At 73.2% G+C, this 56,401-nt stretch carries 49 protein-coding genes and 2 pseudogenes (2 of these 51 only partly in view); 27 read left to right on the plus strand and 24 right to left on the minus strand.

Going from position 1 to position 56,401, the window contains the following annotated elements; all coding sequences use genetic code 11:
* From ACWC24_RS17770 to ACWC24_RS17785, 4 genes are all read left to right on the plus strand, one after another.
* Positions 1–6,186: the final stretch of an SDR family NAD(P)-dependent oxidoreductase gene (locus tag ACWC24_RS17770; protein ID WP_450663746.1), read on the plus strand. 7,809 nt of this gene lie to the left of the window's left edge; 6,186 of the gene's 13,995 nt are visible here — the last part of the coding sequence; the start codon falls outside the window, past its left edge; the stop codon is at positions 6,184–6,186.
* Positions 6,187–6,239: 53 nt separating this feature from the next.
* Complete coding sequence (locus ACWC24_RS17775) at positions 6,240–8,801, plus strand: thioester reductase domain-containing protein (protein ID WP_450663747.1); 2,562 nt, start codon at positions 6,240–6,242, stop codon at positions 8,799–8,801.
* Positions 8,798–9,934, plus strand: coding sequence for an alpha/beta hydrolase (locus ACWC24_RS17780; protein ID WP_450663748.1), 1,137 nt, complete (start codon positions 8,798–8,800; stop codon positions 9,932–9,934). Before ACWC24_RS17775 ends, ACWC24_RS17780 begins: the two co-directional genes overlap by 4 nt.
* Before the next feature lie 83 nt (positions 9,935–10,017).
* Positions 10,018–10,800 carry an alpha/beta fold hydrolase gene (locus ACWC24_RS17785; RefSeq protein ID WP_450663749.1) on the plus strand — a complete coding sequence of 261 codons (783 nt, stop codon included), beginning with the start codon at positions 10,018–10,020 and terminating at the stop codon, positions 10,798–10,800.
* A gap of 62 nt (positions 10,801–10,862) precedes the next feature.
* Here ACWC24_RS17785 and ACWC24_RS17790 read toward each other — a convergent pair whose 3' ends face one another.
* Positions 10,863–12,479 (minus strand): alpha/beta hydrolase, encoded by a 1,617-nt coding sequence (locus ACWC24_RS17790; protein ID WP_450663750.1) that lies wholly within the window; start codon positions 12,477–12,479, stop codon positions 10,863–10,865.
* A 328-nt stretch (positions 12,480–12,807) separates the two neighbouring features.
* On the opposite strand from ACWC24_RS17790, the gene ACWC24_RS17795 reads away from it, so the two are divergent.
* Positions 12,808–13,632, plus strand: a complete 825-nt coding sequence (locus tag ACWC24_RS17795; protein WP_450663751.1) for a chaplin — start codon at positions 12,808–12,810, stop codon at positions 13,630–13,632.
* A gap of 92 nt (positions 13,633–13,724) precedes the next feature.
* Here ACWC24_RS17795 and ACWC24_RS17800 read toward each other — a convergent pair whose 3' ends face one another.
* Positions 13,725–14,207, minus strand: a complete 483-nt coding sequence (locus tag ACWC24_RS17800) for a nucleoside deaminase (RefSeq protein ID WP_450663752.1) — start codon at positions 14,205–14,207, stop codon at positions 13,725–13,727.
* 141 nt (positions 14,208–14,348) lie between these two features.
* Here ACWC24_RS17800 and ACWC24_RS17805 point away from each other — a divergent pair, with 141 nt between their 5' ends.
* Entirely contained in the window at positions 14,349–15,161 is an 813-nt protein-coding gene (locus ACWC24_RS17805) for a GNAT family N-acetyltransferase (RefSeq protein ID WP_450663753.1), read from the plus strand.
* 57 nt (positions 15,162–15,218) lie between these two features.
* Here the strand turns inward: ACWC24_RS17805 and ACWC24_RS17810 are convergent, their stop codons facing one another.
* Both ACWC24_RS17810 and ACWC24_RS17815 read right to left on the minus strand, forming a co-directional pair.
* A complete protein-coding gene (locus tag ACWC24_RS17810; protein ID WP_450663754.1) occupies positions 15,219–16,100 on the minus strand; it encodes a GNAT family N-acetyltransferase in 882 nt (293 codons plus the stop codon).
* A gap of 164 nt (positions 16,101–16,264) precedes the next feature.
* Entirely contained in the window at positions 16,265–16,528 is a 264-nt protein-coding gene (locus ACWC24_RS17815; RefSeq protein WP_450663755.1) for a GlsB/YeaQ/YmgE family stress response membrane protein, read from the minus strand.
* Between the two features lie 216 nt (positions 16,529–16,744).
* Between ACWC24_RS17815 and ACWC24_RS17820 the strand changes: the two genes are divergently transcribed.
* Positions 16,745–18,196 (plus strand): hydrolase, encoded by a 1,452-nt coding sequence (locus tag ACWC24_RS17820; RefSeq protein WP_450663756.1) that lies wholly within the window; start codon positions 16,745–16,747, stop codon positions 18,194–18,196.
* Positions 18,197–18,236: 40 nt separating this feature from the next.
* Here the strand turns inward: ACWC24_RS17820 and ACWC24_RS17825 are convergent.
* The 3 genes and pseudogenes from ACWC24_RS17825 to ACWC24_RS17835 form a co-directional block, all read right to left on the minus strand.
* Positions 18,237–18,854, minus strand: a pseudogene (locus ACWC24_RS17825) (exo-beta-D-glucosaminidase); the annotation flags it as partial.
* Positions 18,855–19,360: 506 nt separating this feature from the next.
* Complete coding sequence (locus tag ACWC24_RS17830; protein WP_450663757.1) at positions 19,361–19,801, minus strand: SPW repeat protein; 441 nt, start codon at positions 19,799–19,801, stop codon at positions 19,361–19,363.
* Positions 19,802–20,023: 222 nt separating this feature from the next.
* On the minus strand, positions 20,024–20,626 hold the full coding sequence (locus ACWC24_RS17835) for a sigma-70 family RNA polymerase sigma factor (protein WP_450663758.1): 603 nt from the start codon (positions 20,624–20,626) through the stop codon (positions 20,024–20,026).
* Between the two features lie 181 nt (positions 20,627–20,807).
* Here ACWC24_RS17835 and ACWC24_RS17840 point away from each other — a divergent pair, with 181 nt between their 5' ends.
* A complete protein-coding gene (locus ACWC24_RS17840; RefSeq protein WP_450663835.1) occupies positions 20,808–21,836 on the plus strand; it encodes a MerR family transcriptional regulator in 1,029 nt (342 codons plus the stop codon).
* Between the two features lie 55 nt (positions 21,837–21,891).
* Here the strand turns inward: ACWC24_RS17840 and ACWC24_RS17845 are convergent, their stop codons facing one another.
* Both ACWC24_RS17845 and ACWC24_RS17850 read right to left on the minus strand, forming a co-directional pair.
* The gene (locus ACWC24_RS17845; RefSeq protein ID WP_450663759.1) at positions 21,892–23,265 is read right to left on the minus strand and encodes a cryptochrome/photolyase family protein; all 1,374 of its coding nucleotides are present in this window, start codon (positions 23,263–23,265) and stop codon (positions 21,892–21,894) included.
* Positions 23,266–23,544: 279 nt separating this feature from the next.
* The gene (locus ACWC24_RS17850; RefSeq protein WP_450663760.1) at positions 23,545–25,074 is read right to left on the minus strand and encodes an SDR family oxidoreductase; all 1,530 of its coding nucleotides are present in this window, start codon (positions 25,072–25,074) and stop codon (positions 23,545–23,547) included.
* A gap of 113 nt (positions 25,075–25,187) precedes the next feature.
* On the opposite strand from ACWC24_RS17850, the gene ACWC24_RS17855 reads away from it, so the two are divergent.
* From ACWC24_RS17855 to ACWC24_RS17865, 3 genes are all read left to right on the plus strand, one after another.
* Entirely contained in the window at positions 25,188–25,700 is a 513-nt protein-coding gene (locus ACWC24_RS17855; protein WP_450663761.1) for a MarR family winged helix-turn-helix transcriptional regulator, read from the plus strand.
* A gap of 264 nt (positions 25,701–25,964) precedes the next feature.
* Positions 25,965–28,145: an MMPL family transporter gene (locus ACWC24_RS17860; protein WP_450663762.1), complete on the plus strand. Its 2,181-nt coding sequence runs from the start codon at positions 25,965–25,967 to the stop codon at positions 28,143–28,145.
* A 176-nt stretch (positions 28,146–28,321) separates the two neighbouring features.
* Entirely contained in the window at positions 28,322–28,489 is a 168-nt protein-coding gene (locus ACWC24_RS17865; protein ID WP_450663763.1) for a hypothetical protein, read from the plus strand.
* 52 nt (positions 28,490–28,541) lie between these two features.
* Here the strand turns inward: ACWC24_RS17865 and ACWC24_RS17870 are convergent, their stop codons facing one another.
* Positions 28,542–29,582, minus strand: coding sequence for an acyl-CoA dehydrogenase family protein (locus tag ACWC24_RS17870; RefSeq protein WP_450663764.1), 1,041 nt, complete (start codon positions 29,580–29,582; stop codon positions 28,542–28,544).
* 108 nt (positions 29,583–29,690) lie between these two features.
* Between ACWC24_RS17870 and ACWC24_RS17875 the strand changes: the two genes are divergently transcribed.
* A complete protein-coding gene (locus ACWC24_RS17875) occupies positions 29,691–30,041 on the plus strand; it encodes a YciI family protein (protein ID WP_450663765.1) in 351 nt (116 codons plus the stop codon).
* Positions 30,041–31,240: an RNA polymerase sigma factor gene (locus ACWC24_RS17880; protein ID WP_450663766.1), complete on the plus strand. Its 1,200-nt coding sequence runs from the start codon at positions 30,041–30,043 to the stop codon at positions 31,238–31,240. Before ACWC24_RS17875 ends, ACWC24_RS17880 begins: the two co-directional genes overlap by 1 nt.
* 36 nt (positions 31,241–31,276) lie before the next feature.
* On the opposite strand, the gene ACWC24_RS17885 is transcribed toward ACWC24_RS17880, so the two are convergent.
* A complete protein-coding gene (locus tag ACWC24_RS17885) occupies positions 31,277–31,735 on the minus strand; it encodes a pyridoxamine 5'-phosphate oxidase family protein (protein ID WP_450663767.1) in 459 nt (152 codons plus the stop codon).
* Between the two features lie 166 nt (positions 31,736–31,901).
* Between ACWC24_RS17885 and ACWC24_RS17890 the strand changes: the two genes are divergently transcribed.
* Together ACWC24_RS17890 and ACWC24_RS17895 are read left to right on the plus strand one after the other, a co-directional pair.
* Complete coding sequence (locus tag ACWC24_RS17890; protein ID WP_450663768.1) at positions 31,902–32,303, plus strand: VOC family protein; 402 nt, start codon at positions 31,902–31,904, stop codon at positions 32,301–32,303.
* A 161-nt stretch (positions 32,304–32,464) separates the two neighbouring features.
* Positions 32,465–33,535 carry an adenosine deaminase gene (locus tag ACWC24_RS17895; RefSeq protein WP_450663769.1) on the plus strand — a complete coding sequence of 357 codons (1,071 nt, stop codon included), beginning with the start codon at positions 32,465–32,467 and terminating at the stop codon, positions 33,533–33,535.
* On the opposite strand, the gene ACWC24_RS17900 is transcribed toward ACWC24_RS17895, so the two are convergent.
* Together ACWC24_RS17900 and ACWC24_RS17905 are read right to left on the minus strand one after the other, a co-directional pair.
* The gene (locus ACWC24_RS17900) at positions 33,517–34,032 is read right to left on the minus strand and encodes a mycothiol transferase (protein ID WP_450663770.1); all 516 of its coding nucleotides are present in this window, start codon (positions 34,030–34,032) and stop codon (positions 33,517–33,519) included. The genes ACWC24_RS17895 and ACWC24_RS17900 overlap by 19 nt on opposite strands.
* 25 nt (positions 34,033–34,057) lie before the next feature.
* Complete coding sequence (locus ACWC24_RS17905) at positions 34,058–34,942, minus strand: LysR substrate-binding domain-containing protein (protein WP_450663771.1); 885 nt, start codon at positions 34,940–34,942, stop codon at positions 34,058–34,060.
* A 123-nt stretch (positions 34,943–35,065) separates the two neighbouring features.
* Between ACWC24_RS17905 and mgrA the strand changes: the two genes are divergently transcribed.
* Together mgrA and ACWC24_RS17915 are read left to right on the plus strand one after the other, a co-directional pair.
* On the plus strand, positions 35,066–36,058 hold the full coding sequence (mgrA, locus tag ACWC24_RS17910) for an L-glyceraldehyde 3-phosphate reductase (protein ID WP_450663772.1): 993 nt from the start codon (positions 35,066–35,068) through the stop codon (positions 36,056–36,058).
* Between the two features lie 739 nt (positions 36,059–36,797).
* Positions 36,798–37,208 carry a hypothetical protein gene (locus ACWC24_RS17915; protein ID WP_450663773.1) on the plus strand — a complete coding sequence of 137 codons (411 nt, stop codon included), beginning with the start codon at positions 36,798–36,800 and terminating at the stop codon, positions 37,206–37,208.
* An 18-nt stretch (positions 37,209–37,226) separates the two neighbouring features.
* On the opposite strand, the gene ACWC24_RS17920 is transcribed toward ACWC24_RS17915, so the two are convergent.
* Positions 37,227–38,507 carry a streptophobe family protein gene (locus ACWC24_RS17920; protein ID WP_450663774.1) on the minus strand — a complete coding sequence of 427 codons (1,281 nt, stop codon included), beginning with the start codon at positions 38,505–38,507 and terminating at the stop codon, positions 37,227–37,229.
* A 251-nt stretch (positions 38,508–38,758) separates the two neighbouring features.
* Here ACWC24_RS17920 and ACWC24_RS17925 point away from each other — a divergent pair, with 251 nt between their 5' ends.
* Complete coding sequence (locus tag ACWC24_RS17925) at positions 38,759–39,214, plus strand: ATP-binding protein (RefSeq protein WP_450663775.1); 456 nt, start codon at positions 38,759–38,761, stop codon at positions 39,212–39,214.
* Between the two features lie 389 nt (positions 39,215–39,603).
* Complete coding sequence (locus ACWC24_RS17930) at positions 39,604–40,023, plus strand: helix-turn-helix domain-containing protein (RefSeq protein WP_450663776.1); 420 nt, start codon at positions 39,604–39,606, stop codon at positions 40,021–40,023.
* 94 nt (positions 40,024–40,117) lie between these two features.
* Here ACWC24_RS17930 and ACWC24_RS17935 read toward each other — a convergent pair whose 3' ends face one another.
* Together ACWC24_RS17935 and ACWC24_RS17940 are read right to left on the minus strand one after the other, a co-directional pair.
* Positions 40,118–40,717 (minus strand): ClpP family protease, encoded by a 600-nt coding sequence (locus ACWC24_RS17935; protein ID WP_450663777.1) that lies wholly within the window; start codon positions 40,715–40,717, stop codon positions 40,118–40,120.
* A 1-nt stretch (position 40,718) separates the two neighbouring features.
* A complete protein-coding gene (locus ACWC24_RS17940; RefSeq protein WP_450663778.1) occupies positions 40,719–41,372 on the minus strand; it encodes an ATP-dependent Clp protease proteolytic subunit in 654 nt (217 codons plus the stop codon).
* A gap of 261 nt (positions 41,373–41,633) precedes the next feature.
* Between ACWC24_RS17940 and ACWC24_RS17945 the strand changes: the two genes are divergently transcribed.
* Positions 41,634–42,116, plus strand: coding sequence for a VOC family protein (locus ACWC24_RS17945; protein WP_450663779.1), 483 nt, complete (start codon positions 41,634–41,636; stop codon positions 42,114–42,116).
* A gap of 72 nt (positions 42,117–42,188) precedes the next feature.
* On the opposite strand, the gene ACWC24_RS17950 is transcribed toward ACWC24_RS17945, so the two are convergent.
* From ACWC24_RS17950 to ACWC24_RS17965, 4 genes are all read right to left on the minus strand, one after another.
* Positions 42,189–43,091 carry a geranyl diphosphate 2-C-methyltransferase gene (locus tag ACWC24_RS17950; protein WP_450663780.1) on the minus strand — a complete coding sequence of 301 codons (903 nt, stop codon included), beginning with the start codon at positions 43,089–43,091 and terminating at the stop codon, positions 42,189–42,191.
* Between the two features lie 20 nt (positions 43,092–43,111).
* Positions 43,112–44,161, minus strand: coding sequence for a family 2 encapsulin nanocompartment cargo protein terpene cyclase (locus ACWC24_RS17955; protein WP_450663781.1), 1,050 nt, complete (start codon positions 44,159–44,161; stop codon positions 43,112–43,114).
* Between the two features lie 16 nt (positions 44,162–44,177).
* Positions 44,178–45,620: a family 2B encapsulin nanocompartment shell protein gene (locus tag ACWC24_RS17960; RefSeq protein ID WP_450663782.1), complete on the minus strand. Its 1,443-nt coding sequence runs from the start codon at positions 45,618–45,620 to the stop codon at positions 44,178–44,180.
* Between the two features lie 251 nt (positions 45,621–45,871).
* A complete protein-coding gene (locus ACWC24_RS17965) occupies positions 45,872–46,879 on the minus strand; it encodes a zinc-binding alcohol dehydrogenase family protein (RefSeq protein WP_450663836.1) in 1,008 nt (335 codons plus the stop codon).
* Between the two features lie 231 nt (positions 46,880–47,110).
* Between ACWC24_RS17965 and ACWC24_RS17970 the strand changes: the two are divergent.
* Both ACWC24_RS17970 and ACWC24_RS17975 read left to right on the plus strand, forming a co-directional pair.
* Positions 47,111–47,909 (plus strand): annotated as a pseudogene (locus ACWC24_RS17970) (VOC family protein).
* Positions 47,910–47,964: 55 nt separating this feature from the next.
* Positions 47,965–48,699: a ribonuclease H family protein gene (locus ACWC24_RS17975; protein WP_450663783.1), complete on the plus strand. Its 735-nt coding sequence runs from the start codon at positions 47,965–47,967 to the stop codon at positions 48,697–48,699.
* A 96-nt stretch (positions 48,700–48,795) separates the two neighbouring features.
* Here the strand turns inward: ACWC24_RS17975 and melC2 are convergent, their stop codons facing one another.
* On the minus strand, positions 48,796–49,620 hold the full coding sequence (melC2, locus tag ACWC24_RS17980) for a tyrosinase MelC2 (protein WP_450663784.1): 825 nt from the start codon (positions 49,618–49,620) through the stop codon (positions 48,796–48,798).
* A gap of 34 nt (positions 49,621–49,654) precedes the next feature.
* Positions 49,655–50,062, minus strand: coding sequence for an apotyrosinase chaperone MelC1 (gene melC1 / locus ACWC24_RS17985; RefSeq protein ID WP_450663785.1), 408 nt, complete (start codon positions 50,060–50,062; stop codon positions 49,655–49,657).
* Between the two features lie 347 nt (positions 50,063–50,409).
* On the opposite strand from melC1, the gene ACWC24_RS17990 reads away from it, so the two are divergent.
* From ACWC24_RS17990 to ACWC24_RS18005, 4 genes are all read left to right on the plus strand, one after another.
* Positions 50,410–51,651, plus strand: coding sequence for an FAD-dependent monooxygenase (locus ACWC24_RS17990; protein ID WP_450663837.1), 1,242 nt, complete (start codon positions 50,410–50,412; stop codon positions 51,649–51,651).
* A 70-nt stretch (positions 51,652–51,721) separates the two neighbouring features.
* Positions 51,722–53,230 carry an MFS transporter gene (locus ACWC24_RS17995; RefSeq protein ID WP_450663786.1) on the plus strand — a complete coding sequence of 503 codons (1,509 nt, stop codon included), beginning with the start codon at positions 51,722–51,724 and terminating at the stop codon, positions 53,228–53,230.
* The gene (locus tag ACWC24_RS18000; protein WP_450663787.1) at positions 53,227–53,874 is read left to right on the plus strand and encodes a TetR/AcrR family transcriptional regulator; all 648 of its coding nucleotides are present in this window, start codon (positions 53,227–53,229) and stop codon (positions 53,872–53,874) included. Before ACWC24_RS17995 ends, ACWC24_RS18000 begins: the two co-directional genes overlap by 4 nt.
* 117 nt (positions 53,875–53,991) lie before the next feature.
* Complete coding sequence (locus ACWC24_RS18005; protein WP_450663788.1) at positions 53,992–54,975, plus strand: aldo/keto reductase; 984 nt, start codon at positions 53,992–53,994, stop codon at positions 54,973–54,975.
* Between the two features lie 79 nt (positions 54,976–55,054).
* Here ACWC24_RS18005 and ACWC24_RS18010 read toward each other — a convergent pair whose 3' ends face one another.
* On the minus strand, positions 55,055–55,471 hold the full coding sequence (locus ACWC24_RS18010; RefSeq protein WP_450663789.1) for a hypothetical protein: 417 nt from the start codon (positions 55,469–55,471) through the stop codon (positions 55,055–55,057).
* Positions 55,472–55,609: 138 nt separating this feature from the next.
* Here ACWC24_RS18010 and ACWC24_RS18015 point away from each other — a divergent pair, with 138 nt between their 5' ends.
* Positions 55,610–56,125 (plus strand): DUF6328 family protein, encoded by a 516-nt coding sequence (locus ACWC24_RS18015; RefSeq protein WP_450663790.1) that lies wholly within the window; start codon positions 55,610–55,612, stop codon positions 56,123–56,125.
* On the opposite strand, the gene ACWC24_RS18020 is transcribed toward ACWC24_RS18015, so the two are convergent.
* Positions 56,058–56,401: the final stretch of a DUF2238 domain-containing protein gene (locus ACWC24_RS18020; protein ID WP_450663791.1), read on the minus strand. It continues 349 nt past the right edge of the window; 344 of the gene's 693 nt are visible here — the last part of the coding sequence; its start codon lies beyond the right edge, outside the window — the gene reads right to left on this strand; its stop codon occupies positions 56,058–56,060. The two genes, ACWC24_RS18015 and ACWC24_RS18020, sit on opposite strands and share 68 nt — an antisense overlap.

The following is a 56,401-nucleotide window of genomic DNA, read 5'->3' on the forward strand; positions in this document are numbered from 1 at the left end:
GCCGTCAACAGCGCCCGCTCCACCGCCGTCTCCGGGGAGACCGACGCGCTGGCCGACCTGCGCCGACGGCTGGACGAACGGGGGATCGCCGCACGGCCGCTGTCGACGCCGTTCGCCTCGCACACGCCCCTGATGGACCCCCTGCGCGACGAGCTCCTCGACCGCCTGCGCGACGTCCGCGGCACGCGCACCGGCACTCCCTTCTACTCGACGGTGCTGGCCGAGCCCGTACCGGGCGAGCGGCTCGACCCCGAGTACTGGTACGCCAACCTCGCCCGTCCCGTCCGCTTCGCGGACACCGTCCGGCGCCTGCTGGACGACGGCTACCGCTACTTCGTCGAACTGAGCCCGCACCCCTCCCTGCTGCCCGCCGTCGAGGCGGTCGCCGCCGAGGCCGGGATCGACGCGGTGGGCCTCGCCTCGCTCCGCCGCCAGCAGGACGGACACGCCGTACTGCTGCGCAGGGCGGGGGAGTTGTACACCGCCGGACACGCGCCCGACTGGTCCGCGCTGTTCCCGGACGGCGCCGGCCGCCGGACCGACCTGCCCACGTACGCCTTCGCCCGCGAACGCCACTGGCTCGCCCCCGCGCCCGCCTCCACCGGCGGTGGCTCGCCCCTGCTGGGCACCCATGTCGAGGTCGGCGACGAACCCGACCGGCACCTCTTCCAGACCGAACTCGACCTGAACGACAGCCGCTTCGCCTATCTGAGCGATCATCAGGTCGGCGGCGAGGTCTGGCTGCCCGGCGCCGCCCTGCTCGGCATGGCCCTGGAGGCCGCGGCCGACCTCCAGGACGGGGACGGCGGCGAAGTCACGCTGGCCGACGTCACCTTCGTACAGCCGCTGCGCCTCGACCCGGACCGGCCCGTACGACTGCAACTACGGGTGCTGGCGGCCGAGAACGGTCTTCGGGAGTTCACCGTCCGCTCCGCGCCCGCGGGCGAGCGGCAGGCGCGGTGGCAGCGGCACGTCGACGGACGGATCGCCGTCGACGCCTCACCGGCCACCGCGGGCACACCCCTGGCCGAGCTGCGCGAACGCTGCACGGAGCAGGTCGACACGGCGGCCCTCTACGCCCGTCTCGCCACCCTCGGCATCGACTACGGCCCGGCCTTCCGCGGCCTGGCGGCCGGGCACCGCACCGCCACCGCCGGGCTCGGCCGCCTCACCACCCGCCCGGCCACCGGACACCTGCTGCACCCGGCCGTCCTCGACGCCGCCTTCCACACGGCCGCCCTGCCCGGCGACGCCCCGCAGGGCCGGGCGTTCGTGCCCGCCGGCGTCGGACGGCTGCGGCACACCGGACTGCGCACCGCGCCCGCCTGGGTGACCTGCGAACTGCGCGCGTACGCCGGTGAAACGGCCGTCCTCGACCTGGACCTGTGGGACGACGAGGACCGACTCGTGCTGGAGATAAGGGACTTCAGGCTGGCCGCGCTCTCCCCGCTGGACGGCGCGCTCTTCGAGACCCGTTGGCAGCCGCGCCCGGCCGCCCAGGAGCCGCCCAGCACCGGCCGCTGGCTGATCCTCGCCGACGGCACGGGCGTGGCCGACGACCTGGCCCGGCGGCTCGGCACCGCGGTGCCGCACGTGATCGCCCGCGGCGGACCGGCGTACCGGGCGGAAGCGCCCGGCCGTCATGTGCTCGACCCGGCCGACCCCGGGCATCTGGCCCGGCTCCTCGACGAGGAGTTCGCGGACGCGCCGCCCGAGCGGGTGGTCCAGCTGACCGCCCTCGACGCCCCCGCGATCGACGACGCGCGGACGGCCGAGGAGGCCGCGCGCGTGTGCTGTCTGACCACCCTGCACCTGGTGCGCGCCCTCGCCGCCCGTCCGTCCGGCAGCCGCGCACCTCGTCTGTTCGTCGTGGTCCGCGGCACCCAACCAGCCGGGGGCAGCAGCGAAGTGACGCACCCTCAGCAGGCTCTGGCCTGGGGATTCGGGCTCAGCGTGGCGCAGGAGCACCCGGAGCTGGCGACCACCCTCGTCGACCTGCCCCCCGACGGCGGCGCCGACGCCCTGTGGACCCAGCTGTGGCACGCGGACGACGAACGCCTCGTCGCCCTGCGCGACGCGGGCCGGTTCGTACCGCGCCTGGCCCGCACCCGCCCCGACGGCAACGGCCGCGACGGGATCGACCCGGACGGCGTGTACCTCGTCACCGGCGGTCTCGGCGGTCTCGGCCGGGTCGTCGCCGAACGACTCGTCGGCCTGGGCGCGCGCCGACTGGCCCTGCTGAGCCGGGGCACGCCCGACGCGGACACCGCCCGCTGGATCGAGGGCCTCGAACGGCGAGGCGCCACCGTGCACCTCGCCCGCGCCGACGTCGCCGACCGCGCGGGTCTGACCGCCGCCCTGGACGCCGTACGGCGCGACACCGGACCCGTCGCCGGGATCGTGCACGCGGCCGGTGTCCTCGACGACGCCACCCTGGAGGGGCTGACCGACGCACGCGTCCGCGCCGTCCTCGCCCCCAAGGTGCTGGGCACCGCCCTGCTCACCGAACTGGCCCCCGAGGCGGGCGACATGGTCCTGTTCGCCTCGGTGGCCGGTCTCCTCGGCTCCGCAGGACAGAGCCCGTACGCGGCGGCGAACGCCTTCCTCGACGCCTGGGCCCACCACCTCTCCCGCACCGGCCGGCGGGCGCTGAGCCTCGACTGGGGAGCCTGGTCCGGGGTCGGCATGGTCGCCGGGTCGCGCACCCGGGCCGCCGAGACCGGCCGCTCCGGCCTCGTCGCGTTCTCCCCGCAGGACGGCGGCGAACTGTTCGAACGCGTCCTGGGCACGCCCCGGCGCCAGCTCGCGCCCGTCGCCCTCGACCGGGAGCTGCTGGCCCTCGACCCGGACGCGGTGCGCACCCGCCCGATCCTGGCCGACCTGGTCACCGTCCCGACCGGTACCGCGGCCACGGACGACCTGGTGAAGAAGGTGTTCGCGGCGACGGACGACGACGAGCGCGCCGCCTGGCTGGAGACCTACGTACGCGCCCGGGTGGTCGAGGTGTCCGGCGGCCTGGTGGACGCGGCCGCCGGGAGCGCGCTGAAGGAACTCGGCCTGGACTCCCTCATGCTCGTCCGGCTGCGCAACGCCTTCGCCCGCGAACTGGGCGTCGAGCTGCCCACCGCCGACCTGTTCGCCGCGTCCGACATCCGTGGCGTCGCCCGCGCCCTCGCCACCGGCCTGCCCGACCGCGCCGACCTCCCCGACCTCCCTGGGCCGTCCGCGCCCGACCGGCCCGCCGAGGTGCCCGAGACCGAGTTGCGGCCGGCGACCCGGGACGTCGTACGCCTGCTGCGCAGTGCCCGGCCCGGGATGCCCGACGCGGCCCACGCCGTCGGACTCGCCGTCCGGCTCATCACACCGACCACCGAGCAGACCCTCACCGGCATCCTCACCCGCCTCGTCGCCCGGCACGCGGCCCTGCGCACGGCGATCGTCACCGCCGCCGAGGGCGGCCGCCTGCTGCGCGTGGACCGCGAGCCCGGCCGACCGCTGCTGCGCCGGACCACCGGCGACGGTGCCCACGACGCCGCCGACCGGCTGCGCGCCCTGCTGGAGCCGCCGTTCGACCTGACCGGCACCCCGCTGTGGCGGTTCGAACTGCTCGACGACGGCGTGGCCGGCCAGACCCTGCTGTTCGGCGCCCACCACGCGGTGAGCGACCTCCAGTCCCTGCTGCTCGTCGCCGCCGAGATCGACGCCGAACTGTGCGGCACCGTGCTCGACGGCACCGTGACCAACCGCGACATCGACCTGCTCGTCGAGGCCCAGCGGCCGGGCGGCGAGGGGGCCGGCGCGGACTGGCTGCGGGCCTTCCACGGCAGTGAGCGCCTCGACCTCGCCGATGCCGCCCCGCGCCCGCGGACCCGGTCCTACCGGGCCGGCAGCGTCACCCTCGCCCTCCCGGACGGCCTGCCGGCACGCGTCACGGCCGCCGCGAGCGCCCTCGCCGTCACCCCCGCCGCCTTCTGCCTGGGCACCCTGACGGTGCTGCTGGCCAGGAAGCGCCGACGCGAACGGTTCGTGCTCGCCGTGCCCGTGGACACCCGCATCCACGCCGACGCGTACGACGCGGTGGGCTTCTACGGCATCCCCGTGCCGTTCCCGGCCGAGGCCCGGGCGACCGACACGGTCGAGGAGGTGCTGCGCCGCACCGACGGGCGCTTGCAGCGGATCCTCGCCAAGGGCGCGGTGTTCTCCGACGTGCTGCCCACCCTCGCCCGGCAGGGCCTGTACCGGCCCGACGCCCCGCTCGTCGAGGTGTACTTCAACTACGTACGCTCCACGGGCCGCCTCGGCGCCCTGGAGGTGCTGCCGGCCGGGACGGGCCACTCGGACCTCGACCTGATGATCACCATGATCCCGGACGCGGGCCGCGTCCGGCTCGACCACAACCTCGACGTCCTCGACGCGGACGCCGCCACCGCACTGGGGGAGGAGTTTCTCGGGCTGCTGGCGGAGGCGGCGGAGCAGCCGGGGCGGAGGGTCCGTACGGACGACGCCCCGTCCGCCGCCGCCCCCACGGCCGTGCCTGCCGCAGTGGCCGTCGCCGTGCCCGGCGGCGCCGACGCGGTGCCGGTCACCGAGGAGCCCGTGGCGCGCGGGTCTCTCGCGCTCGCCGCCACCTTCGCCCTGGGACATCTGCCGCCGCTGTGCGCGGCCGCTCTCGACGACGGTGACCACGGTGGCCCGACGGTCGTGGAAGCCCCGTACCACCAGGTTCTCGCGAGCCTCCAGGACCCCTCCGGCGTCTTCGCCGATCCCGCCGCCGCGGTGGGCGTGGTGCTGCTGCGGGCGGCCGACCTGGAACGCTTCGGTCCGGTGGACGACGCCGGGCTCGCCGAGCTGCGCACCGCCTACCCGGCCGCGCTGCGCGCCCTGGCCGAACGGACCCGGAAGCCACTGGTCGTCGGCTTCCTGCCGACGGCCGACGCGGCGGAGCGCCTCGTCCGCTGGGAGCACGACACGGCCGCCGCGCTCGCCGAGCTGCCCGGCATCGCGGTGCTCGGCCCCGACGAGTGGACCCGGTACCACCCCGTCGACGAACCGTTCGACGAGCGGACCGAACGGCTGGCCCATCTGCCCTTCACCCCGCCCTTCCAGGCGGCCGTGGCGCTGCGCCTGGCCGAGGTGGTGCGAGCGGTGCGGCGCCCCGCGCCGAAGGTGATCGCCGTCGACGGCGACGAGACCCTGTGGGGCGGAGTCGCCGGCGAGATCGGCCCCGACGCCGTGGACCTGAGCGGACCGCGTGCCCTGCTGGCCCGCAGGCTGCTCCAGTGGCGCGCGGCCGGCGCACTGCTCGTCCTGGTCAGCAACAACGACGAAGCCACCGTCCGCGCGGTCCTCGACCGCCCCGACAGCCCGCTCGGGGCGGAGCACTTCAGCGTGCTCTCCGCCGCCTGGGACCCCAAACCGGACCGGCTGGCGGCGACGGCCCGCACCCTCGGCCTGGGCCTGGAGAGCTTCCTGTTCCTCGACGACAACCCCGCCGAAATCGCCAAGATGCGGGCGCGGTTGCCGCGGGTGCTCTCCGTGACCTGCCCGGCCGCGGGCGAACTGGACTCCTTCCTGGGCAGGTTGTGGCCGCTGGTCCCGGCCGCCGCGACCGCCGAGGACACGCTGCGGGCCCGCTTCTACGAACAGGAGCGGGAGCGGGACGCCGCCCGCGAGGAAGACGGCTTCGAGGAGTTCCTGGCCGGGCTGGAACTCCGGGTCGACATCCGGGAGCTGGCCGAGGACGACGTACGGCGGGCGGAACAACTGGTGCGTCGTACAAATCAGTTCACGCTTCGTGCCCGGTCCGCGGACGGCGGCGACCTGGCCCGCTGGCGGCAGCGCGGCGAGGTGTGGACGGCCGCGGCCCGGGACCGGTTCGGCGACTACGGCCAGATCGGGCTGATCGCCGTCCGGGCCGAGGGGGACCGGCTCGACGTGCTCGCCTGGATGCTGAGCTGCCGGGCGCTCGGCCGCGGGGTCGAGGAGCACCTGCTGCGCTGGCTGGCCGACCGCGCCGACGCCCTGGGCTGCACGAAGGTCAGGCTGACGGCCGAGCGCACCGAGCGCAACGCACCGGCCCGCCGGGTGGTCGCCGCGCTGGGCGGAGGACGGCAGGACGACGAGCGGCTGGAGGCCGTGACCGCTCCGGACCACCTGCGCGCCTTCCGCTCCTGGAGCCGCCGGTGAGCGCGGGGGAGCGGGCATGACGGAAAGGACCGTGCGCAACGTGAAGGGCTCTCATGCGTGACGTGAACAGCGAGGCCACCGAGGCCACCGAGGACACCCGGCGGCCGTGGTCGGTCGCCGAGTCGATCGAACGGGGTGGCGGCGGGCTCGGCGTGACCGAACTGCTGGCGAAGGTGGCGGCCGGCGCGACCGCGGCACAGCCGACCGACGAGACCGACGCCTCGGGCGAGGTGCCGGACCCGGCGCCGGTCGCGGTGGTCCCGGTCCGGGAAGCGGATCCGGTGCCGGACGTGGACGCCGTGGCGGCCGTCATCGCCGCCGCGGCGGGCCGTCGTCTGCCCGAGGGGTGTCTCGCGCCCGACGCCGACTTCTTCGACGCGGGGGGCACCTCCGTGCACGCCGTGGAGTTCGTCGCGGAGCTGGAGCGCGACCTCGGCGTGGAGCTCGACCTCGACGAGGTGTTCGCCGACGCCCGGCCGATCAGCCTGGCCCGGCACTGGGTCGCGGCGGGCGGCACGGCGGCCGCGCTCGCGAACCTCGCGGCCCGCCCGCAGGAAGCCTCGGCGGTGCCCGGCGGCCCTGCGGCCCCGGCGGTCAACACGACCCGGCCGGTCTCCGCGGCTCGTGTCCCGGCCTCCGCGGCGCCCGTTCCGGCCCCCGCGCCACGCGCCGCGGTCTCCGTCCCGCCGTCCACCGTCGCCTCCTCGCCCGCCGTCCCCCGCACCAGGGCCCGGCGCGAGGACCTCGACCAGATCCTGGCCGACCTCGCGCTCGCCGACCGGCTGCCCTTCGTCGACGTCCCCGAGCCGCTGCCGCCGCGCCGGATCCTGCTGACCGGGGCCACCGGCTTCCTCGGCAGCCACATGCTGCTGGACCTGCTGCGGCACAGCGACGCGCACGTCCACTGCCTGGTCCGCGCGCCCGACGAGGAGGCGGCCGTCGGGCGCCTCGCGGCGCAGTTGCGGAATTATCGGCTTCCCTGGTCGGCGGAGGTACGGCGGCGGATCACCGTGCTGCCCGGCGACATACGCCGGCCACGCCTGGGCCTGTCCGAGGAGCTGTGGCACACCCTCGCCCACGAACTGGACGCCGTCGTCGGCGTGGCGGCGGCCGTGGACTTCCTGCGCGGCTACCCGTCGCTGCGCGGCAGCAACGTGCTCGGCGCGCTCACCCTGGCCGAACTGGCCGCGACCGGCAGGCCCAAGCCCCTGCACCACATCTCCTCCATCGCCGTGTTCAACGAGGTCGGCATCACCTCGATGGGCGAGGACGACCCGCTCGCCCACGTGGACCGCCTCGTCGCGGGCTACGACCAGTCCAAGTGGGCCGCCGAGGTCGCGCTGCGCCGCGCCCGCGACCACGGCCTGGTGGTCTCGGCCCTGCGCCCCGGCGGCATCGGCGGCCACACCCGCACCGGCGCCCACAACCCGCAGGACCTCAGCAGCGGCCTGATCTCGGCCTTCGGCCGCCTCCGCACGGTCCCCGCCTTCCGCTGTCTCAACGCGGCGCCGGTGGACTGGGTCAGCCGGGTCGCGGTCGCCGTGGTCTGCGAGCCGGACGCCTGGGGCTTCGACTACAACCTCACCGGCGTGCCCAACACCCTCGACGACGTCGTACGCGACATGGCGCTCGGCGGGATGCATGTGCGCGTACGGGACTGGGACGAGTGGCGCACCGACGCCCTGGCCCGTCTGGAGGCCGACCCCGTCCCCGAACTCGGCTTCCTGAACCGCGTGTTGCGCAGCCCCACCGCCCTCAGGCTGTGCGAGGCGACGCTCCAGGGCCCGGCCGCGGAGGGCGACCGCACCGCCGCGCTCGTCGAGGCGCTGGACCTGCCGCCCGCCGTCCGCTACGACGCACGGGCGCAGGCGAGGACGTTCGAGAGCCTCGCCGCGGACGGTCTGGCCCGCCTCCCGCAGAAGGACGACCCGCCCTACCTGTGGTTCACCGAGACCACCCGGGGCGAGGTACGCCCGGTCGACGGCGCGCACGACGACCGCCACGGCCCCGGCGGCGACGCGGGCCGAGACGGCGGCGACGCCACCGCCGCGACCTCCTGCTCCATGGCACTCACCCTCTCCATCGCCGGTATGCACCAACTGGTCAGGGAGCGCCGCGTGGACGTCACCGGCGAGGTCCGGTGCGCGGCCGTGCACCCTGAGCCGCTGACCGTGGAGCGCGGCGACGTCTGGGTCCGGCCCGAGGAGGGCATCCCGCACCACCACGGTCTGCGCCACCGACTCCTGCGCTACCGGCTGCGGTTGATCGACGCCGACGGCGGAGCGTGGTGGCTGGAGGGCCACAAGTACGCACGTGCCCGCCGCGACCTGTGGCGGCAGACCCGTGCGCTGAGCGTCGAGATCGGCCGCGAGGGCGGACCGGCCGCGCTGGTGGGCGAGGTCGTCGTGCCCGCCGACTCCTACGTCCGCGACCAGATCGACGGCATCCGGGTCGCCCCGCACCTCACCGAGCAGGAGGGGCGGGCCGCCAAGCTGACCTGGCTCGCCTGGTTCGGCCGGGAGATGGGCCGCGGGCTGCTCGGCCCGTTCGCCAGGGCCGCCGCGGAGCTGCTCGACCTGCGCCGTACCCCGACCTCCAGGGAGCAGTACCGATGATCTTCAGGACCGCCACCACCGGTACCGGGCCCGCGCTGCGCCGGGTCCGTACCACCGCCGCGCCGCGCCCCCTGCGCCACCGTCTGGGTCCTGCGGCCGTCGAGGAGATCCCCTTCCGGGCGTCCGACGGCGTCCGGCTGGGCCTGACCCGCGTCGAGACCGGGGACACCGGCCGGCCCGCCGTGCTGCTCCTGCACGGGCACACCGCGTCCGCCGACATGTTCCTCCAGCCCGAGACCCGCAACCTCGTCGACGTGCTGCTCGACGAGGGCTACGAGCCGTGGCTGCTGGACTGGCGGGGCAGTTGCCGGCTGCCGTACAACGAGACCGGGCAGCGCTACACCTACGACGACGTCGCCCTGTACGACATCCCCGAGGCCGTCTCGTACGTCCGCGGCCGGATCGGCGACCGCCCGCTGTTCGTGGTCGCCCACTGCATCGGTTCCCTCACCCTGTCGATGAGCATGAGCGCGGGCCTGGTGCCGGGCCTGGCCGGCGTGGTCTCCCAGGGTGTCTTCCTGACCCCGAAACTCGCGGGCCGCACCTCGCTGCGGATGACGGTGGCCGGGGAGCTCCTGAAGGGCCGGATCGACCACATCCCCGTCGACTTCCGCAGGGTCGGCCTCCGCTCGAAGTACACGCCGCTGTTCGCGCTGGCCTCGCGCCGGGCGAGCTGCCCCGACCCGACCTGCCAGATGCTGCACAACTCGGCCTGGGGCACGGGTGCTTCCCTCTTCGTGCACGGGAACCTGTCGCAGGCCACCCACGACCGGCTGGCCGAGCTGTTCGGTCCCGCGCCGCTGTGGATCCTGCCCCATCTGCGACGGATCGAGCTGGCCCGCAGCGTGGTCCGCTGGCACGACACCGACCACCGCTACCGGGCGCTGCCCCGCAACGCGCTGGACGCGGCCGGCCGCATCGACACCCCGGTGCTGCTGCTGGCGGGCAGCGAGAACGGGCTGTGGCTCGATTCGCAGCAGCTCTGCCACGACGTGCTCGCCCGCCGCCAGCCGCAGTTGGACGTGACGTACACCGAGATCCCCGGCTACGGACATCTGGACCCGTTCCTGGGCCGGGGCGCGGCGCTCGACGTGTTCGGCCACATCCTCGAATTCCTCGGCGAACGCCGGTGACGGAACGGGGGGCGGCCGGTTACCGTACCGGTCAGTAACCGTTCGGTGGCCGGTCCGGCCGGACCGCACTCCAGGAGGCACCCATGCCGCAGCTCGAGGTCGACGGCGCAGCCCTGACGTACGACGACGAGGGCCCCCGCGACGGTGACGGCGTGCCCCTGGTGTTCATCCACGGCTGGACCGCCGACCGGCACCGCTGGGACCACCAGGTGGCGCACTTCGCCGAGCGGCGCCGGGTGGTCCGGCTCGACCTGCGCGGGCACGGCGAGAGCGGCGGGGCGGGGGTGCGCACGATCGAGGAGCTGGCCCGGGACGTGCTCGCCCTGCTCGACCACCTCGAGATCGAACGCTGTGTGCTGATCGGCCACTCCATGGGCGGGATGATCTCCCAGACGATCACCCTCGCCCACCCCGAGCGGGTCGAGCGGATGGTGCTGGTCAGCTCGATCAGCCGGATGACGTACAGCCGGGGGCGCGGGCTGCTGATGGCGACCTCGACCCTGGTCCCCTTCAAGCTGTTCGTCGCCACCAACATCCAGCGGGCGTTCGCCCCCGGCTACCCGCGCGAGGAGATCAAGCGGTACGTGCGCTCCTCCGCCGGCACCCCGCGCGAGGTCGTGATGACGCTGTACGGCGCCATGCGCGCCTTCGACGTCCTGGACCGGGTCGGCGAGATCGGCACGCCCACCCTGCTGGTCCACGGCTTCCACGACATCCAGCTGCCGGTGAGGCAGATGCTGCGGATGGCGAAGGGCTACCCGGACGCGGAGGTCAGGATCATCGACGCCGGCCATGAGCTCCCGGTGGAGAAGCCCGCCGAACTGACCGCGGCGATCGACCGGTTCGTGACGGTCCGGGTGGCCTGAGGGCCGGGCGCCGACGGCCGGCACCCGACGCGGGACGGTGGCGCTCCCGGATTCCGGGGGCCTCAGGCGTTCTCGTCGTCGGGGCCGCAGGAGCTGCCGTCGGCCGGCAGGGAGCCGTACAGCAGGAAGTCGTCGACCTTGCCGTGCACGCACTTCGACGACGTGTAGCCCGTATGGCCCTCGCCCCTGTTGTCGAGCACCACGGCCGACGACCCGAGCCGCTCGGCCGTCTCCACGGTCCAGCGGTACGGCGTCGCCGGGTCGCCGCGGGTGCCGACCAGGAGCATCTTCGGGCTGGTGAGGTTCTTGACGTCGTCGCGGATGTAGGTGGTGCCCTTGGGGCGGCCGTAGCACATCAGCACCTGCGTCAGGCGGTACTCGCCGAACACCGGGGACGCCTGGTCGTACTCGCCGCGCAGCCGGCCGAGGTCCTTGGTGACCTGCGCGGCGGTGGGGCGGTCGGGGTCGTCCGCGCAGTTGATCGCCACGAGTGCCGCCGCGAAGTTGTCGGCCGGGATGTCGGCCTCGTCGCCGAGTCCGCTGCCGGTCCGGGTCGCGGACGGCGGCAGTACGCCCTTCAACGGGACCGGGACGGGGAGCGCGGAGCCGCCGGAGACGAACTGCATGATCCCGCCCGTCGAGCCGTCCTCGACGAGCTCGGCCAGCGCCCGTTCCAGCAGCGGCCAGAGCTTCTCGCTGTACAGGCCCTGACTGAGGGCGGCGACGAGGTCCTGACCGGTGAACGGCTCACCGAAGTCCGTCAGCGCCGGTTCCTCGTCGAGGGAGCGGACGAGCTGCACGATCTGCTCCCCGGCCGTGCGCGCGTCCTGGCCGAACGGGCACGCGATGTCCCGGACGCACCAGTCGACGAAGTCGTCCAGCGCCACCTGCTGCCCCGCGGCACCGGCCACTCCCTGCTCGGCCAGCGGCTCGGTCAGCGTGTCCACCCCGTCGAGCGCCATCCGGCCCACCCGGTGCGGGAACCGGGCCGCGTACACCGCGCCCAGCCGGGTGCCGTAGGAGAACCCGAGATAGTTGAGCTTCTTGTCGCCGAGCGCCTGGCGTATGACGTCCATGTCCCGGGCGGAGTCGACCGTGCCCATGTGGCGCAGCACGGGTCCGGAGTGCCGTGCGCACGCCTGGGCCGCCTTGCGCAGCAGCCCGAGCACGGCCTTCGGGTCGTCGAGGGTGTTCCCCGCGCTGCCCGGCGGGCCCGCCGAGCCGCCGTACAGTCCGTCGCCGCAGGTCACGGGCGCGGACCGGCCGACTCCTCGGGGGTCGAAGGAGACCACGTCGTAGCCGTTGGTCAGGCTCATGAAGTCCTTGCCGCCGATGGCCAGTTCGCTGACCCCGGAGCCGCCCGGGCCGCCGAAGTTGAGCAGTACCGAGCCGCGCGACTTCCCCGTCGCCCGGTAGCGGGCCAGCGCCAGGGAGATGCCGCCGGAGGCGGGCTTCGCGTAGTCGAGGGGGACGGTGACCTTGCCGCACTCCAGGTCCCGGGGCGCGTCGCTGCCCCGGCACCGCGACCAGGTGATCTTCTGGTGGTAGAACCGGGACAGATCGGGCCCGCCGTCGGTCGCGGCCGCCGTCGGCAACCCTCCGCCGAGCAGGGTGAGCCCGACGGCTGTGACAAGTGCGCGGCGCCGCAGGGCGGGCCGTGTCGACTGCTGTGCCGGCATGAGTGCCTCCAGCGCGCCCCACTGTGGTCCGAGCTCTTCCCGCTCACGATAGGCGGCGCCCGGAATCCTCGCCTCCGGACGTGATCCCGCTGGTCGGGGCGTCGTGGCCGACGCTGCCACCGTGCCGGGTGTCGTCGTCGGACCGGTCGCCACGGCCGCCGGGACCGCCGGCGTCACGCGGATGACCGGTATGACGGTATTGATACTAGTTCGACATATGTGCCGCTCGATGGGGCGAAAGCCCGATCAGCCATAACTGCTCCGGTTCGACCCGCGTTCTCTCCGGTGCGGGCGAGCGCCCGCGACGATGTGGAAGGCAGGGAGACCTATGAGACGGGTAGCGCGAAACGGTGTGATCGCCGTGGCCGCCGCCTCCGGTGCGATGGCAGTCACGATCCCCGCGTACGCCGGTTCCGCGGCGGACGGTTCCGCGGCCGGCTCGCCCGGTCTGATCTCCGGCAACACGCTTCAGCTCCCGGTGCACCTCCCGGTGAACGCGTGCGGGAACACCGTGAACGTCGCGGGGCTGCTCAACCCGGCGGCGGGCAACGCCTGTGCGAACAGGGGCTCGGCGAGGACCGTCGCGACGGGCACGGCCGGCACGTCCAGCCCATCCGGCACATCCAGCACATCCGGTACGTCCGGTACGTCGGGTGGGTACGGGACGTCGAGCACGTCCGGGACCTCGGGCACGTTCGCGACCTCCGGTGTCACCGGGGCGCACGCCTCGGGCGGGGCCCATGCCCACGGCGCGGCGGTCGGCTCGCCGGGGGTCGTCTCCGGCAATGGCCTCCAGCTGCCCGTGGACCTCCCGGTGAACGCCAGCGGCAACTCGGTGACCGCGGTCGGCGTCGGCAACCCGGCCTTCGGCAACACGTCCACGAACACCTCCGTGGACGAGGCGGACGAGCCGGACCAGCCGGTCGAGTCGGCGGAGCCCGTCGAGCCCGTGAGCCCGCCGCCGGCGCGGACGGTCGTGCCGCCGAAGGAGCAGCAGGTGCCCGGCCTCGCGCCGCACACCGGAGAAGAAACGGTCCCCTCCCTCGCCCGCACGGGTTCGGACCAGACCCTCCCGGCCCTCGCGGGCAGTGCGGCCCTGCTGCTGGGCGGTGTCGCCCTCCACCGGCGCTTCCGGCCGCAGCGGCAGCGCTGACCGCAGCGGCGAGGACTGGCCGCGGCGGCGCGAGCCGACCGCAGAGCCGGGACGGCTCCGGTCCCGACGGAGGATCCCCGGTGGGTCCTCCGTCAGACGGCGCCGACGTGGAACCGGCGGTGCAGCGCGCGTACCTCCTCGGTCAGGGCGTCCACCGGCCCCTCCACGGCCACCCCGGGGGCGATCTCGCCGACCGGCAGCGTCCGCACCGGCGGAGCGGGCACGCCCCACTCGCCCAACCAGCCGGCCAGTTGCCGCGACGACACCGCGTACACGATGCGTCCGAGCCCCACCCAGGCGTGCGCGGCCGCGCACATGGGGCAGTGCTCGCCGGACGTGTACACGGTCGCCGCCGCCCGCTCCTCGACGGTCAGGTGCGCGGCCGCCCAGCGCGCCAGCTCGAACTCCGGATGCCGGGTACGGTCACCGGCGGCCACCCGGTTGTGGTCCTCCGCCAGCACGGCGCCGTCCGCGCCCACCAGGACCGACCCGAACGGTTCGTCGCCCTGCGCCAACGCCTCGGCCGCGAGCTCCACACACCGGCGCAGATGCGCCAGCTCGGCGTCCTTCACCATGACGTTCCCCTCTTCCTCGGCACCTGGTCCAGAGCCGCAGGCTATGCCGAGGGCCCGTCCCGGGTGCGACGGGCAGGGCGTGCCGTCCGTAAATGTGTTGAACCGGCTGTTCCGGAATGCTTGGGTCGGCATGTGGATCATATGAACGAGACGGACCCGACGAGCCGTACGGACGACGCGGAACGCGAGGCGCTGCTCGCCCTCTACGACCGGGTCATGCGCGAAGGGGCCCGGCCGGACGGCCCCGGCACCCGTGTCGAACGCGTCGGGCAGGTGGTCCGCCAGGTCGCCTCCGCACAGGAGTGGAACGGGATCCTCTGGTCGGCCCTCGACGACGCGGGCGCCGACGCGGCGATCGCCGAGCAGATCGCCCACTTCACCGGCCTCGGTCACACCTTCGAATGGAAGCTCTACGGGCACGATCTGCCGGCCGGCCTCGGCGCACGGCTCCGGGCGGCCGGGTTCACCCCCGAGCCGACCGAGACGCTGCTGGTCGCCGAGGTGGCGAAGCTGTCCCTCGACGCCGAGCCGCCCGCCGGGATCCGCCTGCTGCCGGTCACCGACGCCGTCGGGGTCGGCCTGATGGCCGACGCGCACGAGCGGGCCTTCGGCGTGGACAGCGACTCGCTGCGGCACCGGATGCTGGCCCGGCTGGCCGCCGACCCGGACACCCTCGTCGGTGTGGTGGCCCTCGCCGGCGACGCGCCCGTGAGCTCGGCCCGGATGGAACTGGTCCCCGGTACGCCGTTCGCCGGACTGTGGGGCGGCGGCACCGTCGAGAGCTGGCGCGGCCGGGGCGTCTACCGGGCGCTGATCGCCCACCGCGCCCGCGTCGCCGCCGACCGCGGCTACCGCTACCTCCAGGTCGACGCCACCGACGACAGCCGCCCCATCCTCGAACGCCTCGGCTTCACACCACTGACCACGACGACGCCGTACGTCTACGTGCCGTAAGTACGTACCGTGATACGTCCCGGCGTCCCCGCCGGGTGACCGCCGGCGCCCCGCGCCTCACAGGTCGCGCCGGTACTCCACCGACCGGTGCGTGGGGACGTATCCGAGCGCGTCGTTGACCGCGCGCATCGGCGCGTTGCCGTCCGCGGTGTCGGTGAGCAGTCCGCCCAGCTCCGGGTGCCGCTCGCGGGCCCGGCGGATCGACAGCGCCTTCATCCGGAGGGCGAGACCGCGACCGCGGTGCTCGGGGAGGACCGCGGTCCCGTAGTGCTGTCCGTCGCCCCGGCCGCTGCCGGGGACGACCAGTTCGCTGAAGCCGACGACGGAGCCGTCCGCGGTGTCCACCGCGGCGACGGTGTGCAGCAGGTCGCCCCGGCGGGCGACCTGCTCGGCGGCCGCGACCAGACGTGCCACGTCCCATACGACCCTGCCGTGGTCCATGTCCCCCATCGGCATGTCGTCCATGGCCCGGTGGGCATCGGCGTAGGTCCGTGCCAGCGCGTCCGGCACGGTGCCGTCCCACTCCGTCAGCCGGTATCCCGGACACGGGCGGTCGGCGAGGGCGTCGAGCGCGGCGGGGTCGGTGTCCGCCAGCGGCAGCCGCGTGTACGTCAGGGACAGCACGGGCCGAAAGCCCCGCGTCGCCAGGAACAGGTCGGCGGGGGAGCCGTGTTCGGCCTGGGCCAGCACCGAGCGCCGCCCCTGCGCCCGTGCGGCGGCCAGCGCGGCGTCCAGAAGCCGGGTACCGACACCGCCCCGCCGCTCGGCGGGGTGCACCGAGAGCTCCAGTTCGGCCAGGTGCCGCTGCTCCTCGCGGTCGAACAGCCGCAGGAACGCGGAGCCCAGCGGCTCTCCGGCGGGGCCGGACGCCAGCCAGGCCAGCCGGTGGCTCGACGCTCCGGGTTCGGGGTCGGTGAGCGGGGTGATGCGCGGGGACAAGGCGGCTCCGTCAGGGTCGGGGCGGTGGCGGCGGACCACCGCAGCCAACCGTGACGGAGCGCCGCCCGCAACGGATTTGCGGGCGGCCGGGCGCGTGGCCCTACCGCGTGGCCCTACCGCCGGGCCCGCCCTCCGGGCGGACGACGGGTATCGTTGGACGGGCCTTACCGTCGTGCCCGGGACCGGTCCAGCGCGGCCACGCCGACCGCGGCGAGTCCGATCTGGATGAGCCACTCGATCCAGTCGACGCCCTTGGTGTCGGCCACGCCGAACGCGGCGGCGAGCGCCGATCCGACGAACGCGGCCAGGATGCCCACGGCGATCGTCCACAGGATGCCGATGTGCTGGCGTCCCGGGACGACGAGCCGTCCGAGCACGCCGATGATGATGCCGATGACGATGGCACTGAAGATGCTGGAGATCTCCATTTCCTCCCCTTCCGGTCGGACCTCGCTGCACTGCATCTGCCCACTGGAGCGGGGTGCAGTCCCTTCCGGTTATTGCCCGCTCTTGATGGTCCACCGGCCTTGTTGCCGTGTACCTTTCAAGCGTTCCACGCGTGTAGACACCCCCACCTTCGGTCTACGCGCGCAGATTTGCCGCACGCACCCGCGATGTCCCCACCCCACACGGAGGTTTGACGGATGCTCGGATCACGAAGGTCCCGCCGCAGACTCACCACCGGCCTCGCCGGTTTCGCGCTGCTCGTCACCGCAGCCGCCCTTCAGGTCACCACCGAAGCGACACCGGCCCACGCGGCCACCACGCACCGCGTCCTGTTCGACAACGCCCACGCCGAGACGGCCGGGAACGCCGACTGGATCATCTCCACCAGCCAGCCCGACCCGCTCGGCCAGAACTCCAGCCCGACCTCCGAGAGTTCCTGGACCGGCGCGCTGTCGTCCTGGGGCGTCGCGCTCCAGAAGACCGGCAGCTACAGCCTGAAGACGCTGCCGTCCGGCTCCAGCCTCAGCTACGGCGGCTCCACGGCGACCGACCTGGCGAACTTCGACACGCTGGTCCTGCCCGAGCCCAACACGCTGTTCACGACCGCCGAGAAGACGGCGATCATGACCTTCGTGAAGAACGGCGGCGGCCTGTTCATCATCTCCGACCACACCGGATCCGACCGCAACAGCGACGGATACGACGCGGTGGAGATCTTCAACGACCTGATGACGAACAACAGCGTCGACTCCACCGACCCGTTCGGCTTCTCGATCGACTCGCTCGACGTCAGCTCCGACTACCCGACCGCGATCAGCGACAGCACCAACGCCGTCCTGAACGGCTCCTTCGGCAAGGTCTCCAAGAGCCTGATCGCCGACGGTACGACCGTCACCCTGAAGCCCACCGACAACTCCGCGGTCAAGGGCCTGGTCTACCGCACAGGTTACTCCGGCAACACCGGCGCGTTCTTCGCGACCAGCACCTTCGGCAGCGGCCGCGTCGCCTTCTGGGGCGACAGCTCGCCGGTCGACGACGGCACCGGTCAGTCCGGCAACACGCTCTACGACGGCTGGAACGACACCGGCGCCCAGAACGCCGCCCTGGCCCTCAACGCCACGGCCTGGCTGGCCGGCACGGGCACCAGCGGCGGGGGCGGCGGGGGCGGCACCACCTGCACCGCGAGCCAGCTGCTCGGCAACAACGGCTTCGAGTCCGGCGACACCGTCTGGACCGCCACCAGCGGCGTCATCACCAACTCCAGCAGCGAGGCCGCCCGCACCGGCTCGTACAAGGCCTGGCTCGACGGCTACGGCACCGCCACCACCGACACCCTGTCGCAGTCGGTGACCATCCCGTCCGGCTGCACCACCGCGGCCCTGAGCTTCTACACACACATCGACACGGCGGAGACGACCACCAGCACGGCCTACGACACCCTCAAGGTCCAGGTGCTCAACAGCTCCGGCACGGTCCTGAGCACCCTGGCCACGTACTCCAACCTCAACGCGGCGAGCGGCTACGTCCAGCGCAGCTTCAGCCTGGCGAGCTACGCGGGCCAGACCGTCACGCTGAAGTTCACCGGCACCGAAGGCTCCACCCTCCAGACGTCGTTCGTGATCGACGACACCGCGCTCAACGTCAGCTGAGGCTCGCCCCGCGGGCCCGGCCCCGGCCGGGCCCGCGGGATCAACCCGCCGGTACCGTCAGCTCCTTCGCGTTCCAGCCGGAGATCCGCACCCGGGGCGCACCGCCGTGCAGATCGGCCGTCCGGTAGGTGGCGGTCAGCGTCGTCGACTCGCCGGGCCAGAGGCCGACCTGGTTGTCCGACCAGCGCACCGGCAGCACCGGACGGCCCTTCGCGTCCACGAGATGGACGTCCGTGAGCAGCGACGGCGTCCGGCCGCCGCCGGTGCGGCGCACGGTCACCCTGGTCGTCGAGGTGCCGCCCGCGGACACCGTCGAGCCCGTCGCCGAGACCGGCACCCGCGCCATCGACGCCGGCCCCCTCAGATCGGCGTAGGCCGTCGTCGGCGTGTGGTACCAGTCGCTGTGCGCCCGGTCGAGCGTGTCGGCCTTCCTCGACAGCCAGTACACGTTCCGGCCGACTTCCCGGCCGGTCCGGTCGGTCAGCACCAGCCGTGCCAGGTACGTCGTCGACAGGCCGTTCACCGACGCGGGCAGCGTGAGCGCAGTGGCGCGCGCACCGTGGCCGCCGACCGCCACCCCGGTGACGGTCCGGTCGTAGCGCTGCGTGCCGTCGGGGTCGAACAGCGTGGCCCGCACGGTGAGTCCGGAGGCGGCGGCGGGACCGTGGGCGGCCCGGACCCGTCCGGCCGGTGGCGCGGGATGCCGGGCCTCGGCCCGCGAACCCGGGTCGAGCGACCAGGCCGGCCCCATGGCCAGGACGGAGGCGGCGAGACAGCTGCGGGTGGCGGGGCGAGGGAACACGGCGGTCTCCGGCCTCGTAAAGTAGCCTCATAAAGTTAGGAAACTTTACTAACTTCACTCAAGCTAGGACGCGAGGCGGACCGAGTCAATCACCGCGGCCCGGGTGTCCCAGGGCACGGCCCGGCTCTCCAGGGCGCAGTCCGGGCCGGGTTGTCGCGGCCCGGACTGCCGGGGGGTGCGACGCCAGGTCCGCGCCCGACGCGGAGCCGGCCGGAACCTGACCGGCCGTCCGACGGGCGTTCCGGCCACCGAGGGGCGTCCGGGCCGTCGACGGGTGCTCGTGGGCGGACACAGGCGGGCCGGCCCGCCTGATGCGGACCGGCCGGCCCGTCGACTCGCCTCCTGCGATAGTTGCGAGACTTTTATGGCTTGGGGAGGCTGCGTGCCGCCGTCACCGCGCACATCATGCCGAGAATGATGGCCAGCGCGCCGATGACGACGTTGTTCACCACGATTCCGGTGTCGGGGTTCGTGCCGACGATCCAGGGCGCGATGATCATCCATACGCCGAGAGCGCACATGGCCCAGCTCAGCCCGTACATCCGGGCCGGCGCGGCGGTGAATCCGAGGGCCAGCAGGCCGATGGCCACGCCCATGATCAGGTTGTGGGGCACGAGCGCCGGCTGGCTCAGCGTGTAGTGCAGTATCCACGGAGACACGGCGCAGTACAGGCCGAGCAGGAACACCGGCCCGTCCATGAGCACCACATCACGACCACCGAGCATGCGGGCGTAGCGTTCCCGCATTTCGGCGGCATCGGGGTGAGTGGATATGTCACCCCTGGTCGGTGAGACGTTGGCCATGACGCGTCTCCTTTGACTGACGGGCCGAACCGCTGGTGCGGTATGCGGTGAACGCCGCTTACACCCCATTCTGCTCTTATTTCCCTCTTATGTGTAGGGGGTGGCGAGATCGGGGTGTCGATCGATCTTCTGATCTGCTCGATGCATTGTTCGTGCATCGAAAAGGGTTTCGGTATGGGGTCGCCCGCCCGGCGCGTGGTCGCCCGCCTGTCCCGTGTCGCCTCAGGCGCACATGTCCTGCCCGAGGCAACTGCGCAGCCGGAGCAGCCCGCGGCGCGCGTGGCTCTTCACCGTGCCCAGGGGGAGGCCGGTGCGCTCGGCGATCTGGGCATGGGTCAGGTCCTCGTAGAAGGTCAGCCGCAGTACCCGCTGCTGGGGGGCCGGGAGCCGGGCCAGCTCGTGGTGGACGAGCACCCGGTCGAGGGCGGCCTCGGGCTGCTGCCGCGCCGCGGGCGCGAGCGCGGAGCCGGCCGTGGCGACGAGGTCGGCGCGGCGGGTCCGGGCGCCGAGCGCGTCGGCCACCTTGCGCCTGGTGATGCCGACGATCCACCCCGCCAGCGTGCCGCGCTCCGGCCGGTAGCCGAGGCGGCCGCGCCAGACCCCCAGGAACACCTGCTGTGCGACGTCCTCCGCCTCCTTGGCATCCCCCAGGGACCGCCGGGCGAGCGTGTGCACCAGCGCCGACCAGCGGTGACAGACGACGGTCAGGCAGGCCTCGTCGCCCGCCACCAGGCCGCGGGCCAGCTCCTCGTCGGAGTACGACTCCTCGGGCCGGGTCCACAGCGGTGCGGCGGGGGGCGGCGCGGTGCTCGGATCCGGACTCATGGCAGCGACTCCTCGCTTCGTACGGACCGGGCCGCGTCACCGTCGACGGGCACCGGTACCCACATCCTGTGAGCGGCGGAGCTGTCTGCTCAATGCGCATCGGTTGTGCATCGGTTGACCGTAGAGTCGACTCATGAGCGAGTCCGCGAGTGAGTCCCTGGACGAGACCCCGAGTGGGTCCATGGGTGAGTCCCCGAGCAAGGAATCGAACGACGGTGCGACCGTCGCGGGTCTGACCACCGGTGCGGTGGCCCGCCGACTGGGGGTGTCGCCCACCACGCTGCGCTCCTGGGACCGCAGATACGGCATCGGTCCGGCGGCCCGCTCCGACGGACGCCACCGGCGCTGGACCCGGCAGGACGTGGCGACGCTGGAGACGATGTGCCGGCTGACGTCCGCCGGGGTGCCGCCCGCGGAGGCGGCCCGCGCCGCGCAGGGCGAGGCGGCCGGTACGGCGTCCCGGGCCGCCGCCCCGGCCGTGCCCGCCGCGCGGACCGTGCCCGCCGCGACCGGGTCGCTGCCCCTCGGCGACGTGCGCCAGGAGTGCCGGGGCCTCGCCCGCGCCGCCGTCCGGCTCGACGCCCCCGCGGTTCAGGAGCAGCTCGCCCGCGCCGTCGAGGAGCACGGGCTGACGGTCGCCTGGCAGGAGGTGATGGTGCCGACGCTGCACGCGGTGGGACGCAAGTGGGCCTCGTCGGGAGACCGGTACGTCGAGGTCGAGCACCTGCTGTCCTGGCATGTCTCCGGCACCCTGCACCGGCACACCCGGCCCACCGGCCGGCCCTTGGACGTCGACCCCGGCGCGCCGGGACCGGTGGTGCTCGCCTGCGTCCCCGGCGAACAGCACACCCTCCCGCTGGAGGCGCTCAACGCCGGACTGGGCGAACTCGGCGTGCCCACCCGGATGTTCGGGGCGGCCGTACCCGCCGAGGCGCTGCTCGCCGCGGTCGGCCGGCTGGGGCCCGCGGCCGTGGTCCTGTGGGCCCAGGCGCGGTCCTCCGCGAGCCTGCCGCTGGCCCAGCACGTCGCCGCCGCGCAATGGGGCGTGAAGGGCGCCCGCAGACAGCCCCTGATGATGCTCGCCGGCCCCGGCTGGCTCGGCCGGGCCACCCACAAGATGGCGAGGCCCAACACCCTGAAGGACGCGCTGGACATACTGGCCGGCCTGTACGCCGGGTCCGGTGAGCTCGGCGGGTTCGGCGGCCGGTGAGCTCGGCGGCCGATGAGCCCGCAGGGCCCGGCGGACGCGTCGGGCGGCCGCGCACTCAGTCGCGTCCGCGGGCCTCCCGGAAGCGGGCGAGTCCCTCGGCGAGGTCGACGATCGGCTCCGGGTAGTCCGGCGCCGCGCGCTCCGGCCCCCGGAGTTTCCACGGCTCGTGCACCGACGGCCCCTCGATTCCCGCCAGTTCGGGCACCCACCGGCGTACGTAGTCCCCGTCGGGATCGTGCCGCTTGGCCTGGGTGACGGGATTGAGCACCCGGTTGGGACGGCTGTCGGTGCCGGTCCCCGCCATCCACTGCCAGTTGAGCTGGTTGTTGGCGACATCGCCGTCGACCAGCAGGTCCAGGAAGTGCCGGGCACCGACCCGCCAGTCGACGTAGAGCGTCTTGGTGAGGAAACTCGCCGTCAGCAGTCGGCAGCGGTTGTGCATCCAGCCCTCGTACCGGAGTTGGCGCATCCCCGCGTCGACCACCGGATAGCCGGTGCGGCCCTCCCGCCACGCCGCCACGTCCTCCCGCGCCGTCCGCTCGGACCGCCAGCGGTCCCGCTTGGTGCGGTAGTCGGCGGTGGCGGCGGCCGGGCGCGCGGCGAGCACCTGGCGGTGGAAGTCGCGCCACGCGAGCTGTCGTACGAACGCCTCGGCGCCGGGACCGCCCGCGCGGCGCGCCCGGTTGACGACCTCCACGGGGGAGAGGGTGCCGAAGTGCAGGTGCGGGGAGAGCCGGGACGTCGCGTCGCCGCCGAGGTCGTCCTGGCCGGCCTCGTAGGCGTCGACGCCGCGGCGGAGCCAGGCGGTGAGCCGCTCCCGGCCCGCCGTCTCGCCGCCCTCGGCCAGGCCCTCCGACACCGCGGTGAGTTCCTTCCGGGAGGGCAGTTCGTCGGAACCGACGCCGTCCGGGACCCGTACGGCGCGCGGCGCGCGGAGAGTGTCGCGCAACGCCTGCTGCGACCACTGCCGGAAGTAGGGGGTGAAGACGGCGAAGTGGTCCGAGGAGGCAGGCGTCACGGCACCCGGCGGGACGGCCGTGCTCACCGTGTCGTGCACGTGCAGCCGTACGCCCTGGGCCTCCAGCGCGGCCCGCAGCCGTTCCTCCCGCCGTTGCGCGAATGCGCTGACGTCGGCCGCCATGTGCACCTCGTCGGCGTCCGACTCGGCCGCCGCCCGGCAGACCTGCTCGACGACGTCGCCGTGGCGCAGGACGAGCCGTCCGCCGCGCTCGCGCAGCCCCGCGTCCAGGTCCCGGAGGCAGTCCGCGAGGAACGCCAGCCGGTTGGCGGCGGCGAACCCGGCGCCGTCCACGGCCGGATCGCGGACGAAGAGCGGTACGACCTGCCGGGCGCCGTCGAGGGCGGCGCGCAGCGGCGGATGGTCGTGCAGACGGAGGTCGCAGGTGAACAGGACGACCGAGACGTTCATGAGGCATGCTCCGGAGAAGATTTGGGGGCCGCGGAAGTGCTTCCGGCCCGGGACGTCCGGTGGATGCGGGTGTTCTCGAGCCGGGGCGGCGCGGTGGACGCGGGTGGCCTTGAGCGCGGGTGGCGGGGCGGTCGCGGGTGGTTCCGGGCCCGGGGGGCGCGGGGGTCGCGGGTGGTTCCGGGCGCGGGTGGCGCGGGGGTCGCGGGTGGTTCCGGGCCCGGGTGGCGCGGGGGTCGCGGATGGCCCCGGGTGCGGGCGGCGGCGCGGGGGTCGCGGTCGTCAGCCCAGGGGTGTGCGGTCCGTGCCGTGGCCGACCGGGCTCGCCTCTGCGGCGCGGGCGATGTTGCGGGCCATCCCGCCGAACACGACGGCGTGGAAGGGGGAGACGCTCCACCAGTAGGCCTGGCCGAGCAGCCCGCGCGGATGGAACAGGGCACGCTGGCGGTACCGGGTGCGGCCGTCGCCGTCCGCGTCCACGTACATCTCCAGCCAGGCCAGACCCGGCAGCCGCATCTCGGCGCGCAGCCGCAGCAGCCGTCCGGGCTGGATCTCCTCGACCCGCCAGAAGTCCAGCGAGTCGCCGACCCGCAGCCGTGCCGCGTCCCGGCGGCCGCGGCGCAGCCCGACCCCGCCGGCCAGCCGGTCCAGCCAGCCGCGCACGGCCCAGGCCAGCGGGAAGGAGTACCAGCCGTTCTCGCCCCCGATGCCCTCGATCACCCGCCACAGCGCCGCGCACGACGCCTCGACCGGCTGCTCGCGCTCGTCGGTGTAGAGGCTGCCGCCCGCCCAGTCCGGGTCGGTGGGCAGCGGGTCGCTCGGGGCGCCGGGCACGGACGCGGACGACCACCGGGTCGTCACCTTCGCCTCGCGCACCCGGCGCAGCGCGAGCCGGACCGCCTCGTCGAAGCCGATCGGATGCCCGGGCGGGTCGGGGACGTACCGGACGATGTCGTGCTCGTGGCAGACGACCTCGTGCCGCAGCGACTCGGTCAGCGGCCGGGCGATCGCCGCGGGCACCGGCGTGACCAGGCCGACCCAGTGGCTGGACAGGCCCGGGGAGAGCATCGGCACGGAGACGATGAGACGGCGCGGCAGGTGTGCGACGGCGGCGTAGCGCACCATCATCTCCCGGTACGTCAGGACGTCCGGCCCCCCGATGTCGAAGGCGCGGCCCACGTCCGCGGGCATCCGGGCGCTGCCGACCAGGACGCGCAGCACGTCCCGCACCGCCACCGGCTGGATCCGGGTGTGCACCCAGCTGGGGGTGACCATCACCGGGAGGCGTTCGGTGAGGTAGCGCAGCATCTCGAAGGAGGCCGACCCGGAGCCGAGGATGACGGCCGCCCGCAGCACGGTCGTCGGCACCCCCGAGGCGAGCAGGATGCGGCCGACCTCCACCCGCGACCGCAGATGCGGCGAGAGCTCGTGCTCGGGGACCTGCGCGGGGGCCAGGGCGCCGAGGAAGACGATCCGCCGGACGCCCGCGGCCCTGGCCTGCTCGCCGAAGACCCGGGCGGCCTCCCGGTCCGTCCGTTCGAAGTCCTTGCCGCTGCCCAGGGCGTGCACCAGGTAGTAGGCGACGTCGATGTCCCGCAGGGCGGCGGCGACGGACGCGGCGTCGGTGACGTCGCCGCGCACCACCTCCGCCTCGTCCACCCACGGATGGTCGCGCAGCCGCTCGGGGGAGCGGGCCAGACAACGCACCCGGTGGCCCGCGTCGAGCAGTTCCGGGACGAGCCGGCCGCCGATGTAGCCGGTGGCACCGGTCACCAGGCAGCGCAGCCCGGCTCCGGGGTCGTCTGCGTTCATGTGCATGCGGTCCTTCGCGTCGCGGCCCCCCGATCGGGATCGATCCCTCTCGCATCACTTCCCCGCGCCGGACCCCTCCGGATGCGGCGTTCGGGTTTCTATACGCTGGCCGTGTGGCCACAGCGAACGACCGGGAGCAGCGCGCGCGGGGACAGCGGTCCCCCGACGACGCGATGCCGAGCGACCTGCCCGCCTTCGGCGTCCAGCTGCGCCGGATGAACGGTGAGATCAACCGTCTGATGCAGGGGTTCGCGGGGGAGCAGGGACTGCACCCGACGGACGTCCAGGCGCTCGCGGCCATCCTCGACTCCGACGGACCGATGACCCCGAAGCGGCTGCGCGAGCACCTCGGGCTCACCTCGGGAGCGGTGACCGCGTGCGTGGACCGGCTGGAGCGCGCGGGACACATCCGCCGTGTCCGGGAGAGCGCCGACCGCCGGGTGGTCCACCTGCACTACGCGGCCGGCGCCCTGCCGGCGGCCCGCACCTACTTCCGTCCGCTGGCGGACGCCACCGCGGCCGCCCGGTCCCGCTTCACCGAGGACGAGCTGGCCCTGGTCCTGCGCTTCCTGACGGCCATGAACGAGGAACTCGCCGGGATCACGGATCCCCATTCCGGACACTGACGGGCGGCTCGCGCGTCAGCACATCCGGACATCCGGCGCCATCGTGTGCCTGTGTGCCTGTGTGCCTGTGTGCCCATATGGCCATGTGCTCGTGTGCCCGTATGTTCGAAAGTCTGTGTGTCCGTGCATCCGCGGGCCGGTGGGCGACCGAAGGGGGGGTGTCGTCTACGATCGTCGCCGGTCGATATATCTCAATCATCAAGATTGTTTTTCATTAAGATTATCTACCGTCGAGACACCTCTTCCCTCGGAGCACGGAGAACCATGTCCACCACTCCACGACGGGCGCGCAGACTCGTCCGGCTCGTCCCACTGGTCCTGATCGCCGTGTGGCTCGGCGTCGGCGGTCTGCTCGGCCCCTACGCCGGGCGACTGGGCGAGGTCGCGACGAACGACCGCGCCGCGTTCCTGCCGCGCAGCGCCGAGTCGACCGAGGTCGTAGCCGAACAGCGGGCCTTCCGGCAGGACGAGACGCTGCCGGCGATCGTCCTGTGGACCGCCCCCGCCGACGCCGCTCCGGGTGCCCGGATCACCGACAGCCGCGCGGCGGCCGACCGTGCGCTGGCCGCGCTCCCCGGCACGCCCGGCGTCGTGGGCAGGGTGTCGCCCGCGATCCCCTCCGCGGACGGCGCGGCCCTGGAAGCCGTCGTCCAACTGCGGCCCGACCTGGGAGCCGCACTCCCCGACACCCTCGACCGGATCCGGTCCGCCGCGGCACACGTGCCCGGCACCACGGTCCAACTGGCCGGGCCCGCCGCCGGCCAGGCCGACCTGGCCGACGCGTTCTCCGGGATCGACGGACTGCTCCTGGTCGTGGCCCTGGTCACCGTCCTGGTGATCCTGCTGCTGGTCTACCGCAGCCTGCTGCTGCCGCTGATCGTCATCCTCGGCGCGGTCTTCGCGCTGGGGCTCGCCTGCGCGGTGGTGTACGTCCTCGCCGACCACGACGTGGTCCGCGTCGACGGACAGATCCAGGGCATCCTCTCCATCCTCGTGATCGGGGCCGCCACCGACTACGCCCTGCTCGTGACCGCCCGCTTCCGCGAGGAACTCGCCCTGGGCAAGGACCGGTCCACGGCCGTACGGGCCGCGCTGCGGCAGTCCTGGGGCGCCGTCGTCGCCAGCGCGGCCACCGTGGCCCTCGCGCTGCTCGCCCTGCTGTTCAGCGACCTCACCAACAACCGGGCGCTCGGACCGGTCGGCGCCATCGGCATCTGCTGCGCCGCGCTCAGTGCCCTGACGTTCCTGCCCGCGGCCCTCGTCCTGCTGGGCCGTGCAGCCTACTGGCCCGCGAAGCCGCGGCCCGCCCGGGGCCCCGGGGCCGGGGCGGGAGTGTGGCACCGGGTCGCGCAGCTGGTCGACCGGGCGCCCCGCAAGGTCTGGGCGGTCTCCCTCGTCGGGCTGCTGGCGTGCGCCGCGTTCGCCCCGACCCTCAGCGCCCGAGGCGTCCCCCAGAACGAGATCTTCGTCAACGACGTCCCCTCCGTCGCCGCCCAGAAGTCCCTCGGCGAACACTTTCCCGGCGGTTCCGGCAACCCGACGGTGGTCGTCGCCGACGCCCCGGCGCTGGACCGGGTGGTCGCGGCGGCCGAGGACACCGAGGGTGTCGACTCCGCCGCCGGTGTGGCGAGCTTGGGCCGCCCCGGCGGCAAGGCCCTGGTCGTCGACGGACGGGTGCTCGTCGACGTCACCCTCACCTCCGCCGCGGACAGCGACGAGGCCAAGCGGACCGTCGCGCGGCTGCGCACCACCCTGCACGCGGTCCCCGGCGCGCACGCCGTCGTCGGCGGCTACACCGCCCAGCAGTACGACACCCTGCGCACCGCCGAGCGCGACCGGGGCCTCATCGTCCCCGTGGTCCTCGTCATCATCTTCGTCATCCTGACGGTGCTGCTGCGCTCGCTGCTGATGCCGGCGCTGCTCGTGGCCACCGTGGCGCTCAACTTCCTGGCCACACTGGGTGTCTCGGCCCTCGTCTTCCGCCATGTGTTCGGCTTCTCCGGCACGGAGGCGTCGGTCCCGCTGTACGGGTTCGTGTTCCTGGTCGCCCTGGGCGTCGACTACAACATCTTCCTGATGTCCCGGGTCCGGGAGGAGTCGATGCGGCACGGAGTGCGCCAGGGCGTGCTGCGCGGCCTGGTCAGCACCGGCGGGGTCATCACCTCCGCGGGCGTGGTGCTCGCCGCGACCTTCGCCGCCCTCGGGGTCATCCCGCTCGCCTTCCTGGTGCAGATCGCCTTCATCGTCGCCTTCGGCGTCCTGCTCGACACCCTCGTGGTGCGCTCGCTCCTGGTCCCCGCCCTGGTGCTGGACATCGGGGCCAGGGCGTGGTGGCCGGGACGGCTGAGCCGGACTCCCGCCGCGGACGACGGGCAGGCCGCGGACGGCGGACCGCTCGACCCGGCGGACCCCGCGCCGAAGTCGCAGGAGCACGCGCCGCGCTGACGGCCCGGTACGAGCCCCCTTCCCCGGCCCGGTACGAGCCCCCTTCCCCGGCCCGGTACGAGCCCCCTTCCCCGGCCCGGTACGGGACCCGCCCCCGGTCGGCGCACATGGTCGCGCCGATCGGGGGCAGGCGGTCCTTACGGTTCTCACGGTCGAATTCGGAGGTGTCCGCCGCCATGGTCGCGAAGGTGTTGCAGCGCTTTCCCGCGGGAGCCCCGCGAGGCTCCTGGCCCGCGGAGGAGTACGCGGCGGCCCGCCGCGCACAGGGCGAGCCCGCCACCGTGGTCATGGATCTGAAGTCGGACGCCTTCCTCGTCGTGGTCCCCGGCCACGACGACGACTGACCGGTACGGCGGACGGGCGTGTCGGCCGGCGTACGCGGTGCCCGGCCGCCGTTCAGCCGGCGCCGTCCACCAGCGTGCGCAGATGCGCCTGACGGGACCGCTCCGTCTGGCCCTGGACCAGCAGGAACAGCCCTTCCCTGGCGAGGCGTTGAGCACGGCTGGTCAGGGCCATCGCGCGTCCGCCGCCCGCCACCACCGCGGCCGTGGTGGCCGCCCGCAGCACCTCCGACGCCCGCGCCCTGAGGACCAGCCGCTCCTCCAGCCGTTCGTGCGGCGCCGGGAGGTCGGCGAGGCCGTAGGCCAGGCGCCGCACCTCGTCGAGCCGGTCGCGCAGCGGCCCGGCGACGTCGTCGTCCAGCAGCTCGAGCGCGGCCCGCGCGACCCCGAACACCCCCGGTGAGGCGTTCGCCGACCTCACCCGGTCCGCCGCGGCCCACCGGTCGTACGGCGTCCGCGACGCCACCGCGTCCTCGGCCAGCCACAGTCCGTCCAGCTCCAGCGACACCGTGCGCGCGGCGGTCAGCGCCGCCAGGCGCATCGGCCGCGACGCCCGGAGCCCCGGCTGCTCCCGCGCCTCGGTGAAGGCGAACAGCGCCTCGCCGGCCTCGGTCACCCCGGCCAGCAGCAGTACGTCGTTCAGCCCCCACCCGGTGTACCAGGGCACCGTTCCGTCGAACCGCCACCCACCCCGTTCCCGGGTGACCCGCACGGGCGTGCGCGGGTACGCGCGCAGGTGCGCGTACGCCACCCCGGACAGCAGCTCCCCGCGCGCCAGCGGACCCAACAGGCGCTCGCGCACCGGCAGTTCGCTCCTGGCCAGGGTCAGCACCGGCGTGTGGTGCTGGGTCTGCACGAACCACGTCGAACAGCACGCCCCGGCCAGGATCTCCGCCGTCTCCCGGGCCACCGCGCCGGGCGCCGACGAGCCGCCGTACTCCGTCGGAGCGCTCACCCCCAGCAGCCCCGACCGCTTGACGGCCTCGATGTGGCTCGCGGGCACGCCCTCCTGGTCGACGCGCTCGGCGTGCGGGGCGAGGACGTCGTCCGCGAGGAGACGGGCGCGGGTGACGAGCGGATGCGATGCGACGGTCATGCCGAGATTCTTCCGGTGTCCCGGCGCGGGATGTCGATCCGGCGGCCCGCCGTTCGTGTAGGAGGTGGGGAAACGCCCGGACCGACCCACGACGCCAAGGAGTCCGTCATGAAGTACTACCTGCTCAGCGTGATCACACCGACCGACGGGGAGCCGCCCTCGCCCGAGGGGATGGCGCGGATCCGGCGCAACCTGGAGACGTTCCACCAGGAGCTGCGTGAGGCGGACGCCTGGGTCTTCGCGGGCGGACTGCACGGCACGGAGACCGCCACCGTCCTGCGCCCCCGGGGCGACGAGGTCCTGGTCACCGACGGGCCGTACGCCGAGGGCAAGGAGTATCTGGGCGGCATCTGCCTGATCAAGGCCCCCGACCTGGACGCGGCCCTGCACTGGGGCCGTCGGGCGACCTGGGCCACCACACTCCCCATCGAGGTGCGCCCGTTCATGGGCGAGGCCTGATGCCATCCGACGTCGAGGCGGTCTTCCGCGCGGAGTACGGCCGCGCGGTCGCCGTCCTCGTCCGCTTCCTCGGTGACATCGACCTCGCCGAGGAGGCCGTCCAGGACGCGTTCACCACGGCCGTGCGCAGCTGGCCGGAGACGGGGGTGCCGCCGAGCCCCGCGGGCTGGATCATCACCACCGCGCGCAACCGGGCCGTCGACCGGGTGCGCCGCGAGTCCACCCGGGACGCCCGGCAGGCCGAGGCCGCCCGGCTGTACGCCGCCGATCCGCCTTCCGAGGAGGGACCCGTGCGCGACGACCGGCTCCGGCTGATCTTCACCTGCTGCCATCCCGCGCTCGCTCCCCGCGTCCAGGTGGCCCTGACCCTGCGTCTGCTCGGCGGACTCACCACCGCGCAGATCGCCCGCGCCTTCCTCGTGCCCGAGCCGACGATGGCCCAGCGCCTGGTCCGCGCCAAGGCCAAGATCCGCGACGCCCGGATCCCGTACCGCGTGCCCCGTGACGCGGACCTCCCGGACCGGCTCAAGGGCGTGCTGGCCGTGGTCTACCTGATCTTCAACGAGGGATACACCGGAGATCCCGGGCTGTGCGCCGAAGCCGTCCGTCTCGGCCGTCTCCTGGCGGAACTGATGCCGGACGAGCCCGAGGTCACCGGCCTGCTGGCGCTGATGCTGCTGATCGAGTCCCGCCGTCCGGCCCGGTTCGACGCGGGCGGCGCCCCGGTCCTGCTGCCCGAGCAGGACCGGGCCCGGTGGGACGCCGGGCTGATCGCCGAGGGACAGGACCTGGTACGCCGCTGCCTGCGCCGCGACCGTCCCGGCCTGTACCAGGTCCAGGCCGCCGTCCAGGCCGTGCACAGCGACGCGCCGACCGTCGAGGCCACCGACTGGGGACAGATCCTGCGCCTCTACGACCTGCTCGCGGCCCTCGCACCCGGCCCGGTCGTCGCCCTGAACCGGGCCGTCGCCGTCGCCGAGGTCCACGGCCCGGGACCCGCCCTGGAGCTGCTGGACGGCCTCGGCCTCGACGGCTACCACGTCTTCCACGCGGTCCGCGCCGACCTGCTGCGCCGCCTGGGCCGGACCGCCGAGGCGGTCCAGGCGTACGAGGCGGCGATCGCGCTCACCGACAGCGCGGCGGAGCGCGCCCACCTCGAACGCAGGCGCGGCGGGCCGACGGGCGCACGGAACCGCTGAGCACCGGTCGAGGGGGCGGCCGACCGGGCCGGGTGATCAGGCGGCCCAGACGCCGTCCCGCATGAGATGCCGGCCGGGCAGCTCGGACACCCCGCGCCAGGCCTGCACCGCGCGCGGACGCACCCGGAAGTAGGCGTACACCGCGGAGTCCGTGCGAGGGTCCCACCCGGTCTTCGTCCGGAACGCGTCCGCCGCCGTCCGCGGCACGTCCGCCGCGGCGAACGTCTCCACGTCACCGTCCACGAGGACGACGTCCTCGGTGTCCCCGAACGCCAGCCGGGCCCGCCGGCCGTGGCGCAGATTGCGGCCGGTCGGGTTGGCCGGTCTGGTGGACAGCCACAGCGCCTCGCCGTCCCAGACGAACCACAGGGCCACCAGACACGGCAGCCCGTCGGCGTCCGCGGTGGCGACCCAGACGTCCCGCTCCCGCTCCAGCCGGTCCCGTACGTCGTGCTTGCGCTGTTCGAGGGTGCGAGGTGCGCCGGTGATCATCATGGTGGGGACGCTAGCGGGCGACCTCCTCGCCGTGCCTCGGGCCGGAGGCGGATCGTCTCCCGGCCCGCGGACCTACGCCGGGCCGGACGAGCCGGGCCGGGTGACTGGCGTGCACGGAGTTTTACGTATAACCTCACCCGTCAATCGCTCGTACCGAAAGGCCCCGATGAGACGCATCGCCCTGGTCACCCTCGTCGTCGACGACTACGACGAGGCGATCCGCTTCTACACGCAGGCGCTCGGATTCGACCTCGTCGAGGACGCCCCGCGCCCCGACGGTTCGCGCTGGGTCGTCGTGGAACTCGGGGCGAACGGCGCCGAAGGGCCCGGCACCGCGCTGCTGCTGGCCCGGGCCAAGGACGACGCGCAGCGCGGCCGGGTCGGCGACCAGACGGGCGGGCGGGTCGGGTTCTTCCTGCACACCGACGACTTCGCCCGCGACCACGCGCGGATGCTCGCCGCGGGCGTGACCTTCCTGGAGGAGCCGCGCCACGAGCCGTACGGCTCGGTGGCGGTCTTCGAGGACCTGTACGGCAACCGCTGGGACCTGCTCCAGCCCGCCGGCTGAGCCTCCGCTCGCCGCACCTGATCCGTCACGGCTCCTCCCGCCGTACCTTCTTCCGCCCCGGCCCTCCCGTCGCGGCTCCCCTTGTCGTACCCGCTTCCCCCGCGGACCCGTCCGCCGCTTCGAACCGCTTGCCCAAGACTCGCTCCGAGGAAAGATCCGCCATGACTGCTACGCGCGTAGATGCCGAAGTGATCCGCCGCCTGCCCAAGGCCGTCCTGCACGACCACCTCGACGGCGGCCTGCGCCCCGCCACCGTGGTGGAGCTCGCGGCCGGGATCGGCCACACCCTGCCGACCACCGACCCCGACGCGCTCGCCGCCTGGTACTACGACGCGGCCAACTCCGGCGACCTGGTCCGCTACATCGCCACCTTCGAACACACCCTCGCCGTGATGCAGAACCGCGAGGGCCTGCTGCGCGTCGCCGAGGAGTACGTCCTGGACCTCGCCGCCGACAGCGTCGTCTACGCCGAGGTGCGCTACGCCCCCGAGCTGAACACCCGGGGCGGGCTGACGATGAGCGAGGTCGTGGAGACCGTCCAGGAGGGCCTTGCCGCGGGCATGGCCAAGGCGGCCGCCGCGGGAACCCCCGTCCGGGTCGGCACCCTGCTGTGCGGCATGCGCATGTTCGACCGGGTCCGCGAGGCCGCCGACCTGGCCGTCGCCTACCGCGACGCCGGGGTCGTCGGCTTCGACATCGCGGGCGCCGAGGACGGCTTCCCGCCCGCCGACCACCTGGCCGCCTTCGAGCACCTGCGCCGCGAGAGCGTGCCGTTCACCATCCACGCCGGCGAGGCCCACGGCCTGCCCAGCATCCACCAGGCCCTCCAGGTGTGCGGCGCCCAGCGCATCGGCCACGGCGTGCGCCTCACCGAGGACATCGTCGACGGCAAGCTCGGCCGGCTGGCCGGCTGGGTGCGCGACCGCCGTATCGCCCTGGAGATGTGCCCGACGTCCAACCTCCAGACCGGCGCCGCCACCTCGATCGCCGAGCACCCGATCACCGCGCTGAAGGACCTGGGCTTCCGGGTCACCCTCAACACCGACAACCGGCTGGTCTCCGGCACGACGATGACCCGCGAGATGACGCTGCTGGTCGAGCAGGCGGGCTGGGGCGTCGAGGACCTGCGCACGGTCACGGTGAACGCCCTCAAGAGCGCGTTCATCCCGTTCGACGAGCGCAGGGCCCTGATCGAGGACGTCGTCCTGCCGGGTTACGCGGCCGCGCTCTGAAGCAGCCCGCGGACGTAGGCGGCCTGTCCGACGTGCTGGAGATCGTCGGACAGGACGCTGACCAGCCGCACGCCCAGCGTGACCGGCGGGTCCCACCGGGTGTCGACTACCTGCTCCAGATCCTTCGCGGCCACCCCGCGCAGGGCCGTCAGGCTCTGCTCGTGCACGGCGTCGTAGTAGCCGGTCAGCAGTTGGGCGGAGTCGACCCGCACCTCGGCGACCTGCGCCGAGGTGTGGCCGTACCCCGTGTCGAGGCGCGGCAGGTCGAGGCCGAAACGCTTCTCCCACTTCTGTGACAGCCACACCTGCTCCAGCCCGAAGGCGTCGGCGAGGTGGTCGTCCTGCACCCGGGTGAGGTGCCAGACCAGCCAGGCGACGGAATTGGCCTGTGGGCCGGGCCGGGCGTTGAGGTCTTCCGAGCCCAGCCCCTCGACCACGGAGTGGACCTCTTCCCGGATGCGGCCGTACGCGTCGATGAGGACGTCCTTTGCTTGCATACGTCCACCATCACCCAGTCCCCGCTCAGGCGCCCCCCGTTTCCAGCAGCGCCATCAGGGCCCGCGCCGCGGGACTGGTGCCCTGCGCGGGCGGCAGCAGGGCGGCGCTCTCGTACACCGTCTCGCCGGTGCCCTTCAGCGGCAGCGCGGTGAGCGACGCCCGCTTGTGCCGGAAGTGGCGTGGCACGACCGCGACGCCGAGGTTCTCGTCGATCAGGTCCAGCAGGCTGTGCACGTCGTTGACCTCCAGCGCGACGGTCCGCCGCAGCCCGGCCTCGGCGAACGCGGCGTCGGTGGTGCGGCGCGGGCCCCAGTCCGGGTGGAAGTCGACGAAGACCTCGCCGCCGACGTCCTGCGGGGTCACCGCCGCGCCCGCGACCGCCAGCGGGTGGGCCGGATGGCACAGCAGGGTCATCGGCTCCCCGGCCAGGGACACCGAACGGAGCTGGTCGGTGTCGGCCTGGGTGCGGTAGGCGAAGGCCAGGTCCAGCCGCCCGGCCGCCACCTCCTCGGCCAGCGCGCCCGACCCCGCCTGCCGCAGCCGGATCTCCACGTCCGGGTGACGGCGCCGGAAGGCGGCGAGCAGGGCCGCCACGTTCACCCCCGCGATGCACTGCTCCGTGCCCAGCGCCAGGGTGCCGCGCAGCACGCCCTGCACCGCCGCCACCGCCTCGTGCGCGGCCCTGACCTGTGCCAGGATCCGTTCCGCCTCGGCGAGCAGCGCCCGCCCGGCCTCCGTCAGGGTCACCCGGCGGGTGGTACGTACGAACAGCGGGGCCCGCAGTTCCCGCTCCAGCGCCCGGATCGAGGCCGACAGACCCGACTGGGAGACCAGCAGGCGCTCGGCGGCCCGGGTGAAATGCTGGTCCTCGGCGACGGCGACGAAGTGCTGGAGGTGGCGCAGTTCCATGATTGAGAAGCGTATCCGCTGAATTCCATCGGATTCTTCTGTTGGACCACTGCCCGCGGCGCAGGCGAGAGTGGGTACCGGTTCCCTGAACCGATCACCGTGCCAACCCCTGATGGAGTCGCGTTGTACACCGCACACCCCGACCGTTACGCGGACATGCCCTACCGGCGCACCGGACGCAGCGGCCTCAAGCTCCCCGCGCTGTCGCTCGGCCTGTGGCACAACTTCGGCCCGGACCGCCCGGTACAGACCCAGCGGGCCATCCTGCGCCGCGCCTTCGACCTCGGCGTCACCCACTTCGACCTGGCCAACAACTACGGCCCGCCGCCCGGCGCCGCCGAGTCGGCCTTCGGCGAGGCGCTGCGGGCGGACTTCGCCGCCCACCGCGACGAGCTGGTGGTCTCCACCAAGGCCGGATACCTGATGTGGCCGGGCCCGTACGGCGAATGGGGCTCCCGCAAGTACCTGCTGTCCTCGCTGGACCAGAGCCTCACCCGGATGGGCCTGGACTACGTCGACATCTTCTACTCGCACCGCCCCGACCCGGAGACTCCGCTGGAGGAGACGATGGGCGCGCTGCACTCCGCGGTGCAGCAGGGCAAGGCGCTGTACGTCGGCATCTCCAACTACTCCGCCGAGCAGACCCGGGAGGCCGCCCGCATCCTCGGCGAGCTCGGCACCCCGCTGCTGATCCACCAGCCGCGCTACTCGATGCTGGACCGGCGCCCCGAGACGGAGGGCGTGCTGGACGCGCTGGACGAGCTCCAGGTCGGGTCCATCGTCTTCTCCCCGCTGGAACAGGGCCTGCTGACCGGCCGCTACCTGGACGGCATTCCGGAGGGTTCGCGGGCCGCGAGCGACAGCCCCTTCCTGAACTCGGACGCGGTCACCGAGGACCTGGTGGCCCGGCTGCGCGCGCTCGACGAGATCGCCAAGTCCCGTGGCCAGAGCCTGGCCCAGCTGGCCCTGGCCTGGGTGCTGCGCGGCGGACGGGTGACCTCCGCCCTGGTCGGCGCGAGCAGCCCGCAGCAGGTGGAGGACTGCGTCGGCGCCATCCGCAACCTCGACTTCGACGCGGAGGAACTGGCCCGGATCGACGCGGTCCTCAAGTCGTAGCGCTTCGGGAGGAACATCTCCCGGGACGGGAGCGGGACAGGCCGGCGGTATCCCGACACCGCCGGCCTGCCTGCTTCCTGGAGATCCCGTAGATCCCGTAGATCCCGTAGATCCAGGAGATCGACCGAGCGCGAAATTCCGAAACGACGTCCCCCGATCATTCCGCGGATCTTGGCCGGTTCTCGGATGCTGCGGAATTCGACGGATCCGGGCCGGTGCGCTACGGATCCCGCGGTGGCACCGGTGTGCTTCCACGGCGAAGTGCCACGCCGAATTCCGCATCCGCTTTCCCCGCCGGACCCCTGATGTCCTGCGCTCGCGGAGATCCCGGAGGTCTCCATTTCGGGAGATCGCCGATAGCCCGTCGAGCGCGGTGGAACTCGTCGCCGCACTGGGTGTCATGCCCGGTGAGCAGCGGTCCGGAGATCCGGAAACGGCCGTGATCCGGCCTCCGGCGCCCGGTGGGCGCGATGCCGCCGTAGCGGTTCTCGCCATGATTCCTGTCACGGTTATCGGACTGTTCTCGCCATGGTCGGAGATCACGGTCGGAGGAAAACGGACTGCCCGTCGCGTTTCGGCCAAACGGTGCGGTGAATATGCCAAGAGAGTGGCCGGAAAGTCATGGTGACAGTGTTTCAGTAGTCAACATACTCGAATGTCAGGGACAGTTCTTCATACACGAGCCGCACGGAAAGCGAGGCCCGACCGGCAAGCGAGAGACGCTACGGGGGAGAGAACCGTGCACGACGAATTCCTGTGCCACGTCACCGCCTACGGCATGTGCGACGGGAGGCGGATCGGCGTACCGCTCGGCACCTACCGGGCGCCCACTCTCGCCCTGGCGCTGTGGTGGCTGCGTGACCGGGCCTCCTGGATCGCCGAGCGGCTCGACCCGCAGCCGGAGAGTCCGCACTTCCCGCCGAGCTCACTCGTCCCGGTCGCGGAGAGCGCGCCCGACGTGCCCGCACTGCTGCGCGCCTGGTGCGCCGACGTGGAACGACAGGAACTGGTCGCCGAGGAACTGGCCGACGGGCGGCTGGTGCGGATCGCCACCAGCGACGACACCACCGAGTACGAACTGCTCGCCGAGTCCGTCGACGCACTGCGGATGCAGCGGGCCGCCCCGGTGCTCGTCATGCCGGTCGCCTGACGCCCGGCGCCCGAATGGTCAGGGGGAGGGGCCGGACCGCGGCGCTTCGCCGGACCGGCGCAGCCGGCGGGCGGGCAGACCGCCGAGAAATCCGGTGACCAGCCCCCAGAGCAGGGCCAGGCCGAGCGCCGTCCACACCTGCGGTCGCACGAGCAGGACCCCGGACAGGTTGCCGCCCAGGTCGCCGACGCCGAGCAGGGACAGGCCGTAGTACGCGGAGACCCGGCACCCCAGACAGATCAGCAGGACGGTGAGGGCGAGCGCGACCGCCGTCCGCACGGCGAGCTGCCAGACCCGTGTCCGGGCCGGTGAACACGCCGCCAGCACGAACGCCGCCGTCAGCAGCAGTACGACGGCGGCGACCAGGAGCCACCAGTACCGGCCGTCGAGGTCGGTCAGCGTGCCCAGGTCGAGCGTGGCACCGTCCGGGGTGCGCAGCGCCCGGTCCCCCTCGGGCGGCAGCGGCAGCCGGAACGGACCCTGCACCCGCCCGTCCCAGGTGGCCCCCATCCCGATGGTGAGCGCGATCCAGACGATGTTGGGCAGGCCGAGCAGTATCACGGCGAAGGTCTCGGCCGGATGTCCCCGGGTCGCCGCCACCACCAAGGCGACACAGGCCCCGACGACGACACTGGACAGCAGCAGCACGACCATGGCGTACGCGGCAGGCCGCACCGGCTGCTGGAATCGCAGCAGCCGGGCCGGCAGCGGGGCGGCCCGCGGCACCAGCAGGGCCAGGAAGAGCACGACGGCCAGCCACAGCAGGCCCAGGGCGAGCGTCAACGGCACGTTCGCGGCGAAACCCATCCGGGGCTCCAGGCCGAACAGGTCACCGAGGTCGCCGAGCGTCCCCTCGCCCAGGGGAATCGCGAAGCTCTGCCGGGCGCCCAGCGCCAGCCCGAGCAGACCGAGCAGCCACAGCACGGCGATCCGCGCGGCCCACCAGGCCGGCTCGGCGACCGTGGTGACGACGCGGTGCCGCAGCGGCCACAGGAAACCGGCGCCCACGACGAGCGCTCCGACGAGGGTGACCGACAGCGGGGTCGCCGTCAGTCCCGCCCGGCTCTCGGCGAGCGACCCGACGTTCCCGGACAGCTCGACACTGCCGCCGACGGCGCTCACCACCGTCGCCGCCACCACCCGCGGGAAGGCTCCGTCCGGCAGGTCCGTCGCGCCCGCCGCCCACAGCCCGAGCGCGGACACCACTGCCATGGCGACCAGCCCGGCCAGCACCGTCACGGCGGCCCGTACCCAGCCGGGACGGGCGACCGCCTGCTCGGAGGGGGTTCGCCGGCTCACCCTGCCACGCTATGCAGCCGCACCGGCGGCCGCGCGCCGGGAGGGCCGTCCGCGTCCGCCGGCCCCACCCTCGACGCTCCCCGGGCCCCGCCCCCGGACGCGCCTCCCGCGGTCGCCGTCGACGAAGACCGCCGCGCTCGCACGGAGGTACCCCGAAGAGCCGGGCGGTCCCGGGGAGTGCGGGGCGTCCCGCGGGGTACGAGCACAGGTGCAGCAGCGTCCGGCCAGTCCGGCTTCCGAGAGAGAACCGCATGACCGAGCACCTGGGCGGGGCAGTGATACCGACCGGCTTCGACGTACCCGTGGAACCGCTACGGCGGGCGACCCACTTCACCGGCGAGCCCGGTTGCATAGCGGAAGCGCGTTCTTTCGCCACGCTCTTCGTCGAGCAGCTGCGGACCGAGTGGTGTGCCACGATCGGCGAACGCACGAGCGGCGCGCTGCTGCTGGTGGTGAGCGAACTGGTCACCAACGCCGACCGGCACAGCAACGGACCGTACATCCTGGAGCTGGAGGGCACGGACGCCACGATCGCCGTGAGCGTCTACGACAGCAGCGCGGCCCTGCCGCTGCGCTTCCCCCGGGACCCCCAGCGCGTGGGCCGGCACGGCCTGGAGATCGTCCACGCGCTGGCGCGCCAGGTCACCGCCGAGCGGGTGCCGGTCGGCAAGCGGGTGCGCGCGGTGCTGGGACTGAGCGCGGACTGAACGGTCGCGCCCCCGCCACCCCGGTGTTCCGCGCCCCGCGTCGTGCCTGCGGCCCGATCAACCCGATCACGGCGGTGGGCATCCCATCCCTCCCCACGAAAGCGACGGTTCCCGTCGGTCTCCTCGACCCGGCAGGTCTCCTCGACCACGTCGGTCTCCTCGACCACCGATCGACCACCGGACAGCGGCACCGGCGGCCCCTCTGAAATCCGCGTACCCGGGGTGCGCCGTGCCATGCACACGACGTGCGGAGGAAGTGGACGTCCGGTGTCGGCGGCGCGCCCGGGACGGAGCGCGAACGCGGCGCGGCCGGAGGCGCTTTGTCCGATTCCACCGAGGGCGCAACGCCGTACGCTTCCCGCCGCCGCCCGTGCTCCTAGGCTGGGAGGGTGAGCAGCCAAGCGCCGAACGAAGCCCGCGTCATCCCGTTGCGCCCGCGCACCGTCCGGCCGTCGTCGGCACCCCCGACGGCCCCGGCATCCCCGGCCCCCTCGTCGGCCCGACCGCCCGCTGCCAGGGAACCGCTGTGGCGGGACCTGATCGGCGACGTGCTGCGCCGCGAACGTCTCGCCCAGGAGCGCACGCTCAAGGACGTGGCCGAACAGGCCCGGATCTCCATGCCGTACCTGTCCGAGGTGGAACGCGGCCGCAAGGAGGCCTCCTCGGAGGTCCTCGCGGCCGCCGCCCACGCTCTCGGCCTGGGCCTCGGCGACCTGCTGTCGCTGGCGCACCGGGAACTCGGCCGGCAGTCCCGTGCCGGCCGCCCGACGCCCCGCGCGCCGCACGGCGGACTCTGCCTGGCGGCCTGACGACCCGCCGCCTGACGACCCGCCGCCTGACGACCCGCCGCCTGACGACCCGCCGCCGGACGGTCCGGCGGCGGCTCGGCACGACGGCCCGCCGTCAGCCCGTCCGGCGGCGGCTCAGCACCTCGTCCGCCAGGCCGTAGGCCACCGCCTCCGGCGCGGTGAACACCTTGTCCCGGTCCATGTCCGCGCGCAGCGTAGGGATGTCGTGGCGGGTGTGCCGGGACAGCACCTCCTCCACCTGGGCGCGGATCCGGACCATCTCCTTGGCCTGGAGGGCGAGGTCGGAGACCATGCCCTGCCGACCGCCGCTGGCGGGCTGCCCGAGCAGCACCCGCGCGTGCTCCAGCACGAACCGCCGCCCCGGATCGCCGCCGGCCAGCAGGACGGCCGCGGTGGAGGCCGCCTGCCCGACGCAGAACGTCGAGATCGGCGCCTGCACGAACGTCATCGTGTCGTAGATCGCCATCAGCGAGGTGAACGAGCCGCCGGGGGAGTTGATGTAGATCGCGATCTCGCTCTCCGGCGCGGAGGACTCCAGATGGAGGAGCTGGGCGATGACGACGTTGGCGACGCCGTCGTCGATCTCGGTGCCGAGGAAGACGATCCGCTCCGACAGCAGCCGGCTGAACACGTCGTAGGACCGCTCGCCCTGCGGGGTGCGCTCGACGACGTTCGGAATCGTGTACGTCCCCACGTCAGAGTCCGATCCTTCGCCGTGCGGCGGCCGGGCGCACGTCCGCGAGGGACTCCACGACGCCGTCCACCATGCCGTACTCCTTGGCCTCCTCGGCCGTGAACCAGCGGTCCCGGTCGCCGTCCCGGGCGATGGTCTCCGGACTCTGGCCGGTGTGCTCGGCGGTGATCCGTTCGATGGTCCGCTTGGTGAACTCCAGGTTGTCCGCCTGGATCTCGATGTCCGCGGTGGTGCCGCCGATCCCGGCCGACGGCTGGTGCATCATGATCCGCGCGTGCGGCAGGGCGTGCCGCTTGCCGGGCGCGCCGACGCTCAGCAGGAACTGCCCCATGCTGGCGGCGAACCCCATCGCGAGCGTGCCGACGTCGTTTGGGATCAGCCGCATGGTGTCGTAGATGGCCAGGCCCGCGTGCACGGACCCGCCGGGGCTGTTGATGTACAGGCTGATGTCGGTGCGGGGGTCCTCCGCCGACAGGATCAGCAACTGGGCGCAGACCCGGTTCGCGGAGACCTCGTCGACCTGGGTGCCCAGCAGGACGATCCGCTGCGCGAGCAACTGCGATGCCAGATGGTCGTCGAACCGGGTCACCGGGGTGTCGCCCTCCTGGGCGTACGGCGGCCAGGTCTGCCGGGGTGCCGGGGTGAGTGGGGACATCGGCCCTCCTGAGGGTCGTCCGTCGGGCGCGGCCGGTCGGCCGTACCGCGCTCCCCACTCTCGGCCGGGCACGGGTGCGCCCGGGGATTTATCGGCCCGCGGCAGATTCGCCGTCGGCAGAGCTCCCGGCCCAGGACGGCCGTCGACGCCGTTCCGTACGGCGGCCGGGCCGGTCGGAGCAGACCGCCGCCCGGCCGATGAGTTTCGCGGCCGCCTCCGGTCGACACTGGTGAACCGGGTTCCACGCTCCAGGAGGTGCGCATGACCACCGACGGATTCACCACGTGCCTGTGGTTCGACGGGCAGGCGGAGGAGGCCGCCCACTACTACGTGTCGATCTTCAAGAACTCCGGCATCGTCCGGACCGGCTACACCAACGACGCCGGACCCGGCCCGGCCGGTACCGTGCTGGCCGTGGAGTTCACCGCCAACGGGCAGCGGTTCGTCGCGCTCAACGGCGGCCCGCAGTTCACCTTCAACGAGTCGGTCTCCTTCCAGATCCACTGCGCGGACCAGGCGGAGGTCGACCACTACTGGACCAGGCTCACCGAGGACGGCGGCGAACCGGGCTCCTGCGGCTGGCTCAAGGACCGGTACGGCCTGTCCTGGCAGGTCATCCCCGACCGCCTCATCGACATGATCGGTGACCCCGACCCGCAGAAGGCGGCCCGTACGACCCGGCTGATGCTCTCCATGGGCAAGCTCGACATCGCCGCCCTGGACCGGGCCCACGCGGGCGAGTGAACCGGCCGCGGTCGCACGCCGGACGGCCCCGGGGGGCGGGACACCCCGGGGCCGGGACCGACGGGCCGGGACTCAGACGCGGTCGGCCACGATCATCAGGTACTGGAAGCTGCCGTTGCGGTACGCGGACAGGAAGGTCTCCTCGATGCCCGTGACCAGATGGGGGGCCTGCCGGCGCAGATCCCAGTAGGGGATCGTCGCCTCGGTGAGGTCCTCCACGTGGACGGGCACGAGCCGGTTGCGCGCCATGGCCCGGAAGTACGCCGACCGCGGATGGATGTCGCAGATGTAGTGGGCGTTGATGAGCGACACCTCGCGGGAGGCCTGCCCGTAGGTGTCGTTGTAGCAGCCGGTGATGACCACGTAGCGGCCGCCGCGGCGCAGCAGGCGGGCGTGCTCGGCGAAGAGCTGGTCCAGCTCGACGTACATGGTGGACTCGTTGTTCCACGACGCGGCGTAGGCGCCGGTCTCCAGGCCGGTGTCGAGCATGTTGCGGTGGTGGTAGCGCACCAGGTCGTCGACACCGCGCTTGCGGGCCTGCTCGTTGGCGAACGCGGCCTGCTTGGCGGAGATCGTCACGCCGTCCGTGCGGCAGCCGTAGCGCAGGTGCGCCACCACGCTGCCGCCGCCGCGGCCGCAGCCGGCGTCGAAGACACGGTCGGCGGGGGTGAGGGGGCCGAGCCGGCCGGCCAGGATCTCGGCCTGGGCGTGCTCCAGGCGGTGCAGTTCGGCGGTGATGCGGTCCTGGCGCCGCAGCGGGTCGCTCTCCTCGACCACGGTCCAGTCGACGGCTCCGACGCCGTAGTGGTGGTGGTAGAGGTCGTCCAGCCTTCCGAGTTCGAGATTGACCGGGTTCTCCTCGGCGTTCCAGTAGTCCGCGACGCGGTTCTGGTACGTGGACTGGGTGGGCACCGATGCGGTCGTGGTGGCGGGGACGGTGGTCAAGTAGGGCTCCTCGTGAGGCGTCTGACGCATGATCAGTGATCTGGTCGGTGTTACCAGTAGTCGGGCAGGTGGTAGCGGTGGGTGTTGGTCGCGTGCCACTCGTGGTTGCCCGCCACCCAGTCCGAAAGGCTCCGGGCGTAGCGTTCGACGAGCGGCGAGCCGGCCGACAGCAGGGCGGACTCCGCCTCGAAGGCGTCCATGATCTCGTTGTGGATCCCGACGGCCCTCAGATAGGCGGCCTTCAGCCCGCACCGCTCGTTGGCGGCGACGACCTGGGGCAGGTTGAGGTGGGTGGGGTCGGCCAGTTCCTTGGTGAAGGAGTACAGGTCGTTGACGATCGTGGTCGCGTTCGCGGCCAGCACCGTGATGCGCTGGATCTCGGGGCGGGCGTAGACCGCCTCCGGCAGTTCGTAGCCGTCCACCGCGTCGACGATCGACAGACAGGGCCGGAAGTTGTTGAACTGCCGCATCACCAGGTACTCCCACACCCGCGGCGTGTGACGGGCCTCGCCCCAGGCGGCCTCGGCGAGATAGCCCAGGTGCAGCCGCGCGATGTCGTGCACGAAACGGTCGGTCTGGGAGGGGGTGGCGAGGGCGGCGTACTCCTTGAGGGCCCAGTGGTACGACCGCAGCGGCCCGTCGGCCTGCATACCGCGCAGCCAGTCCTCCTGGACCGCGGGCGGGCCGTGGTACGGGTCGAGCGCCGACTGGGCCAGGATCAGCCGGCCCCCCAGGCCGCTGCGCGATCCGCCCTTGTCCTCGTCCTCCTCGCAGTAGCAGTTGTCGACGATGTTCTCGGCCAGCAGCAGCTTGCCCGCGACGGTGAGGTGGTCCAGGCCGGCCGCCGCCGGGTGCTGGAGCACCACGGCCCGGCCGAACTGGAACCCCGCGAAGTCGCCGTTCCAGGCCTCGGGGAACAGGTCGAGGGCGCGGGCCCACTCCTCCAGCCTGCGGTCGATCTCCGCGGCCTTCTCGGGGTCGGCGGGGGCGACGGGCCGGTGTCTGAGGCCGGGGACCGCCCCGCCGCGCCGGGTGGTGAGGGAGCCGGCGAGATCGGGTGCTCCGGGCAGCGCGAAGCCGCCGCCGGGGGGTGTGCTCATGTCGTGCTCCCCGCGGTCAGTCGGCGGTCCGGCCGAGCTGCACGTTCTCCAGGACGCCCACCGCGTCGGGCACCAGGATGGCCATCGAGTAGTAGGCGGTGACCAGGTAGCGGATGATCGCGGCGGTGTCGATCCCCATGAACCGCACGTTCAGCCCCGGCTGGAACTCGTCCGGCAGGCCGGTCTGGTACAGGCCGACGACCCCCTGGTCGGACTCCCCGGTGCGCAGCGCCACGATGCTGCTGGTGTGCCGGTCGCTGATCGGGAGCTTGTTGCAGGGATAGATCGGCACACCCCGCCAGGCCGGGATCTCGTGCCCCTCGACGTTCGCGGTACCGGGCACCAGACCGCGTCGGTTGCACTGCCGGAAGAAGGCGGCGATCGCCTTCGGATGGGCCAGGAACAGCTTGGTCCTGCGGCGCATGGACAGCAGCTCGTCCATGTCGTCCGGGGTCGGCGGGCCGGTGAAGGTGCTGATGCGCTGCCCGTAGTCGGCGTTGTGCAGCAGCCCGAACTCCCGGTTGTTGACCAGCTCCCACTCCTGGCGCTCGCGGACCTCCTCGACGGTCAGCCGCAGCTGCTCCTCGGTCTGGTTCATCGGCTGGTTGTAGAGGTCGGCGACCCGGGTGTGGACCTTCAGCACGGTCTGGGTGAGCGACAGTTCGTACTCGCGCGGCGCGAGGTCGTAGTCCACGAAGCCGCCGTCGATCGTCGGCTCGCCGACATGACCGGCCTGGAGCGGGACGCCGGCCTCGCCCTTGCGGTTCATGGGCCGTTCCTGCCGCTCGGCGTAGGCCCGCAGGTGTGCGGCGAGGGAGGGCGCCCGCTCGGTGAGGTCCATGACGACGTCCCAGGGCAGGGTCAGCAGCACCCCTTCCGTCTCCGCCCGTACCGAGGTCAGCCACAGCGGGTCGGGCCGGCCGATGCCCTCGTCCCCGAGCTGGTCGCCGCCGCTGACGACCCCGAGGATCTCCTCCTCGCCGTACTTGCCGGCCGTGTACCGGGTGAACCGGCCGTGGACGACCAGATAGGCCTCCGTCATGGGCTGCCCGGCCTCGTACAGGACCTGGCCGGAGCGCACCCTGCGGACCCGGAAGCGGGAGGCGAGCTCCTCGAGGACCTCCAGGTCGCCGTAACCGCGCAGGGTCGGCAGCTCGGTCAGCGTCTGGGGGACGACCTTGATGTCGTCGGCGCCGTTCTGCTCGAACTGCACCCGCCCCCGGCCGGCCCGCAGCGTCAGCCGTCGGTTCACCCGGTAGGTGCCGCCCTTGACGTCCACCCACGGCAGCGCGCGCAGCAGCCAGCGCGAGCTGATCGCCTGCATCTGCGGCGCCGACTTGGTGGTGGTGGCGAGCCGGCGGGCCGCCTGGGTGCTGAGACTGGTGAGGGGTGCCTCGGCGGAGGGCTCGGGTGCGGGCTCGTCGGTGACGGGACCGGTGGCGCTGTCCGGAGTGGACACATTCTCTCCCGGAAGAGTCGGACAAGGGTGAGCGGACGGGTCGTCGGTGCCCGGGCGGGCCGTGCGCTGGACCAAGCCAAACAGCCGGGACGGCGGAGGGGTACGGCGCAAGAGGGGCGGATTTGCACAGCAGATGGTCAAACATCCCGAATGAGGCGGAAGGAGTGTCTTGTGAGCTTCCGTGCGCCGGAACGGCAGTGTGAGCGGTGAGTTTGGAGAGGCCACAAGGGGCCCGAAGGGGTCAGGAGAGGTCAGGAGAGGTCGTCCACCAGCACCGCGGCCCCGTCGAAGCGTCCCGCCGCGAGGTCCGCCAGGGCCCGGTCCGCCCGCGACAGCGGATAGACGTGCGTGGTCGCGCGCACCCTGTGACGGGCGGCCAGGGCCAGGAACTCCCGGGCGTCCGCACGGGTGTTGGAGGTGACGCTGCGGACCTCCTTCTCGTAGAACAGCTCGCTCTCGTAGTGCAGCGCGGGCACATCGCTCAGATGGATGCCGGCGATCGACAGCACCCCGCCCCGGTCCAGCGCCCGCAGGGCGACCGGGACCAGTTCGCCCGCGGGAGCGAACAGGACGGCGCTGTCCAGAGGTTCGGGCGGCAGGTCGTAGGCGTCCCGGGCCGAGGCCGCCCCCAGCTCCAGCGCAAGCCGGCGCGCGGCGGCCCCCCGCGTCAGCACGTGCACGGTGGCCCCCTCCGCCAGCGCGAGCTGCGCGCACAGATGGGCGCTGCCGCCGAAGCCGTAGAGCCCGAGCCGTCCGCCCGGCGGCAGCGCGGCGCGCCGCAGCGCCCGGTAACCGATGATTCCCGCGCACAGCAGCGGCGCGAGCGCCACGTCGTCGACGTCCGCGGGCAGCCGGTGGGCGAACGCGGCCGGAACGGTGGTGTACGGCGCGTAGCCCCCGTCGGCGTCCCACCCCGTGTACCGCGAGGCCGGGCAGAGGTTCTCGGCGCCGCGCACGCAGTACGCGCAGGTGCCGTCGGTGCGGCGCAGCCAGGCCACGCCCACCCGCTCGCCCGGCGCGAAGCCGCGCACCTCCGCGCCGAGGCCCGCCACCTCGCCGACCACCTCGTGCCCCGGCGTCACCCCGGCCCTGCGTACCGGCAGATCACCCTCGGCGACATGCAGGTCGGTCCGGCACACGCCGCAGGCCCGCACCCGCACCAGCAGTTCGTCGTCCGCCGGAACCGGGACCGGCTTCTCCACCAGCCGCAGCGGCCCGTCCCCGAGCGGCCCCGGGGTGACCACCGACCAGGCCGGCATCGTCGCGTCCGCCATCGCGCGCTCCGTCCTCCGCAGTGTTGCCCGTCTGTGCCCGTCCGTGCCCGCACCCGCCCGCGAGCGCCCACGTCCGCCCGTCTCCGTCCATATCTGTCGATATTCGTCCGTGTTCCTTCCAGTGTGTAACGGAGGGGCGTGTTCGGGCGCGGTGAAACCGGCCGATGGCTAGCGTGAGGAACCGGACGACGCCACCGATCCGAGAGGTCCGCAGCCATGGCCGTACCACCTGAGGGAACCCCGTGTTGGGCCGATGCGATGTTCGGCGACGTGGAGGGCGCCAAGACCTTCTACGGCGACGTCCTCGGCTGGACCTTCGGCGAGTCGACGTCGGAGTACGGCAACTACACCCAGGCCTACGCGAACGGCAGGGCGGTCGCCGCGGTCGTACCTCCCATGCCCGGCCAGGAGGGGCAGTCGCAGTGGTGCCTGTACTTCGCCTCGCCGGACGCCGCCGCCACCGCGGCGCGGATCCGGGAGAACGGCGGTGAGGTGCTGATGGAGCCGATGCGGGTCGGCGAGTTCGGCACCATGTGCCTGGCCCGCGAGCCCGGCGGCGCCGTCTTCGGCGTCTGGCAGGGCGGCCTGCACACGGGCTTCGAGGCGACCGCCGAGCCCGGCGCCTACTGCTGGGCCGAGGTCTTCACCCGTGAGCCCGAGAAGACGGACGCGTTCCTCCCCGCGGTCTTCTCCTACACGGCGAAGCAGTTGCAGGACGACGCGGTCGACTTCCGCATGTTCGACCTCGGCGACCGGACCGTCCTCGGCCGGATGAGGATGACGGACGAAATTCCCGCCCGAGGTGCCCTCGTACATCAACGTCTACTTCACCGTCGCCGACTGCGACGAGGCCGTCGCCAAGGCCGCCGAGCACGGTGCGGTGCTCCGGTTCGGTCCGATGGACAGCCCGTTCGGCCGGTTCGCGGCGCTCAGCGACCCGCAGGGGGCGAACTTCTCGGTGATCGACATCACCAGGACGGCGGGGGAGATGCCGAAGAGCACGGACGTCTCCTGATCCGGCGGGCTTGTGAGCCGGTGCACCGTGACCCGGAGGGGCGGCCGGGCGTGGCATGATCGAGACCATGCTTGAACGTGTGGTGGCCGCGTGCGACGGGGCTTCGAAGGGGAACCCGGGACCGGCGGGCTGGGCGTGGGTCGTCGCCGACGAGGCACAGACCCCGGCCCGCTGGGAAGCCGGGCCGCTGGGCAGGGCGACCAACAACATCGCCGAACTCACGTCCCTGGAGCGCCTGTTGGCGGCGACCGACCCCGGACTCCCGCTGGAGATCCGGATGGACTCGCAGTACGCGATGAAGGCGGTCACCACCTGGCTGCCCGGCTGGAAGCGCAACGGCTGGAAGACGTCCGCGGGCAAGCCGGTCGCCAATCAGGAGCTCGTCGTACGCATCGACGCGCTCCTCGACGGCCGCTCGGTCGAGTTCCGGTACGTACCGGCCCACCAGGTCGACGGCGACCCGCTCAACGACTTTGCCGACCGCGCCGCCAGCCAGGCGGCGATCGTCCAGGAGGCCGCGGGCAGCGCGCTCGGCTCGCCCGAGCCGCCGCCCTCGCCGGACACCCCGCCGTCCGGTGCCTCGCGCCGCCGTCCCTCCTCCGCACGCTCCGCGGGCAAGACCGCCGCGGGCAAGTCCGCCGCGGCGCGCTCCGGCGGCTCCGCGCGGACGATCAAGGCGAAGTTCCCCGGCCGCTGCGTGTGCGGACGTCCGTACGCGGCCGGCGAGCCGATCGCCAAGAACGACCAGGGCTGGGGCCACCCGGAGTGCCGGACCGCCGCAGCCGGCTGAGCACGGGATGTCGATCGGTGCGGGCGGGGTCCGGTGCGTGCACCGGACCCCGCCCGCGTCCGTCGTGGACCGGGTCGGTCGGGTCGGTCGGGTCGGTCAGTCGGTGTCGAAGGTGTAGTGGGCGGTGTGGTCGAGCAGATCGGCCGGGGACGTGTCGTTCCAGGGCTTCATCCGCTCGTCGCGGTCGACGACGTCCGGTGTCCCGGCGGTGGGCAGGTAGCCGGAGGCGGGGTGCCTGCGCTGCCACTGGGCCCACAGCTTGTCGATGTACGCGTGGTGCAGCCAGAACACCGGGTCGTTCGGGGACACCCCGGTCGCCATCTGACCGCCGACCCAGACATGGACCCGGTTGTGCAGATTGACCCCGCGCCAGCCCTCCAGATGGTTGCGGAAGCCGTCCGAGCCGCTGTTCCAGGGCGCCATGTCGTACGTCGCCATCGCCAGCACGGAGTCGACCTCGGCCGGCGTCGGCAGTTCGCGCACCCCGGTGCCGAGTGAGCGCCGCAGATAAGTCCGGCCGTCCACCCGGACGTTGAGCGGCCAGTTCCCGCCGGCCGCCGCGAACGGGCCGTCCATCACGCGGCCGTCCAGGCTGCGTCCGGTGCCGCCGAGGAAGTCCGGCGCCCACAGCGAGGCCCGCGCGGAACGGTCGACGGACCAGTTCCAGTACGGCAGCGCCACCGAGGGGTCCACCGACTGGAGCGCCCGCTCGAACTCCAGCAGGAATCTGCGGTGCCAGGGCAGGAAGGACGGCGAACGGTGGCCGGTGCGCTCGCCGTTGTCGGTGTCGCCGACGATGAAGGCGTTGTGCGTGGTGACGAAGGCGTCGTAGCGGCCGCTGCGCTTGAGTTCGAGGACGGTGGCGACGAAACGCCGCTTCTCGTCGGCGGTCAGGCTCGCCTGGTTCTTGCGGACGGTCATGTGCGGGTGCTCCCGAAGTGCTCGCGCGGAACGGTCAGTTGGCGGGGAAGGGGACGAGCCGGGCGCCCTGGAGCTCGTCGACCGCGGCGCGCGCGGCGGCGCGCGGACCGGCCACCGGGGCGTAGTGGCTGACGACGCTGATCCAGGTCCCGTCGGCGTTGCGCATCACGTGCAGTTCCACGCCGTCGACGAACACCGCGTATCCGTCGCCGTGGCCGCCCCCGTGGTGATGGCCGCCCGCGGCGGCCCGGCCCTGTATGCGACGGCCCTTGTAGACCTCGTCGAAGGGTTCGGGAAGGCCGTGGTCGTGGGCGTCGGCCGCGGCCGGTTTGGCGGTGCTGACGGCCGCGGCCTGCCCGGCGGCGGTGACGGTCGTGGCGCCGGCCGAGGCGGCGAGGGCTGCCGCGGCGGTGAGCGCGCGGCGTCGGCTGAGTTCCGGCATACGGGACCTCCCAGGTGAGTTCGGTTGACGACCCCGTATGCCTATCCGTTCGGTCCAGAGCGGGAGAAATCGCTTCGGGACGGTTGGCTGTGATCAGGACAAGTAGCCACATGTCATGCAAGGTTGAACGAAGATGATCTTGCTGTCTCCGGCGCCCTCCGACCCCCGGAAGGGGGAAATCCTTCCCTCGGCGGGCCGGATTCGGATGATCTTTCGCAGAGGCCTGGCCTGCGTGTGGCCTGGCTCACCCCGCGAGACTGGCGCGATCCGGGTGGCCGGAACCCGGAGGCCCGGGCTGCTACTCTGCGTCGTCAACTGACCGCTTTGGGTAATTCCTAGGGGTGCGTGTGAAGGTCGCCTGTGTCGGAGGCGGGCCCGCCGGCCTGTATCTCTCGATCCTGCTGAAGGGGCAGAACCCGTCCCACGACATCACCGTCTACGAGCGCGACCCCGAGGGCTCCACCTACGGCTGGGGTGTCACGTACTGGCGCGAACTGCTCGACAAGCTCCACGCCCACGACCCCGAGTCGGCGCGCGCCGTCGAGGAGAGCTCCGTCCGCTGGCGCCAGGGCGTAGCCCATGTGCGGGACCTGTCGACCCGCAGGCCCGGCGACGAGGGCCACGGCATCGGCCGCCACCGGCTGCTGGAGATCCTCACCGCCCGCGCCCGCTCGCTCGGGGTGCGACTGGAGTTCGCGCACGAGGTCACCCCCGACCGGTTGCCGGAGGCCGACCTCGTCGTGGCCGGCGACGGGGTGCGCAGCGCCCTGCGCACCGCGCACGCCGGACACTTCGGCACGGAGCTGACGGCGGGCCGCAACACCTACACCTGGCTCGGCACCACCAAGGTCTTCGACTCCTTCACCTTCGCCTTCGTGGAGAGCGTGCACGGCTGGATCTGGTGCTACGGCTATCCCTTCGGCCCCGGCCACAGCACCTGCGTGGTCGAATGCGCCCCGGAGACCTGGACGGGCCTCGGGCTCGACCGGGTGAGCGAGTCCGAGGGGACGGCCCTGCTGGAGAAGCTCTTCGCCCACGTACTGGACGGACATCCGCTGCTCGGCCGCGCCTCGGGCGACGGCGGCGCCCAGTGGCTGACCTTCCGCACCCTCACCAACCGCACCTGGCACCGCGGCAACCTCGTCCTGCTGGGCGACGCCGCCCACACCACCCACTACTCCATCGGCGCCGGCACCACCCTCGCCCTGGAGGACTCCATGGCGCTCGCCGCCGCGCTGCGCGACCACACCGGACTCCCGCAGGCCCTGGCCCGCTACGAGCGCGAACGCCGGGCGGCCCTGCTCTCCGTGCAGAGCGCGGCCCGCTACAGCGCCCAGTGGTACGAGAACCTGACCCGGTACATCGACCTGCCCCCGGAGCGGATGTTCGCCCTGCTCGGCCAGCGCCACTCGCCCCTGCTGCCCTACGTGCCGCCCCAGCTCTACTACCGGATCGACCGCGCGGCGGCGCAGTCGCAGGCGCTGCGACGGCTCAAGCGCTGGCTGGGCCCGAAGGTCGCGCGGAGCGTGCACGCGAGGGTGCTGTCCGGCCGCGAGCAGCCGCAGCGAACCGATGCCGGAGTTGGGTGAATGGCCATTCACCGATAGGGTGAATTGTCATTCACCCTCATGCTTTCCTGTGTCGGCCACTGGAGTGCCCATGGCGTCGTCCGCCCCGATATCCGACCCGTCCGCCCCGGTCGGCGGGCCCCCGGCCGGTGGTTCCGGGAGCCTGCGGGAACGGCTCACCATCCCGGCGCTCGCCTTCGGCGGCACCCTCATGGCCGTCATGCAGACGGTCGTCGTGCCTCTGCTCCCTGACCTGCCCCGGCTCACCGGAGCCGCGCCGGGCACGGTCTCCTGGATGGTCACGGCGACCCTCCTGTCCGGCGCGGTGCTCACCCCGGTGCTCGGCCGGGCGGGTGACATGTACGGCAAACGGGGGGTGCTGCTCGCGGCCCTCGCCCTGATGACCCTCGGCTCCGTGACCTGCGCCCTCACCTCCGACATCCGCGTCCTCATCGCCGCCCGCACCCTCCAGGGCGCCGCGACCGCCGTCGTACCGCTGTCGATCAGCATCCTGCGCGACGAACTGCCCCCGGAGCGCCGGGGCTCGGCGGTGGCGCTGATGAGCTCGACCGTGGGCATCGGCGCGGCCCTGGGCCTGCCGGCCGCGGCCCTGATCGTGCAGTACACCAACTGGCACGTCATGTTCTGGGTGACTTCGGCGCTGGGCGCGTCCGGCGTCGCGCTGATCCGGTGGGCGGTGCCGGAGTCACCGGTCCGTTCGTCCGGCCGGTTCGACGTCGCCGGGGCGCTGGGGCTGGCCGTCGGACTGATCTGCCTGCTGCTGGGCGTGTCCCAGGGCGGCCAGTGGGGCTGGGGCAGCCCGCGGATCACGGGGCTGTTCCTCACCGCGGCCGTCGTCCTCGGCCTGTGGTGGTGGCAGCAGTTGCGCGCCCGGCAGCCGCTGGTGGACCTGCGCCTGGTGACCCGCCCCAAGGTCGGTCTGTCCCACGCGGCCGCCCTGCTGACCGGGTTCGCCTTCTACGCCAACACCCTGGTGACGGCCCAGCTCGTGCAGGCGCCCGAGGCCACGGGTTACGGGCTAGGCCTGTCCATCGTCCAGACCGGTCTCGTCCTGCTGCCGAGCGGCATCATCATGCTGCTGTTCTCGCCGCTCTCGGCCCGTATCTCCGCGGCCCGCGGACCACGCGTCACCCTGGCCCTCGGGACCGCGGTCATCGCGGCCGGCTACGCGGTGCGCATCGCGGACAGCCACCAGCTCTGGATGATCATGGTGGGCGCCGCGGTCGTGGCGACCGGTACGACCCTCGCGTACTCCGCGCTGCCGTCCCTGATCCTGCACGCCGTGCCCGCCGATCAGACCGCCTCCGCCAACGGCGTCAACGTCCTGATGCGCACCATCGGCCAGGCCGTCTCCAGCGCCGCCGTCGCGGCGGTGCTGGTCCGGCACACCAGCCCCGTCGGCGGCGTCCCGGTGCCGACGCTGCACGGCTATCTGATGGCGTTCTCGATCGCCGGCCTGGTCGCCCTGGTGGCGAGCGCGGTGGCGCTGAGCATCCCCGGCGACCGCTCGCCCGACGGGGTCCGGCGGACCCGGGGCAGGACCCGGTCGGTGCGGGACGGGGTGAAGGAGGGAGCATGAGTGCCGTGCGCACCACTCCGTCCGACTCCGCCACTCCGTCCGACTCCGCCACACCGTCCGACTCCGCCCTGCCGTCGGATCCCACGGGTCCTGCCCCCGGCCGCCGGGACGCCGAGGCGACCAAGGCGGCCATCCTGCGCGCCGCCCGGTACCTGCTCGCCCGGCACGCCCACGCCGACATCACGCTCAAGGCGGTCGCCGAGCGTGCCGGAGTGAGCCCGCCGCTGATCCTGAAGTACTTCGGCAACAAGGACGCCCTGTTCGCCCGCGTGATGTCCTTCGAGACCGACGCGGGTGGCCTGCTGGACGCCCCGTTGCGCGAACTCGGCCGCCACATGGTCCGGTACGTCCTGGAGAGCCAGGTCGAGTGGGGCACGGACCCCTTGCTGCGGATCGTCTTCGCGCCCCTGCACGGAGAGCACGGCGAGGTGCTGCGCGCCAACTTCCGCAGCCAGGTCACCGTCCGGCTGGCCGCCCGCCTGGACGGCCCCGACGCGGGGCTGCGCGCCGAACTCGCGCTGGCCGCCCTGCTCGGTCTGGGCGTGATGTTCGGCATCGCCCGAGGCGCCGAACTCCGGGCGGCCGGGCTCGACGAACTCGTCGACCGCTACGCCCCGGCCGTACAGGCCCAGCTGACGCCCTGACGCCCCTTCACACCCGTGTTCATTCCCGGGCTCGTACTCGTGCGAGTGGAGGAAGCGCAGGCCGGGGTCGGAGGCGCCCGTTCCGCGCCGGGGTGCGACGGATGACAGACTGACGGCATGGACGAGCGCGAATTCGGAAGGTCGGGCCGGCACGCATCCGTCGTCGGCCTCGGCACATGGCAGCTGGGCGCCGACTGGGGCGACGTGGACGACAAGGAAGCCCTCGCGGTACTGGAGGCGGCGGCCGAGTCGGGAGTGACCTTCTTCGACACCGCCGACGTGTACGGCGACGGGCGCAGCGAGCAGACCGTCGCCGCCTTCCTCAGCGGCCGGCCGGACCTGCACGTGGAGGTCGCCACCAAGATGGGCCGCCGGGTCGACCAGATCCCCGAGAACTACGTCCTGGACAACTTCCGGGCCTGGAACGACCGTTCCCGGCGCAACCTCGGCGTCGACCGCATCGACCTGGTGCAGCTCCACTGTCCGCCGACGCCCGTCTACTCCTCCGACGAGGTCTTCGACGCCCTCGACACCCTGGTCGAGGAGGAGCGCATCGCCTCGTACGGGGTCAGCGTGGAGACCTGCGCGGAGGCACTGACCGCGATCGCCCGGCCGAACGTGGCGAGCGTGCAGATCATCCTCAACCCGTTCCGCATGAAGCCACTGCGCGAGGTGCTCCCGGCCGCCCGCGCGGCAGGCGTCGGCATCATCGCCCGGGTACCGCTCGCCTCCGGCCTGCTGTCGGGCAAGTACACCAAGGACACGGTCTTCGCCGCGAACGACCACCGCACCTACAACCGGCACGGCGAGGCCTTCGACCAGGGCGAGACCTTCTCCGGCGTCGACTTCACGACCGGTGTCGAGGCGGCCGCGGAGTTCGCGGCCCTCGCCCCCGAGGGCTACACCCCGGCCCAGCTGGCGCTGCGCTGGATCGTCCAGCAGCCCGGTGTGACCACCGTGATCCCCGGTGCCCGCTCGCCCGAGCAGGCGCGCGCCAACGCGACCGCGGCCAAGCTGCCCGAGCTGTCCGAGGCGACGCTCACCGCGATCACCGAGCTCTACGACCGCCGGATCAAGGACCAGGTGGAAGGCCGCTGGTAGTCCCCGCGGACCGCTGATCCGGCGAACCGGGCGCGGGACGGCCGATGTCCCGCCCGCCCCGCGCCCGGTTCGCCGCGGCTCAGATCCGTCCGCCGGTCAGCCGGGTCAGCGGTCCCTGGGCCCGCCGCTGCGAGCGGCGTCCCGCCAGATAGGAGACGGTGGTCAGCGCGGTCAGTCCGGCGCCCACCCCGGCCGCGGTGAGCTTGCGGCCGGCGACGGCCGTCCAGGCCGTCCGGGTGGTGGCCGCGACCTGCCCGGCGGAGACGACTATCGCCTGGCGCCCGGCCTCGACCCCCTTCGCCGCCGACTGGGCCAGTCCGCTCGTCGCGTCGGCCGCACGGCTCGCGGCGCTCTTGGCCGCCGCCGTGGCGTCGTCCGTCCGCGCGGCCATCGCCTTCGCGGTGCGCGCGGCCGGGGCCGTCAGCCGCTCGGCGGTCTGCCGCCCCTGCGCCGCGGCTGCCGCGTGCGCGTTCACGTCCTTGCTGGATTCACTCATGAAATCCGCCTTGCCGCTCGCTCCGGACGCAAACGCACCGGGTTCCGGCCGGGCGCCGCACCGTCACCGCCGTGCGGGGATGGGTACCCGGGGGAACACGGAGCAGGACGGCACCGGCGGCCGGAGCAGGGAGGCATCATGTCGGACGGCGTGGACGGCGTGGACCGGGCGGGCGGGGCGGACCGGCGCAGCGGGCGGGACGAGAGCGAGGAGGAACGGGCGGACCGGATGTGGCAGGACCTGATCCAGGAGGTCCGGGTGGCCCAGACCGGCGTGCAGATCCTGTTCGGCTTCCTGCTCACCGTCGTCTTCACCCCGAAGTACGCCCAGCTCGCCCACACCGACCAGGTCATCTATGTCGTGACCGTCGTCCTGGGCGCCGCCGCGACGGGTGCCCTGATCGGTCCGGTGTCCCTGCACCGGGTCGTGTCCGGCCGCCGGGTCAAGCCCCGGGCGGTGCGGCTGGCCGCCCGGATGACGTTCGTCGGACTCCTGCTGCTGCTCGCCACCATGACCTCTTCGCTGCTGCTGATCCTGCGGGTGGCGACCCACGCGGGCTACGTGCCCTATCTGGTCGCGGTCGTGGTCAGCTGGTACGCGCTGTGCTGGTACGTGCTGCCGCTGTGGGCGCGTCGCCGGCACACGGACCGCTGAGCCGCAGCGCGGCCAGCTGCCGGTCGTGCACGCGCCCCAGCAGGAGCACCGAGACCGTGGCGCCGATCAGCGCGCAGAACATGTCCCACTGCGTGTCCCAGACATCGCCCTGGGTGGCCAGGAAGGCGTCCGCCGAATGCCCTCCGATCACCGCCGCCGCCCACTCGAACATTTCGAACAGGGCGCTGAAGGCGAGACAGGCGCACACGGTCAGCGGGGCCAGCCAGCGACTGCCCCGCAGCGGCGAGGTGCGGACGAGCAGCTCCCGCACCAGCA

It is taken from the genome of Streptomyces sp. NPDC001443 (genome assembly GCF_053597355.1).

Bases quoted from the DNA above. Each gene is read 5' to 3' on its own strand.
- ACWC24_RS17955 (WP_450663781.1), bottom strand. From the start codon at position 44,161: ATGAGCACACCCCCCGGCGGCGGCTTCGCGCTGCCCGGAGCACCCGAT.
- ACWC24_RS17790 (WP_450663750.1), bottom strand. From the start codon at position 12,479: ATGCCGGCACAGCAGTCGACACGGCCCGCCCTGCGGCGCCGCGCACTT.
- ACWC24_RS17950 (WP_450663780.1), bottom strand. From the start codon at position 43,091: ATGCGTCAGACGCCTCACGAGGAGCCCTACTTGACCACCGTCCCCGCC.
- ACWC24_RS17885 (WP_450663767.1), bottom strand. From the start codon at position 31,735: ATGATGATCACCGGCGCACCTCGCACCCTCGAACAGCGCAAGCACGAC.
- ACWC24_RS17800 (WP_450663752.1), bottom strand. From the start codon at position 14,207: ATGGTGAAGGACGCCGAGCTGGCGCATCTGCGCCGGTGTGTGGAGCTC.
- ACWC24_RS17905 (WP_450663771.1), bottom strand. From the start codon at position 34,942: ATGGAACTGCGCCACCTCCAGCACTTCGTCGCCGTCGCCGAGGACCAG.
- ACWC24_RS17890 (WP_450663768.1), top strand. From the start codon at position 31,902: ATGAGACGCATCGCCCTGGTCACCCTCGTCGTCGACGACTACGACGAG.
- ACWC24_RS17795 (WP_450663751.1), top strand. From the start codon at position 12,808: ATGAGACGGGTAGCGCGAAACGGTGTGATCGCCGTGGCCGCCGCCTCC.
- ACWC24_RS17900 (WP_450663770.1), bottom strand. From the start codon at position 34,032: ATGCAAGCAAAGGACGTCCTCATCGACGCGTACGGCCGCATCCGGGAA.
- ACWC24_RS17830 (WP_450663757.1), bottom strand. From the start codon at position 19,801: ATGGCCAACGTCTCACCGACCAGGGGTGACATATCCACTCACCCCGAT.
- ACWC24_RS17820 (WP_450663756.1), top strand. From the start codon at position 16,745: ATGCTCGGATCACGAAGGTCCCGCCGCAGACTCACCACCGGCCTCGCC.
- ACWC24_RS17870 (WP_450663764.1), bottom strand. From the start codon at position 29,582: ATGACCGTCGCATCGCATCCGCTCGTCACCCGCGCCCGTCTCCTCGCG.
- ACWC24_RS17880 (WP_450663766.1), top strand. From the start codon at position 30,041: ATGCCATCCGACGTCGAGGCGGTCTTCCGCGCGGAGTACGGCCGCGCG.
- ACWC24_RS18000 (WP_450663787.1), top strand. From the start codon at position 53,227: ATGAGTGCCGTGCGCACCACTCCGTCCGACTCCGCCACTCCGTCCGAC.
- ACWC24_RS18015 (WP_450663790.1), top strand. From the start codon at position 55,610: ATGTCGGACGGCGTGGACGGCGTGGACCGGGCGGGCGGGGCGGACCGG.
- ACWC24_RS17940 (WP_450663778.1), bottom strand. From the start codon at position 41,372: ATGTCCCCACTCACCCCGGCACCCCGGCAGACCTGGCCGCCGTACGCC.
- ACWC24_RS17965 (WP_450663836.1), bottom strand. From the start codon at position 46,879: ATGCCGGCCTGGTCGGTGGTCACCCCGGGGCCGCTCGGGGACGGGCCG.
- ACWC24_RS17850 (WP_450663760.1), bottom strand. From the start codon at position 25,074: ATGAACGCAGACGACCCCGGAGCCGGGCTGCGCTGCCTGGTGACCGGT.
- ACWC24_RS17925 (WP_450663775.1), top strand. From the start codon at position 38,759: ATGACCGAGCACCTGGGCGGGGCAGTGATACCGACCGGCTTCGACGTA.
- ACWC24_RS17835 (WP_450663758.1), bottom strand. From the start codon at position 20,626: ATGAGTCCGGATCCGAGCACCGCGCCGCCCCCCGCCGCACCGCTGTGG.
- ACWC24_RS17785 (WP_450663749.1), top strand. From the start codon at position 10,018: ATGCCGCAGCTCGAGGTCGACGGCGCAGCCCTGACGTACGACGACGAG.
- ACWC24_RS18005 (WP_450663788.1), top strand. From the start codon at position 53,992: ATGGACGAGCGCGAATTCGGAAGGTCGGGCCGGCACGCATCCGTCGTC.
- ACWC24_RS17945 (WP_450663779.1), top strand. From the start codon at position 41,634: ATGACCACCGACGGATTCACCACGTGCCTGTGGTTCGACGGGCAGGCG.
- ACWC24_RS17815 (WP_450663755.1), bottom strand. From the start codon at position 16,528: ATGGAGATCTCCAGCATCTTCAGTGCCATCGTCATCGGCATCATCATC.
- ACWC24_RS17845 (WP_450663759.1), bottom strand. From the start codon at position 23,265: ATGAACGTCTCGGTCGTCCTGTTCACCTGCGACCTCCGTCTGCACGAC.
- ACWC24_RS17780 (WP_450663748.1), top strand. From the start codon at position 8,798: ATGATCTTCAGGACCGCCACCACCGGTACCGGGCCCGCGCTGCGCCGG.
- ACWC24_RS17865 (WP_450663763.1), top strand. From the start codon at position 28,322: ATGGTCGCGAAGGTGTTGCAGCGCTTTCCCGCGGGAGCCCCGCGAGGC.
- ACWC24_RS17875 (WP_450663765.1), top strand. From the start codon at position 29,691: ATGAAGTACTACCTGCTCAGCGTGATCACACCGACCGACGGGGAGCCG.
- melC2 (WP_450663784.1), bottom strand. From the start codon at position 49,620: ATGACCGTCCGCAAGAACCAGGCGAGCCTGACCGCCGACGAGAAGCGG.
- ACWC24_RS18010 (WP_450663789.1), bottom strand. From the start codon at position 55,471: ATGAGTGAATCCAGCAAGGACGTGAACGCGCACGCGGCAGCCGCGGCG.
- ACWC24_RS17975 (WP_450663783.1), top strand. From the start codon at position 47,965: ATGATCGAGACCATGCTTGAACGTGTGGTGGCCGCGTGCGACGGGGCT.
- ACWC24_RS17805 (WP_450663753.1), top strand. From the start codon at position 14,349: ATGAACGAGACGGACCCGACGAGCCGTACGGACGACGCGGAACGCGAG.
- ACWC24_RS17860 (WP_450663762.1), top strand. From the start codon at position 25,965: ATGTCCACCACTCCACGACGGGCGCGCAGACTCGTCCGGCTCGTCCCA.
- ACWC24_RS17775 (WP_450663747.1), top strand. From the start codon at position 6,240: ATGCGTGACGTGAACAGCGAGGCCACCGAGGCCACCGAGGACACCCGG.
- melC1 (WP_450663785.1), bottom strand. From the start codon at position 50,062: ATGCCGGAACTCAGCCGACGCCGCGCGCTCACCGCCGCGGCAGCCCTC.
- ACWC24_RS17995 (WP_450663786.1), top strand. From the start codon at position 51,722: ATGGCGTCGTCCGCCCCGATATCCGACCCGTCCGCCCCGGTCGGCGGG.
- ACWC24_RS17895 (WP_450663769.1), top strand. From the start codon at position 32,465: ATGACTGCTACGCGCGTAGATGCCGAAGTGATCCGCCGCCTGCCCAAG.
- ACWC24_RS17840 (WP_450663835.1), top strand. From the start codon at position 20,808: ATGGGTGAGTCCCCGAGCAAGGAATCGAACGACGGTGCGACCGTCGCG.